At 68.6% G+C, this 56,035-nt stretch carries 50 protein-coding genes, 1 tRNA gene and 1 other RNA gene (2 of these 52 cut by a window edge); 14 read left to right on the plus strand and 38 right to left on the minus strand.

Annotation, left to right across the window (positions count from 1 at the left end):
* Positions 1-401 carry the 3' portion of an NAD(P)H-quinone oxidoreductase gene (locus tag MET9862_RS01135; protein WP_142581275.1) on the plus strand. Its footprint begins 610 nt before the window's first position, so the window shows 401 of its 1,011 coding nt (coding positions 611-1,011); its start codon lies beyond the left edge, outside the window; its stop codon occupies positions 399-401.
* Between the two features lie 225 nt (positions 402-626).
* Complete coding sequence (locus MET9862_RS01140; RefSeq protein WP_142581276.1) at positions 627-932, plus strand: hypothetical protein; 306 nt, start codon at positions 627-629, stop codon at positions 930-932.
* Positions 933-1,012: 80 nt separating this feature from the next.
* Here MET9862_RS01140 and MET9862_RS01145 read toward each other — a convergent pair whose 3' ends face one another.
* From MET9862_RS01145 to MET9862_RS01180, 8 genes are all read right to left on the minus strand, one after another.
* Complete coding sequence (locus MET9862_RS01145; protein ID WP_142581277.1) at positions 1,013-1,894, minus strand: 3-hydroxybutyryl-CoA dehydrogenase; 882 nt, start codon at positions 1,892-1,894, stop codon at positions 1,013-1,015.
* Between the two features lie 176 nt (positions 1,895-2,070).
* On the minus strand, positions 2,071-3,018 hold the full coding sequence (locus MET9862_RS01150; RefSeq protein ID WP_142581278.1) for an electron transfer flavoprotein subunit alpha/FixB family protein: 948 nt from the start codon (positions 3,016-3,018) through the stop codon (positions 2,071-2,073).
* Positions 3,019-3,114: 96 nt separating this feature from the next.
* On the minus strand, positions 3,115-3,864 hold the full coding sequence (locus MET9862_RS01155; RefSeq protein WP_142581279.1) for an electron transfer flavoprotein subunit beta/FixA family protein: 750 nt from the start codon (positions 3,862-3,864) through the stop codon (positions 3,115-3,117).
* Positions 3,865-4,113: 249 nt separating this feature from the next.
* Positions 4,114-4,680 carry a cob(I)yrinic acid a,c-diamide adenosyltransferase gene (locus tag MET9862_RS01160; protein ID WP_142581280.1) on the minus strand — a complete coding sequence of 189 codons (567 nt, stop codon included), beginning with the start codon at positions 4,678-4,680 and terminating at the stop codon, positions 4,114-4,116.
* An 18-nt stretch (positions 4,681-4,698) separates the two neighbouring features.
* Positions 4,699-5,331: an acyloxyacyl hydrolase gene (locus tag MET9862_RS01165; RefSeq protein WP_142581281.1), complete on the minus strand. Its 633-nt coding sequence runs from the start codon at positions 5,329-5,331 to the stop codon at positions 4,699-4,701.
* 350 nt (positions 5,332-5,681) lie between these two features.
* Positions 5,682-5,867 carry a twin transmembrane helix small protein gene (locus MET9862_RS01170; RefSeq protein ID WP_142581282.1) on the minus strand — a complete coding sequence of 62 codons (186 nt, stop codon included), beginning with the start codon at positions 5,865-5,867 and terminating at the stop codon, positions 5,682-5,684.
* Between the two features lie 39 nt (positions 5,868-5,906).
* Positions 5,907-8,534 (minus strand): TIGR02302 family protein, encoded by a 2,628-nt coding sequence (locus MET9862_RS01175; protein ID WP_142581283.1) that lies wholly within the window; start codon positions 8,532-8,534, stop codon positions 5,907-5,909.
* Between the two features lie 159 nt (positions 8,535-8,693).
* Positions 8,694-9,902 (minus strand): polyhydroxyalkanoate depolymerase, encoded by a 1,209-nt coding sequence (locus MET9862_RS01180; RefSeq protein ID WP_142581284.1) that lies wholly within the window; start codon positions 9,900-9,902, stop codon positions 8,694-8,696.
* A 517-nt stretch (positions 9,903-10,419) separates the two neighbouring features.
* On the opposite strand from MET9862_RS01180, the gene MET9862_RS01185 reads away from it, so the two are divergent.
* The gene (locus tag MET9862_RS01185) at positions 10,420-11,646 is read left to right on the plus strand and encodes a TetR/AcrR family transcriptional regulator (RefSeq protein ID WP_142581285.1); all 1,227 of its coding nucleotides are present in this window, start codon (positions 10,420-10,422) and stop codon (positions 11,644-11,646) included.
* A 103-nt stretch (positions 11,647-11,749) separates the two neighbouring features.
* On the opposite strand, the gene MET9862_RS01190 is transcribed toward MET9862_RS01185, so the two are convergent.
* The 6 genes from MET9862_RS01190 to ssrS form a co-directional block, all read right to left on the minus strand.
* Positions 11,750-12,763 carry a peptidoglycan -binding protein gene (locus MET9862_RS01190; RefSeq protein WP_142581286.1) on the minus strand — a complete coding sequence of 338 codons (1,014 nt, stop codon included), beginning with the start codon at positions 12,761-12,763 and terminating at the stop codon, positions 11,750-11,752.
* 1 nt (position 12,764) lies between these two features.
* Positions 12,765-13,739, minus strand: coding sequence for a MotA/TolQ/ExbB proton channel family protein (locus MET9862_RS01195; protein WP_142581287.1), 975 nt, complete (start codon positions 13,737-13,739; stop codon positions 12,765-12,767).
* 181 nt (positions 13,740-13,920) lie between these two features.
* Positions 13,921-15,975: an ATP-binding protein gene (locus tag MET9862_RS01200; RefSeq protein ID WP_142581288.1), complete on the minus strand. Its 2,055-nt coding sequence runs from the start codon at positions 15,973-15,975 to the stop codon at positions 13,921-13,923.
* Between the two features lie 379 nt (positions 15,976-16,354).
* On the minus strand, positions 16,355-17,173 hold the full coding sequence (locus MET9862_RS01205) for a TIGR00282 family metallophosphoesterase (protein ID WP_142581289.1): 819 nt from the start codon (positions 17,171-17,173) through the stop codon (positions 16,355-16,357).
* Between the two features lie 39 nt (positions 17,174-17,212).
* A complete protein-coding gene (locus MET9862_RS01210; RefSeq protein ID WP_142581290.1) occupies positions 17,213-17,797 on the minus strand; it encodes a 5-formyltetrahydrofolate cyclo-ligase in 585 nt (194 codons plus the stop codon).
* Positions 17,787-17,943, minus strand: a non-coding RNA gene (ssrS, locus tag MET9862_RS01215) — 6S RNA. Before ssrS ends, MET9862_RS01210 begins: the two co-directional genes overlap by 11 nt.
* A 155-nt stretch (positions 17,944-18,098) precedes the next feature.
* Here ssrS and MET9862_RS01220 point away from each other — a divergent pair.
* The 3 genes from MET9862_RS01220 (at position 18,099) to MET9862_RS01230 (ending at position 19,129) form a co-directional block, all read left to right on the plus strand.
* Complete coding sequence (locus MET9862_RS01220) at positions 18,099-18,764, plus strand: Maf-like protein (RefSeq protein ID WP_142581291.1); 666 nt, start codon at positions 18,099-18,101, stop codon at positions 18,762-18,764.
* The gene (locus MET9862_RS01225; RefSeq protein ID WP_142581292.1) at positions 18,761-18,970 is read left to right on the plus strand and encodes a DNA gyrase inhibitor YacG; all 210 of its coding nucleotides are present in this window, start codon (positions 18,761-18,763) and stop codon (positions 18,968-18,970) included. Before MET9862_RS01220 ends, MET9862_RS01225 begins: the two co-directional genes overlap by 4 nt.
* Before the next feature lie 83 nt (positions 18,971-19,053).
* Positions 19,054-19,129, plus strand: a tRNA-Phe gene (locus MET9862_RS01230).
* Between the two features lie 28 nt (positions 19,130-19,157).
* Here the strand turns inward: MET9862_RS01230 and MET9862_RS01235 are convergent.
* The gene (locus MET9862_RS01235) at positions 19,158-20,180 is read right to left on the minus strand and encodes a tyrosine-type recombinase/integrase (RefSeq protein ID WP_210248079.1); all 1,023 of its coding nucleotides are present in this window, start codon (positions 20,178-20,180) and stop codon (positions 19,158-19,160) included.
* A gap of 477 nt (positions 20,181-20,657) precedes the next feature.
* Between MET9862_RS01235 and MET9862_RS30390 the strand changes: the two genes are divergently transcribed.
* Positions 20,658-20,792, plus strand: a complete 135-nt coding sequence (locus tag MET9862_RS30390; RefSeq protein ID WP_280178944.1) for a hypothetical protein — start codon at positions 20,658-20,660, stop codon at positions 20,790-20,792.
* A gap of 208 nt (positions 20,793-21,000) precedes the next feature.
* A complete protein-coding gene (locus MET9862_RS01240; RefSeq protein WP_142581294.1) occupies positions 21,001-21,294 on the plus strand; it encodes a hypothetical protein in 294 nt (97 codons plus the stop codon).
* Positions 21,295-21,808: 514 nt separating this feature from the next.
* Here MET9862_RS01240 and MET9862_RS01245 read toward each other — a convergent pair.
* From MET9862_RS01245 to MET9862_RS01260, 3 genes are all read right to left on the minus strand, one after another.
* Positions 21,809-23,878, minus strand: a complete 2,070-nt coding sequence (locus tag MET9862_RS01245) for a response regulator (protein ID WP_142581295.1) — start codon at positions 23,876-23,878, stop codon at positions 21,809-21,811.
* A 26-nt stretch (positions 23,879-23,904) separates the two neighbouring features.
* On the minus strand, positions 23,905-29,715 hold the full coding sequence (locus MET9862_RS01250) for a HAMP domain-containing protein (protein WP_244612512.1): 5,811 nt from the start codon (positions 29,713-29,715) through the stop codon (positions 23,905-23,907).
* 920 nt (positions 29,716-30,635) lie between these two features.
* The gene (locus tag MET9862_RS01260; RefSeq protein WP_142581296.1) at positions 30,636-31,124 is read right to left on the minus strand and encodes a DNA-binding transcriptional response regulator; all 489 of its coding nucleotides are present in this window, start codon (positions 31,122-31,124) and stop codon (positions 30,636-30,638) included.
* 679 nt (positions 31,125-31,803) lie between these two features.
* Between MET9862_RS01260 and MET9862_RS29110 the strand changes: the two genes are divergently transcribed.
* Entirely contained in the window at positions 31,804-31,950 is a 147-nt protein-coding gene (locus MET9862_RS29110) for a hypothetical protein (RefSeq protein WP_185156710.1), read from the plus strand.
* Complete coding sequence (locus MET9862_RS01265) at positions 31,950-33,704, plus strand: hypothetical protein (protein ID WP_142581297.1); 1,755 nt, start codon at positions 31,950-31,952, stop codon at positions 33,702-33,704. The genes MET9862_RS29110 and MET9862_RS01265 overlap by 1 nt, the downstream gene beginning before the upstream one ends.
* Before the next feature lie 352 nt (positions 33,705-34,056).
* Here the strand turns inward: MET9862_RS01265 and MET9862_RS01270 are convergent, their stop codons facing one another.
* From MET9862_RS01270 to kdgD, 5 genes are all read right to left on the minus strand, one after another.
* Positions 34,057-35,148 (minus strand): SMP-30/gluconolactonase/LRE family protein, encoded by a 1,092-nt coding sequence (locus tag MET9862_RS01270; RefSeq protein WP_142581298.1) that lies wholly within the window; start codon positions 35,146-35,148, stop codon positions 34,057-34,059.
* Positions 35,149-35,159: 11 nt separating this feature from the next.
* Positions 35,160-36,737 carry an aldehyde dehydrogenase (NADP(+)) gene (locus MET9862_RS01275; RefSeq protein ID WP_142581299.1) on the minus strand — a complete coding sequence of 526 codons (1,578 nt, stop codon included), beginning with the start codon at positions 36,735-36,737 and terminating at the stop codon, positions 35,160-35,162.
* 159 nt (positions 36,738-36,896) lie between these two features.
* A complete protein-coding gene (gene gudD, locus MET9862_RS01280) occupies positions 36,897-38,246 on the minus strand; it encodes a glucarate dehydratase (protein WP_142581300.1) in 1,350 nt (449 codons plus the stop codon).
* A gap of 133 nt (positions 38,247-38,379) precedes the next feature.
* Positions 38,380-39,735 carry an MFS transporter gene (locus tag MET9862_RS01285; RefSeq protein ID WP_142581301.1) on the minus strand — a complete coding sequence of 452 codons (1,356 nt, stop codon included), beginning with the start codon at positions 39,733-39,735 and terminating at the stop codon, positions 38,380-38,382.
* 111 nt (positions 39,736-39,846) lie between these two features.
* Positions 39,847-40,761 (minus strand): 5-dehydro-4-deoxyglucarate dehydratase, encoded by a 915-nt coding sequence (gene kdgD, locus MET9862_RS01290; RefSeq protein ID WP_142581302.1) that lies wholly within the window; start codon positions 40,759-40,761, stop codon positions 39,847-39,849.
* A gap of 109 nt (positions 40,762-40,870) precedes the next feature.
* On the opposite strand from kdgD, the gene MET9862_RS01295 reads away from it, so the two are divergent.
* Positions 40,871-41,779: a LysR family transcriptional regulator gene (locus tag MET9862_RS01295; protein WP_142581303.1), complete on the plus strand. Its 909-nt coding sequence runs from the start codon at positions 40,871-40,873 to the stop codon at positions 41,777-41,779.
* Positions 41,780-41,786: 7 nt separating this feature from the next.
* Here MET9862_RS01295 and MET9862_RS01300 read toward each other — a convergent pair whose 3' ends face one another.
* The 7 genes from MET9862_RS01300 to MET9862_RS01330 all read right to left on the minus strand — a co-directional run bounded on the left by MET9862_RS01300 (position 41,787) and on the right by MET9862_RS01330 (position 46,430).
* Positions 41,787-42,095 carry a polyhydroxyalkanoic acid system family protein gene (locus MET9862_RS01300; RefSeq protein ID WP_142581304.1) on the minus strand — a complete coding sequence of 103 codons (309 nt, stop codon included), beginning with the start codon at positions 42,093-42,095 and terminating at the stop codon, positions 41,787-41,789.
* A 192-nt stretch (positions 42,096-42,287) separates the two neighbouring features.
* Positions 42,288-42,761 carry an opioid growth factor receptor-related protein gene (locus MET9862_RS01305; RefSeq protein ID WP_142581305.1) on the minus strand — a complete coding sequence of 158 codons (474 nt, stop codon included), beginning with the start codon at positions 42,759-42,761 and terminating at the stop codon, positions 42,288-42,290.
* The gene (locus MET9862_RS01310; protein WP_142581306.1) at positions 42,758-43,753 is read right to left on the minus strand and encodes an NAD(P)H-dependent glycerol-3-phosphate dehydrogenase; all 996 of its coding nucleotides are present in this window, start codon (positions 43,751-43,753) and stop codon (positions 42,758-42,760) included. The genes MET9862_RS01305 and MET9862_RS01310 overlap by 4 nt, the downstream gene beginning before the upstream one ends.
* On the minus strand, positions 43,750-44,580 hold the full coding sequence (locus tag MET9862_RS01315; RefSeq protein WP_244612514.1) for a GNAT family N-acetyltransferase: 831 nt from the start codon (positions 44,578-44,580) through the stop codon (positions 43,750-43,752). The genes MET9862_RS01310 and MET9862_RS01315 overlap by 4 nt, the downstream gene beginning before the upstream one ends.
* 107 nt (positions 44,581-44,687) lie before the next feature.
* Positions 44,688-45,743 carry a tRNA (adenosine(37)-N6)-threonylcarbamoyltransferase complex transferase subunit TsaD gene (gene tsaD, locus MET9862_RS01320; RefSeq protein ID WP_142581307.1) on the minus strand — a complete coding sequence of 352 codons (1,056 nt, stop codon included), beginning with the start codon at positions 45,741-45,743 and terminating at the stop codon, positions 44,688-44,690.
* 61 nt (positions 45,744-45,804) lie between these two features.
* Entirely contained in the window at positions 45,805-46,014 is a 210-nt protein-coding gene (locus tag MET9862_RS01325; RefSeq protein WP_142581308.1) for a TOBE domain-containing protein, read from the minus strand.
* Between the two features lie 68 nt (positions 46,015-46,082).
* The gene (locus tag MET9862_RS01330) at positions 46,083-46,430 is read right to left on the minus strand and encodes a DUF2293 domain-containing protein (RefSeq protein WP_244612513.1); all 348 of its coding nucleotides are present in this window, start codon (positions 46,428-46,430) and stop codon (positions 46,083-46,085) included.
* 114 nt (positions 46,431-46,544) lie between these two features.
* Between MET9862_RS01330 and MET9862_RS01335 the strand changes: the two genes are divergently transcribed.
* Complete coding sequence (locus MET9862_RS01335) at positions 46,545-46,826, plus strand: hypothetical protein (RefSeq protein WP_142581310.1); 282 nt, start codon at positions 46,545-46,547, stop codon at positions 46,824-46,826.
* Positions 46,827-46,856: 30 nt separating this feature from the next.
* On the opposite strand, the gene MET9862_RS01340 is transcribed toward MET9862_RS01335, so the two are convergent.
* From MET9862_RS01340 to MET9862_RS01360, 5 genes are all read right to left on the minus strand, one after another.
* Positions 46,857-47,177 carry an integration host factor subunit alpha gene (locus MET9862_RS01340; RefSeq protein WP_142581311.1) on the minus strand — a complete coding sequence of 107 codons (321 nt, stop codon included), beginning with the start codon at positions 47,175-47,177 and terminating at the stop codon, positions 46,857-46,859.
* A 131-nt stretch (positions 47,178-47,308) separates the two neighbouring features.
* Positions 47,309-48,283: a beta-ketoacyl-ACP synthase III gene (locus MET9862_RS01345; RefSeq protein ID WP_142581312.1), complete on the minus strand. Its 975-nt coding sequence runs from the start codon at positions 48,281-48,283 to the stop codon at positions 47,309-47,311.
* A 171-nt stretch (positions 48,284-48,454) separates the two neighbouring features.
* Complete coding sequence (plsX, locus tag MET9862_RS01350) at positions 48,455-49,492, minus strand: phosphate acyltransferase PlsX (protein ID WP_142581313.1); 1,038 nt, start codon at positions 49,490-49,492, stop codon at positions 48,455-48,457.
* A gap of 191 nt (positions 49,493-49,683) precedes the next feature.
* Positions 49,684-50,193, minus strand: coding sequence for a YceD family protein (locus tag MET9862_RS01355; RefSeq protein ID WP_142581314.1), 510 nt, complete (start codon positions 50,191-50,193; stop codon positions 49,684-49,686).
* Positions 50,190-50,759, minus strand: a complete 570-nt coding sequence (locus tag MET9862_RS01360; RefSeq protein ID WP_142581315.1) for a ubiquinol-cytochrome C chaperone family protein — start codon at positions 50,757-50,759, stop codon at positions 50,190-50,192. The genes MET9862_RS01355 and MET9862_RS01360 overlap by 4 nt, the downstream gene beginning before the upstream one ends.
* A gap of 175 nt (positions 50,760-50,934) precedes the next feature.
* On the opposite strand from MET9862_RS01360, the gene MET9862_RS01365 reads away from it, so the two are divergent.
* The gene (locus tag MET9862_RS01365; RefSeq protein ID WP_142581316.1) at positions 50,935-51,429 is read left to right on the plus strand and encodes an outer membrane protein assembly factor BamE; all 495 of its coding nucleotides are present in this window, start codon (positions 50,935-50,937) and stop codon (positions 51,427-51,429) included.
* A gap of 160 nt (positions 51,430-51,589) precedes the next feature.
* Here MET9862_RS01365 and MET9862_RS01370 read toward each other — a convergent pair whose 3' ends face one another.
* The 3 genes from MET9862_RS01370 to MET9862_RS01380 form a co-directional block, all read right to left on the minus strand.
* On the minus strand, positions 51,590-52,246 hold the full coding sequence (locus tag MET9862_RS01370) for an HAD hydrolase-like protein (protein ID WP_142581317.1): 657 nt from the start codon (positions 52,244-52,246) through the stop codon (positions 51,590-51,592).
* A 4-nt stretch (positions 52,247-52,250) separates the two neighbouring features.
* Positions 52,251-54,167 carry a PAS domain S-box protein gene (locus MET9862_RS01375; protein WP_142581318.1) on the minus strand — a complete coding sequence of 639 codons (1,917 nt, stop codon included), beginning with the start codon at positions 54,165-54,167 and terminating at the stop codon, positions 52,251-52,253.
* 171 nt (positions 54,168-54,338) lie between these two features.
* Positions 54,339-55,427 (minus strand): alkene reductase, encoded by a 1,089-nt coding sequence (locus tag MET9862_RS01380; protein WP_142581319.1) that lies wholly within the window; start codon positions 55,425-55,427, stop codon positions 54,339-54,341.
* 378 nt (positions 55,428-55,805) lie between these two features.
* On the opposite strand from MET9862_RS01380, the gene MET9862_RS01385 reads away from it, so the two are divergent.
* Positions 55,806-56,035 carry the 5' portion of a DUF2147 domain-containing protein gene (locus MET9862_RS01385; RefSeq protein WP_142581320.1) on the plus strand. Its footprint extends 244 nt past the window's final position, so only the first 230 of its 474 coding nucleotides appear in the window; it begins with the start codon at positions 55,806-55,808; the stop codon falls past the right edge of the window.

Below are 56,035 nucleotides of genomic sequence, written 5' to 3' on the forward strand. Positions count from 1 at the left end.
TCGCCGAGGAGATCCAGCGCCTGACCGCAGGCAAGGGGGTGGACGTGATCCTCGACATGATCGGGGCCAGCTACCTCCAGAAAAATCTCGGCTCGCTGGCCGTCGAGGGGCGCCTCGTGATGATCGCGCTCATGGGCGGCTACAAGGTCGATGGGCTCAACATCACGCCCGTGATGCTGAAGCGTCTGACCTTCACCGGATCGACGCTGCGCCCGCGCCCGAAGGCGGACAAGGCGGCGATCGCCGAAGGCTTGGCCCGCGACATCTGGCCCAAGCTCGACGCGGGCTCGATCAAGCCTGTGATCCACGCGACCTTCCCCTTCGAGGAGGCGCGGGAAGCGCATGAATTGATGGAATCGAGCGCCCATCTCGGCAAGATCCTGCTGTTGACGGGCCGCTAGAGCACGCGCCGATTGGATTGCCCCGCAATCCAATCGGATCACGCGTTCTCTATCACTGGGTTAGAGACGGATTCACCGCTCAGGTTAAAGCAACCTGATCGGATCCGGCTCGAGCGCTCGACCTCGGCAGGAACCCGCCCGAGCGGCGACGCGTTGGCCGGCCATGACGTTCCACATGCGCCGGCAGCCCGCTGTCGCCTCCGGCGTCACCGACGAGGGTTCTTCATGGTCGAGAAGTTGAACAACGAGGAAGCGCGCCAGGGTGAGCGCGGGAAGCCGGTCCTGTGGGTGTTGCTCGCGAGCCTGGCACTACTGGTGGTGGCGACCATCGGTCTGCTGACCTGGAACGGTGCGAACGCGCCGAAGGACTATGCCAGCCAGAGCCAGGATGCCGCCCGCCAGGAAGTGACCGGCTCGGTCAGCGGTCAGTCGAACGCGCCGTCCTCGGCGAACTCCGGCGGGACGCCGGCCGCAAACCCGGCTTATCCCGCGAAGTCCCAGCCGAGCGCCAATCCGAACCAGCCGAAGTAATCGGCGGCTCGGACGTTTGCCGCAAACGAAACGGCCGGAGGTTCATCGCCTCCGGCCGTTTCGATTCGATGAGGGAACGGTCAGCGGGTCGGAATCGGGGTCGGCCCGCGATAATCGTAGAAGCCGCGCTTGGTCTTCCGGCCGAGCCAGCCGGCCTCGACGTACTTCACCAGCAGCGGGCATGGGCGATATTTCGAATCCGCCAATCCGTCATAGAGCACCTGCATGACCGAGAGGCAGGTATCGAGCCCGATGAAATCGGCAAGCTGCAGCGGACCCATCGGATGGTTTGCGCCGAGGCGCATGGCGGTGTCGATCGATTCGACCGATCCGACGCCCTCGTAGAGCGTGTAGATCGCCTCGTTGATCATCGGCAGCAGGATCCGATTGACGATGAAGGCGGGGAAGTCCTCCGACATCGTCGAGATCTTGCCGAGCTTGGCGATGAAGGCCTTCGAGGCCTCGTATGTCGCGTCCTCGGTGGCGATCCCGCGGATCAGCTCCACGAGCTGCATCACCGGCACCGGGTTCATGAAATGGATGCCGATGAACCGCTCCGGCCGATCGGTGGCCGCGGCCAGCCGCGTGATCGAGATCGACGAGGTGTTGGTGGCGACCAGCGTTTCGGGCCGCAGCCCGCTGCACAGGCTCGTGAAGATCTCGCGCTTCGTCGCCTCGTTCTCGGTGGCCGCCTCGATGATCAGGTCGCAATCGCCGAGATCGGCGAAGGTCCGGGCCGGGACGATGCGCTTGCGGGCCTCGCGGCTCGCCGTCTCGTCCATCGTGCCCTTGGACACGAGCTTGGCGAGGCTCGCATCGATGACGTCGAGGCCCGCCTCGATGCGCGCCGCCTCACGGTCGTTCAGATGGACGTCCAGGCCGGCGGCCGCGCAGACCTGCGCGATCCCGCTGCCCATCTGTCCGGCGCCGATGATGCCGACACGAGTGATGTCGATAGCCATGTCTCGATCCGAGCCCCATCGTCGGCCGCCGGTCCGGCGGCCGACCTGTCCAGTGCGGCCGCACGGCAGAGGACGGCCGGCCGTTCGCAGCGCATTCAAAACCTTCTAGCCCGCGTTTGCGGACCGAAGAACCCCCCTCCGCGCCCCTCGGCAGCGTCTTCCTGCCCGCGCGTCGCTTAGCCCTTGGCCTTGGCGATCTCGCCCTGCAGCTCCGGCACGATCTGGAACAGATCGCCGACGAGGCCGTAATCCGCCACCTGGAAGATCGGCGCGTCCTCGTCCTTGTTGATCGCGACGATCACCTTGGAATCCTTCATGCCGGCCAGATGCTGGATCGCGCCGGAGATGCCGACCGCCACGTAGAGATCGGGCGCCACCACCTTGCCGGTCTGGCCGACCTGCCAGTCGTTCGGGGCGTAGCCCGCATCGACCGCCGCGCGCGAGGCGCCGACCGCGGCGCCGAGCGTGTCGGCGAGCGGTTCGATCAGCTCCTTGAACTTCTCGGCCGAGCCGAGCGAGCGGCCGCCGGAGACGATGAACTTGGCCGAGGCCAGTTCCGGACGGTCGGACTTGGCGATCTCCTCGCCCTTGAAGGTCGAGCCGCCGGCCTGGGGCGCCGCCGCCGACACTGCCTCGACTGAGGCCGAGCCGCCCTCGCCGGCCGGCTTGAAGGCGGCGGTCCGCACGGTGATCACCGTCTTCGGGCCCGGCGCCTGGACCGTCTGGATGGCGTTGCCGGCATAGATCGGCCGCTCGAAGGTGTCGGGCGAGACCACCTTGATGATGTCCGAGACCTGGGCCACGTCGAGCAGGGCGGCGGCGCGCGGCAGCACATTCTTGCCCGTGGTGGTGGCCGCCGCCACGATCGCCGCGTAGGGCTCCGCGATCGCCGCGATCAGCGCGCCCACCGGCTCGGCGAGGTCGTGGTCGTAGACCGCATCCTCTGCGTTCAGCACCTTCTCGACGCCCTCGAGCTTGGCGGCGGCCTCGGCGGCGGCCTTCGAGCCGGAGCCCACGACCAGGGCGTGGACCGGGGCACCCAGTTCCTTGGCGGCGGTGAGCGCCTTCAGCGAGGCGTCCTTCACCTGCCCGTTGGCGTGCTCGACGTAGAGAAGCGTTGTCATGGCGGGATCCTGTATGCGGCGCGGCGCCTCAAGGCTGCCTGCGAGCCGGGAAGGGACAATCTCGAGGCGGCCCCGGGGGCCGCCTCGTCGGCCGCGTCAGAGAACGCCGGCCTCGACCTTCAGCTTCTGGACGAGCTCGGCGGGCGAGCCGACCTTGATGCCGGCCGAGCGTCCCGGCGGCTCGGCGGTCTTCAGGACCTTCAGCTTCGGGGTGACGTCGACGCCGAGTGCGTCGGGCGCCAGCTCCTCCAGCGGCTTCTTCTTGGCCTTCATGATGTTGGGCAGCGACGCGTAGCGCGGCTCGTTGAGGCGCAGATCCGTGGTGACGATCGCCGGGAGCTGCAGACCCACCGTCTGCAGGCCGCCATCGACCTCGCGGGTGACGTCGAGGCTGCCCTCGCCCACCTCGAGCTTGAAGGCGAAGGTGCCCTGCGGCCAGCCGAGCAGCGCGCCGAGCATCTGGCCGGTCTGGTTGGAATCGTCGTCGATGGCCTGCTTGCCGAGGATGACGAGCTGCGGGCTCTCCTTCTCGACGACCGCCTTGAGCAGCTTGGCCACCGCCAGCGGCTCGCAACTCACGTCGGTCTTGACCAGGATGGCGCGGTCGGCGCCCATGGCCAGCGCGGTGCGGAGCGTCTCCTGCGCCTGCTGCGGGCCGATCGAGACGGCCACGATCTCGGTGACCTTGCCCTTCTCCTTGAGGCGGATCGCCTCCTCGACGGCGATCTCGTCGAAGGGGTTCATCGACATCTTGACGTTGGCGAGCTCCACGCCCGAACCATCGGCCTTGACGCGGATCTTCACGTTGTAGTCGACAACCCGCTTCACGGGCACCAGGACCTTCATGGGGCCTCTTTCCTCCGCACGGACTCTTCTCGAAGGCGCAACGCCAGGCGCGCGTCATCCGCACGGACGCGCGCCCGCTCTCACAGGGCGCGGACCGTAACGGCCACATTTCCGCCTTGTCAACGCACCGGAACCCGCCGCCTTTCGAAAAGCGTTTCCGGCGTGGTCAAGGTATTCTTGCGGTGGAATTTCGGGGCTGCGGTATGCTGCCCGCCCGCCTCCGGGGGACCGCGCCGCGGCGGCATCGCCTCAGCGATTCTGCCCCGGCACCCAGAGCACGTCGTCGGCCCCGTTGGCGTTGGCGGCCCGGCTCGCCACGAACAGGAGGTCCGACAGCCGGTTGAGGTATTGCAGCGCCTCCGCCGACACCGTCTCGGTGGCGGCGAGCTCGACGGCGAGGCGCTCCGCCCGGCGGCTCACCGTGCGCGCGAGGTGGAGATACGCGGCAGCCGGCGTACCACCGGGCAACACGAAGGACTTGATCGGCGGAATCGCCGCGTTCAGCGCATCGATATCCCGTTCCAGCCGCGTGACCTGGCCCGCGACGACGCGCAGGGGCTCGTAAGGCAACGGCTCGGCGCTCGGCGGCGTGGCAAGGTCAGCGCCGAGGTCGAACAGGTCATTCTGGATCCGGCCGAGCATCGCGTCGAGCGCGCCCGTCGTGTGCAACCGGGCGAGGCCGATCGCTGCGTTGGCCTCGTCCACCGTGCCGTAGGCCTCAACGCGCAGATCCGCCTTCGAGCGGCGCTGGCCGTCTGCGAGCGCGGTCGTGCCCTTATCGCCAGTGCGCGTGTAAATCCGGTTGAGCTTGACCACGGTGCTCTCCGAACGACGTCAGAACGTGTAGCCGATCTTGCCGCCGTAATTCGTCAGGCCGCGGTTGTTGGCGCACAGGCCGGCATTCGACATGTGCTCGACGGTGGCCATGATGCTCCAATGCTCGGTGATGCGGAAGCCGAGGGCGGCCGCCTCGCGGAAGAGCGGGCTGCAGCCGAGCGTGTTGAAGCCGTAGGGCGTGCCCGCCTTCGGGCCGGTATAGCCGTCATGCGCCGCGGCCCCGAAGAAGCCGTCGAGGAAGAGGCGCCGGTTGAAGGTCTCGGGGAAGAGGTCCACCGTCCAGGTCGCGCCGATATAGGCGTAGCTGGTGCGGCCGCCGGTGTTGTAGCTGCCGCCCACCGTCGGACGAGGCACGAAGGCTTGCCAGAACGGATCCGCGCTCACCACCGGCTTGGCGAACAGGATCTCGCCGTTGACGTTCTCCTTGGCGAAGCCCCGGGCCTTGCCCTCGGCGCTGCCCGGATCCTGGATCGCGCCGCCGATGCGCAGCTCGGAGACGATGCTCAGCGGCTGGGCCGGGGCGACGTAGACGGGCGCGGGCGGCGGCGCAGCGCCGAGATCCGCCGCCAGGACGGGCGAGACCGCGGCGAGCGCGGTGGCGCCGGCGAGTAGGCTACGGATCTTGGGCATGCGGGGACCGTCCGGTTGAGCCGGCCATGTCTAGCACGCCGCGGTTGCGGCAACCCCGAGCGAGGGCCCAAATCATCCGTTGAATGATGGAATGCGCCGGACTGCGGCGCTCCGGTCACACCGGTGCCGGGCAAGGCCGGCTTGACTGCCGCATCACACCGAGTCCGCGATCGGCCGTGTAGATGCTTGGGACATTGCTGGATTTTAGCATTCGGCAGCCCCGCACGGATCCGGCCGAGCGGGTGCCTAAGAAAAGTCCTCAGCTCCGTCGCAACGGAACAGATCTCCGAGGCCGTGTGGTGATCCGCTGTCTTTCGCCGAATCAAGTTCTGCTTCGTTTAAGGGACGCTCTAAGCGGTGCGCCACCAGACAACGCCCATGATGATCAGGATGGCGATGAATTGCAGCAGCACGCGCAGGCGCATGAGCTTCTGAGAGAGATTCGCGCTGCCGCCGCGCAACATATTCGCGAGGCCGAGAAGCAGGACCACCGCGACGGCGAGGCAGGCGACAAGGACGAGGGTGTTTGCGGACATCGGGTTCGCGTTCTATCGGGGCCGAAGCCTGGGCTCATATCAGTTGCGGCGCAGGAGCCGCTCGAAATAATCCAGCTCCTCGCGCGGACGGGTCGGGTCGCCGAGCTTGCGCCGCAGCTCCTCCATGATCCGCCGCGCTCGCTGCACCGCCGATTCGTCGGCGCCCGGCACCTTCACGCGTCCGTCCGACATGTCCCGCCCACGGGTGGGACGACCGAGCGGATCGTCGTCGCGGGAGCCCGCCTGCCCCTGCTGGCCGGGTTGCTGACCCTCGGGCTGCTCGCCCTGGCCCTCCCCTTCGGCCATCTGCTGCATCTGCTGCTGCATCCCCTCGGCACCGCGCTTCAGCCCATCGAGAGCGCGCCCCTGGGCATCCACGGCGTCGCCCTCGCGACCCTGGCGCAGGGCGCCCTCCGCCTCGCGCATGGCCTCCTCGGCATCGGCGAGTCCCTCCTCGCCCTTCATGCCGTTCTCCTTCATGCGGCGCTGCAGATCCTCCAGGCGCTGGCGCAGGGCCTGCTGGCGCTCGCCGACACCGCCCTGCCCCTGTTGCTGCTGGCCGCGCTGCCCCTCGCGGCCCTGCTGACCCTGGCCGCCCTGTTGCCCCTGCTGGCCCTGTTGCCCAGGCTGCTGTCCCTGCTCGGCCCCCTTCTGCCCGCGGTTCGAGGGGCGCTGTCCGCGCTGTCCCTGCTCGGCATTGCGCCGATCCTGGCCCTCCTTGAAGGTCTCGTCGCGCAGGCCCTGCTGCTCGCGCGACATCTGGTCGAGCTCCTGCATCTGCTTGCGCATCTCGCGGGCGGTCGGGTCGGACTTGCCGCCTTGTTCCGCGGTCTGGAGGTTCTCCAGGATATTGCGGAGCTGGTCCATCAGGCGCTGCGCCTCGGCCGTGTCGCCGCGCTTCATCGCCTCGGCCATATCCTGGAGCATCTTGTCGAGATCCTCCGGAGTCACGCTCTTCGACTGGCCGTTGCGCTCGCTCTGCTGCTGTTGCTGGCGCGGCTCGCGGCCCTGGCGCTCGGCCATCTCCTTCAGGAACTTGTCGAGCGCCTGCTTGAGATCCTGCGTCAGGCGCTTGATCTCGTCGTCGGGCGCGTTGCGCTCGATCGCCTCCTTGAGGCGGTCCTGTGCCTGCCGCAGCTGCTTCTCGGCGTCGGAGAGATCGCCGTCCTCGATCTTGAGGGCCATCTCCCAGAGCAGGTCGGCCACCTCGGTGAGGTCGGCATCCGTCTCGGCGCGGCGCAGGCGGCGGCCCGCCGTCTTCAGGCCGAGGAAGATGCTCGGCTGCGGCGTGAAGGTCTCGGGCGCGATCAGCAGGGCGTCGAGGGCGGTCTGCACGCGGCGGCGGCTCTCGTCCGGCGCCGTCATCAGGCGGCGGCGCTCCTCCGCGAGCGCTCGGGCGAGCGGGTCGCGGAACGGCCGCGCCGGCAGCACCATCTCGACCGGAGCGGAGCGGGCCTCCTGGCCGGCCTCGTCCTTCACGAGCAGGCTGAAGCGCACCTTCGCCCCCGACCAGGGATTGTCAGTCAGGTCGACCAGAGTCTTCGCATCGGACTCGCCGCTGGTGTCCGGCGGCAATGCGAGGCCGATCCGCGGCGGTGGGACGAGGCTGCGCCCGGTGCCGACCGGCTCGACGATGCCCTCGGCCGAGGCAAGGCCGTAATCGTCGCGGGCGCGGTAGGTCAGGTTGAACGTGCCGCGTCCGTTCGTCTCCGGCAGGCCGACGCTGCGGATCTCGGGCGGCGAGTCGGGGATGGTCTCGACGGTGAGGCGCCTCGTGCCGGCGGGCGTCGCCACGGTGAGGTCCGCGTGCGGGCCGAGGACCTGAAAGCGCTCCTCGCGTAGGTCCGGTCGGCCCTCCTTGCCGGGCTCGGGCTTCAGCCCGGCATTCGGCGTCAGCGCCGTCTGAGCGGCACCACTGTTCTCGCCCGCGATGCGCACGACAAGGCGCGAATTCACGGGCGCGCGCAGCCGCTGTTCGGGCTCCGACAGGGTGACGAGAAGCGGCGGCGTGCGGGTGTAGAGCGGCGGATCGATCCAGCCGTCGATGCGGTAGTTCGGGCCGGGCGCCGGCGGGTGCCGCCAGTCGAAGGCGCTGCCGATCCGCTCGCGCCACTCGGTGCCGGCGACAAACAGGCTCGCCACGGCGGCGACGACAAGGGCCGCGCGCAGGGCGAAGGGATCGTGCCGCGGCATGCCTGGGCGTGGCAGGCCGACCCGCAGGCGGTCGACGGCCTCGGCGGCGCGGCGCTGGTGGAGGGCCCAGAGGGCGCGGGCCGCCGGGTCAGCGAGACCGACGGCGAGCTGGTCCTCGGCCGTAGAGGCCGGCCCATGCCGCAGGGTTGGATCGCGCGCGGCCGCGTCGCGGTCGAGCCGGGACAGGGCCTCGCGTCGATCCGGGCGGGCGAGGCGCAGCAGCGGCAGTAGCGATACGGCGAGGGCGAGGACGAAGGCGCCAACGCCCGCCATGCGCCATTCCGGGCCGACCTCCAGCCAGAGGCCGAGCCAGGAGAGTGCGGCGAAGAGCAGGAGGAGTCCGAGGCCGCGCCAGAGCAGCGGCCAGGCCCGCTCCCACAATCCGGCCGCGCGCGCCTGCGCCACCAGCCGGTCGAGCCGCGCCGTCACCGCGGATCCCGCCGCGCGGGCGGGATGGGAGGGTTCGCTGCCCACGCCGTCGTCGTCCCGCCGCTCCGAAACCGAATGGCGCAAGGCCTGTGCCGCCGAAAGGGCGGCCCGTCAGGCTAGCATGGTGGCCGGCAGGGGCCAGCGGGTCAAATCCGCCCAGGGCGAGCTTGCTCTCCCCCTCTGTGGGAAAGGGAGCGCGCGATATCACGCGTGCGAGGCGATGAAGTTGCGCACCTGCGGATAGATCTGCGTCTCCCAGCGCTTGCCCGAGAACACGCCGTAATGGCCGACCCCGGCTTGCAGGTGGTGGCTCTTCATGTGCGGGGCGAGGCCCGTGCAGAGGTCGTGCGCCGCCATGGTCTGGCCGACCGAGCATATGTCGTCGCGCTCGCCCTCGACGGTCATCAGCGCCGTGCGCCGGATCGCCCGCGTGTCGATCGGCTCGCCGCGATGGGTGAGTTCGTTTTTGGCCAGGGTGTAGTCCTGGAACACGGTCTTGACCGTCTCGATGTAGAACTCCGCCGCGAGGTCGAGGACGGCGAAATACTCGTCGTAGAAATTCTCGATCACAGCGGCCTTCTCGGTCTCGCCGTTGGCCATGTGCCAGAACAGGTCCGCATGGCCCTGCATGTGGCGCTTCATGTTCATCGACATGAAGGCCGAGACCTGCACGAAGCCGGGATAGACCCTGCGCCCCGCGCCCTTGTGACGCCGGGGCACGGTGGCGAGGAGGTTGCGCTCGAACCACTCGATCGGCTTCGAGGTGGCGAGCTCGTTGACCACCGTCGGGTTGACGCGGCAATCGACCGGCCCCGCCATCAGCGTGAGGCTGCGGGGCGCGGCGGGATCCTTGGTCTGCGCCATCCACGCGGCGGCGGCGAGCGCCTGCACGGCGGGCTGACAGACCGCCAGCATATGCGCGCCCTCGCCGATCACGCCCATGAACTGCACGAGATGGTCGACGTAATCGTCGAAGCCGAAGCGGCCCGCCGAGAGCGGCACGTCGCGGGCGTTGTGCCAATCGGTGATGTAGACGTCGTGATCCGGCAGCAGCGCCCGCACGGTGCCGCGCAGCAGGGTTGCGAAGTGGCCTGAGAGCGGCGCCACCACGAGCAGCTTCGGCTGGGGCGTGTCCACGTCCTTGCGGAAGCGAAGCAGCGTGCCGAAGGGCGTGGCGTAGACCGGCTCCTCGGTGACCGGCACCTCGCGGTTCCCGACCGTGACGACGCCGATATTGAAGCTCGGCCGGGCGAAGGTGAGGCCCGCCCGCATCATCATGCGGGCGCCGGCGGACCACCAGGTCAGCGGCTCGCCGAGCGCGGTCCAGGGGGAGACTGCGTCGTTGATCAGCCGGCCCCAGAAGCGGGTCTGGTCGGCGATATCGGCCTGGGCCTGGAACGCGTCGTACATCATGGGACGGTCCGTCGCGTGAGGCCGTCGCGCCGCACCGGCGGACAGGGTTGCTGGGGACGGCGTGAACGCCGCTTTGGGCTGCATCAACATGGTCAAGGCAGGTTAGTTCGGCGACTCCGCACCGCAACTGCAAAAAATTAGAAACACCGTTGATTGTGGCTTTCGCGCACCGGACTTTTAGGGGGTGCGCACGGGAACGGAACGCCTGGAAGGCGAGACGGTATGGGAGGATCGGCCTCCCATCGTGCGGCTCGGCTTCGAGAAATTTCCCGCGCCTGAACCGTGTGTGGATCGCGGGCAACGATACCGCGGATTCCAAACTGAATCGGGTCCCGGCTTCGGTCCGTGTTCGGCGAGCGGGACATGCGTCGGATACCGGCGACGATTCGACGAATCAAATTCAATCAAAGATTGAGTTTCTTATAATCACTCGCGTCTGGGGATAGGGCTGCCATGCCTCCGTCGATGCGCCGAGCGCGCTTGCCACCGGGCTGGGGGGCATGCTCAATCCGCGCCGATGATCGATGGAGCCGCAACCGTCCCGCAGCAGACGAAGCGCTATGCCGCCAAGCGGGACGCGATCCTCGACGCCGCGGTCGGGCATTTCAATGCGCGCGGGATCCGTGGAACCTCGCTGAACGACGTGGCCGGCAGCGTCGGGCTCGTGACGAACAGCATCACCTACTATTACCGCCGCAAGGAGGATCTCGCGGCGGCCTGCTATCTGCGCACGCTGCGCTGGCACCAGGGACTGCTCGACCGCGTCGAGCCCCTGGCCGACCCGCAGGCGCGGCTTCGCGCCTTCCTCGACGCCTATTTCGCCGATCTGGCCGCCATCGGGACGGGCGGACAGCGGCCCCAGGTTCGGCTCACGGACCTGCGCGCCCTGCCGAGCCCTCAGAGCGAGGCGGTGTTCACAGCCTATAACGACCTGTTCCGGCGGGCGCGCGGGTTGTTCGTGCCGGAGGAGGCCGTGCCGGGGCTCGACCGGGCGGGACGCAGCGCCCGCGCCCATCTCATGCTCTCGATCATCCACACTGCGCGGGCCTGGATCGACCGCTACGAGCCGCAGGATTTCGGGCGCGTCAGCGCCCGCATCGCCGATCTGCTGCTCCGGGGCCTCTCCGGGCCGGGGAGCCGCTGGGCCGAGGCCGAGCCGCCGCTCGCCGAGATCCTCACCGGTCCGACCGAGCCATTCCTGCGGGCAGCGACCGCCCTCATCAACGAGGAGGGCTACCGCGGCGCCTCGGTGGAGAAGATCTCCGCCCGGCTCAGCGTGACCAAGGGCTCGTTCTACCACCACAACGACAACAAGGACGACCTCGTCGCCAGTTGCTTCGCGCGCACCTTCGACATCCTGCGCCGCGAGCAGGACGCGGCGGAGGCGCGCGGCGGCAGCGGCTGGACGCGGCTGACCGGCTGCGCCCGCGCTCTAGTGCGCCACCAGTTCTCGGAGACCGGGCCCCTGCTCCGCTGCGCCGCCGTCGGCGCCCTGCCAGAGGCGCTGCGTGCCGAGGTGCCCTCGACCCTGGCCCGCCTATGGGAGCGCCTCGCCTTCCCGATCGGCGACGGAATCGCGGACGGCTCGATCCGGCCGGTCGATTCCTCGATCGCCGCCCAGGTGGTGAGTAGCATGATCGACTCGGCCTCCGACCTCGACCGCTGGTGCCCCGGCGTCGAGGCCGAGGCGGCCGCGGATCTCCTGGCCCGGCCGCTCTTCCTCGGGATCTTCTCGGACGCTTAGAGCCGTTCCCGATCGCGTTGCAATCGGGAACGGCTCCAGACTCTTGTTTCGACGCCCTCTCTTGCGCCGAACCATTGTCCACTTCGGCGGAGTGCGCTCGAGGCTACCGCTCCGTCAGCTTCATCTCGATGCGGCGGTTGCGGGCATAGGCGTCCTCGCTCGTGCCCGCGTCGAGTGGCTGGAACTCTCCGAAGGCGCCGGCGAGGAGGTGTTGGGGCGGGATGCCCTTGCCGACGAGATACTGCACCACCGCAATGGCGCGTGCCGCCGAGAGCGCCCAGTTGGAGGGGAACTGGGCGCTGCCGATCGGGCGGGCGTCCGTATGCCCGTCCACCCGCAGCACCCAGGGCAGGTCCGAGGGAATCTGCTTGGCGAGTTCGCCGACCGCCGCAGCGATCCGGTCGAGCTCCGGCGCAGCCTCCGGCTTCAGCGCGGCAGAGCCGCCGGGAAACAGCACCTCGGATTGCAGCACGAAACGGTCGCCGACGACGCGGATATCGGAGCGCGAGCCCAGGATCTGGCGCAGGCGGCCGAAGAAGTCGGAGCGGTAGCGGGCGAGTTCCTGCACCTTCTGGGCGAGCGCCACGTTCAGGCGGCTACCGAGATCGGCGATGCGGGCCTGCGATTCTCGGTCGCGCTGCTCGGAGGCGGCCAGCGCATCCTCGAGGGCGGCGAGCTGCCGGCGCATGGCGGCGATCTGCTCGTTCAGCAGATCGACCTGGCTCAGCGCCCGCTTGGTGGCGCCGCGTTCGGCCTGGAGCTGGCGGTCGAGCTCGCTCGCTTGGCCCTGCTGGGCGGCGCTGCCGGCGGCCTCGGCCCGGATGCGGTCGCGCTCGGTCTCGATCGCGGTGAGCGACGAGCGCAGGGAATCGATCGTCGCCGAATCCGTGCGGCGGTTCGAGCGCTCCAGGGCGAGGAGGTCGGTGAGGTCGGCGATCTGGCGATTCAGGCGCGCCAGCATTGTGTCGCGCCCCGACAGTTCCTGCGAGAGGAAGAACTGGCCGACGACGAAGACCGTCATAAGGAAGACGACCGAGAGCAGGAGCGTCGCCAGGGCGTCGACATAACCCGGCCAGACGTTGAGCCCGCGCTCGCGCCGGGCCACCCGCGAGGCCATCTCAGACCCGCTCCCGGCCAAGCCGGTCCAGGGCCTGCTTCAGGTCCCGCTCGCGGCTCGCCTGCGCCTCAACCCAGTCGCGGATCATCTGCTGCTCGGCCCGCATGTGCTGGACGAGCCCCTGGATACCCTCCGCGAGGTTGGCCATCGCCTGGGTGGCGGCGCGGCCGTTCGCGCCGTCCGCGATCACTGCGGTGAGACGGTCCACCGCCTCCTGCAGCTCGCGCGCCGAGGCCGGCGATCCGGCCGCGACCGGTGCCGCCGCACCGCTTTCCATGCCCGAGACCAGCCAGTCCTCCAGCTCGTTGTGGAAGCGGGCATGGGCTTGGCCCGCCTGCAGGTCCAGGAAGCCCACGACGAGGGAGCTGGCGAGGCCGAAGAGCGAAGCCGAGAAGGCGAGGCCGATTCCCGACAGCGGCACCGCGAGCCCGCTCTTCAGCTCGTCGAACATCACCGCCGCGTCGCCGCCACCGCGCATGGAGCGGATCACCGAGCCCACCGCCGACAGCGTGTCGATCAGGCCCCAGAAGGTGCCGAGCAGGCCGAGCAGGATGAGAATGCCGGCGATGTAGCGCAGGATATCACGGCCCTCGTCGAGGCGCGCGGCCACCGTGTCGAGGAAGGCGCGGGTGCCGGGCAGGGTCGCCCCCCTCGCCCGCGCCTCGACCGCTGGGGCGAGCGGGCGCAGCAGGCTCGGCGCGTCCTTGGCGACCTCGCCGGTGGCGGCCGCATTCACGTAGGCCGCCTCGCGGTAGAGCCGGATCACCTGCCCGAAGGCGATCAGCACGGCGATGAGCAGGACGCCGAGGATCAGGCCGTTGAGGCCCGGATTGGCCAGGAAGGCTGGCGTGATCTGCTTGAACAGAAGGAAGGCCAGGAACCCGACCAGGACGAGGAAAACCAGCATCCGGACGAGGAAGATGCCGGGCTTGCCCACCGGTCTCGTGCGGGGCGGGGACGCGGGAGGGGCGGCCATCGGTCGCGACTCACTGACTGGCGTGGCATTCCACGGGACCGACAGCCCGAGACGGGCATGCCGCGGCGGTTCCGGCGGCACTGTGGCGGCAGGCTCGGCCCCGATCAAGTCGCGCGCGCTACGCGCGGCGGGATGGCGGCGTGCAGGCACGTCCCGACGGGCCGGTGCGGCGAAGCACCCGCTAGCCCGCAGGCGCGGTCGATCGCTGCCGGATGATGCGGCCGAGGATGCCGCCGAGCTGATCCGCCGAATACGGCTTGTGCAGCAACGCGATGCCACGCGGCCCCTCCTGAGCCAGCACGTGGCTGTAACCGGAGGCGAGCACCACCGGGAGGTGCGGCAGGCGGTGTTGCAGAGCCTTCGCCAGGGCGATGCCGCCCATGCCGGGCATCACCACGTCGGAGAAGACCGCGGCGAAGCCGGACCCGTCCGGACCGAGCGTCTCCAGGGCCTCCTCGGCATTCATCACCCAGGTCGTCCGGTAGCCAAGATCCTCCAGGATCTGCGTGGCGAAGCGGCCGACCTCGATGTTGTCCTCCACCACCAGCACACACTGGCCGTGACCCATCGGGAAGCCGTCGCTCTTCAGCTCTTCGACCGGCTTCGGATCCGTCTCGGCTGCGATCTCCGGCAGATAGAGGGTGAAGGTCGTGCCTTGCCCCTGCACGCTTGCCACATCGACGTCGCCGCCCGACTGCTTGGCGAAGCCGAAGACCTGCGACAGGCCGAGTCCGGTGCCTTTGCCGACCTCCTTCGTCGTGAAGAATGGCTCGAAGATGCGCCCGAACACGTCGGGCGCAATGCCGCTGCCCGTGTCGGTGAGCGACACGGCCGCGAAGGGGCCGGCCGCACCGCCATGGCCCCTGATCGGCGGCAGCATGGCGGAGCCGATCAAGCGCAGCGTGAGCGTTCCACCGCCATCCATCGCGTCGCGGGCATTCACCGCCATGTTCACGAGTGCGGTCTCGAACTGGCTGATATCCGCCTTCACGAAGCAGGGCGTGTCCAGGCCGTCCGTCACCACCCGGATGCGGGCGCCTGTGACCGTATCGAGCATGTCGGCCACCGAACGGAGCACGGGCCCGACTTCGAATACCTCGGGTTTGAGCGTCTGCCGCCGCGCGAAGGCGAGGAGCTGGCCGGTGAGCTTGGCGGCGCGATCGACCGTCTCGGAGACCGCGTCCACGTAGCGGGTGCGCCGCGCCTCTGGCAGGTCGGGCCGGCGCAGGAAGTCGACGGACGAGCGGATGATGGTGAGCAGATTGTTGAAGTCGTGGGCGACGCCGCCGGTGAGCTGGCCCACCGCCTCCAGTTTCTGCGACTGACGCAACGTTTCCTGAGCCTCCCGAAGCTCGGTCTCAGCGCGCAGCCGCGCGCTGATATCGTGCGCCTGATGGAAGGCACCGATGATCTCCCCCGCCTCGTTGCGCAGCGGTGTGTAGGTGATCTCCCAGCAGGGCTGCCCGAATTCCGGTCGGCCGAAGACAACCTCGGCCGTGTAGGTTTCGCCACTCAACGCCCGACGCATGTTCGCACGCATGATGACGGCCTGATCCGGAATGAGCAGGTCCGGGAAGACGTCACCGATCTCGGTATAGAAGCCGTTCACCCGAAAGAATTCGTCATTGTGGGCTTTGTTGAAGGCGATGAGACGATAATCGTGGTCGAAGGCACAGATCGGAGCGACGTGAGACTGGATGATGTTTTCGTAGAGCCGCAGCGCCTCCCGACTCGACGCCACGCGCTGGTTGGCATCGAGATGGAAGCCGATCAGGTCCGCGAACATCTGGAACAGGCCGATGATGGCGGGCGTGTTCAAAACGGCCGGCTTCGGGTCGATGGCGCAGAGCGTCCCGAAGAACGTGCCGTCCGGCAGCTTGATCGGCATCGAGATGTAGCTCTGGAAGCCGTACTGCGCCGGGGTCGGATGCCCGCAAAAGGCCGGATCCGCGGCGACGTGGTCGATCACCACGGCCGTTCCGCTCTGGCGGATCTCGTTGCAGATCGTCGTCCTGATCTCCAGCTCGTCGCCGGGTCGGAGACCGAAGGCGATGTCGTCCCTGACCTGGCAGGCGACCCAGCGGTCCTCGGTGACGCGGGCGATCGCGGCAAAGCCCATGCCGGTGGTGCGGCAGACGACATCCAGGATCGTCGGTACGGACGGGATGCTCTGGACGGCGAGACAATCGATTCGGAAGTCGTGGGGAGCCGACAAGTCGCGTCCGGGCATACTCATCGCGCGGACGATGACGGCGCTCCCGTAGCGCAGATGCGCTCCAACGGTAGGCTTGAGGCGAACGTGACAACGGCGATGCGTGTCGACTTGCTGGACATGACTGGACCCTGCCACGCTCGAGACGGACGGTCAAAGATTCCTAACATCCGGCTTTGACGGCGACGCGGCCGTCGCGATCGGATGTGTCGTTCGGCCAGTCGAGGCGCCGGATCCGGACCGGAAGCACTCCGATCATCCCGGATTCTCAATCCCGACGGCCTATCTGTCTCGGCGGCCTCGCCAGCGGCGCAGATGCCGCGAACGGTCGTTTTGCCCTCGTCGCACGGCGGCGCCGGGCCGCGGCCGGCGCCCCCCTTCCGGGCGGGATCGAGATCTGACGCTAATCCCAATGCCGTGGCCAAGTCTCCTCCAGATGCGGACCGAGCCGCACCGGCCACACGCCGGTCGCCAACCCGTCCGGCCCCGTCTCGACGGCGAGCCCGCACAGGGTGCCCTCCCCCGTGGCCACCTCCCAGCGCGAGCCCGGCGTCTTCTGGATGAAGCGGCGCACCGGCTCCTCCTTCTGCATGCCGAGCACAGAATCGTAGTCGCCGCACATGCCGGCATCCGAGAGATAGGCGGTGCCGCCCGGCAGGATACGGTGGTCGGCGGTGGGGGAATGGGTGTGGGTGCCGACGACGAGGCTCACCCGGCCATCGAGGAAATGGGCGAGCGCCTGCTTCTCGCTCGTCGCCTCGGCGTGCATGTCGACGATGACTGCGTCCGCGGCCTCGCCGAGCGGACAGGCGGAGACCTGCCGGTCGGCCGCGGTGAAGGGATCGTCGAGGGCGTCCATGAAGACGCGGCCCATGACGTTGACGATGAGGACGCGGGCGCCTGCAGCCGTCTCCACGATGCAGGCGCCGCGGCCCGGCGTGCCGGCCGGGTAGTTCGCCGGCCGGATCAGCTTCGGCTGCCGCTCGATGAAGACGAGCGCCTCGCGCTGATCGAAGCTGTGGTTGCCGAGTGTCACCGCGTCGGCGCCGGCCTGGATGAGCTCGTCGCAGATCGCCTCGGTGATACCGAAGCCGTGCGCCGCGTTCTCGCCGTTGATCACCACGCAATCGAGCCGCCAGCGCTCACGCAAGCCGGGAAGGTGCTCGCCGACCACCTGACGGCCGGGACGCCCGACGACGTCGCCAAGGAAGAGAAGACGCATGCTGGACCGCGACCGCGTGGGAAGAGAGGCTCTGGAAGGTTAGGCGCGTTCGCGCGCGAGCGGAACCGGCCCGTCCTCGGTCACCACATGGTCGAGCGGCCGGTCGTGCGGCTCGGCCGGCACGGCATCCACCTCCTGGCAGGCGAAGGCGATGCCCACCGTGAGGACGGGCGCGAGCCGGGTGATCGCGCCGTCGTAGTAGCCGCGTCCGTAGCCGATGCGCTGCCCGCTGCGGTCGAAGGCCGCGAGCGGCACGATCAGCGCGTCGGGATCGAGGGCAGGCAGGTCGGCATGCGGCTCGCTGAGCCCAAAAGAGCCCGGCACCAGGGCCTCGCCCGCCCGCCACTCGCGAAAGACGAGGCCGGACGGCGTTACCTGCGGCAGCACCACGCGCTGGCCGCGGGCGAACAGCCCCTCGGCGATCGGGCGTGGATCGATCTCGCTGCGGATCGGCCAGAAGGCGCCGACGAGCCGGGCGCCGGCGAGCGCCTCCATCGCGAGCACGCTGCGGGCCACCGCGAGCGAGCCGGCCTGGCGCGCCTCCGGCGAGAGGGCGTCGCGCCGCGAGAGGGCGTCCCGGCGGAGGGCGGCCTTCTCGGCCGATGAAGGAGGGTGCGGAGCCACGTGAGCCGTTGGAGGATCGATCCCGGGAAACCTACAGCGTAGGTGGGCGCCGTGTTGGCCAAGTCCACGGACGAGGCCAGGAACAGCTCCCGGGGGAGTCGATAAGGCCCCGGGGAAAGTGCTCCTGACGAACTCTGCAGCCCCGCCGCCCTCATGTAGCGACAGGGCGGGCCCCGCGCCAGGGGGCACCCGGCGGTTGTTTCCTTCGGAGCAGCGTTTCGCTAACACCCGCCGGGAACACCCGCACGGATTTGAGGAGCCCTCGGCGCCGGACGTCGCGGGCGGCGCGCACCGGGACATCATGACAGCACAGACCAGCGCCGCCGAGGCGGCGACCGAGATCGCGCCCCTGCCGCAGGCCCGGCTGATCCTCGCCTCGGCCTCGCCGCGCCGCCTCGCCCTGCTCCAGCAGATCGGCATCGAGCCGGACGCGCTGCTGCCGGCCAATATCGACGAGAGCCCGCGCAAGGCCGAGGCGCCGCGCGACCTCGCCCGGCGGCTCGCTCGCGAAAAGCTCGCTGCGGCCGAGGCCGCGATGCACCGCTCCGAGACCGTGCCCGCATGGCTGATCGCCGCCGACACGGTGGTCGCGGTGGGCCGGCGCGTTCTGCCCAAGGCCGAGACGCCCGACGAGGCGGCCGATTGCTTGCGCCTCCTCTCGGGGCGTCAGCACCGCGTCTTCACCACGGTCTGCCTGCTGACGCCGCGCGGCGGCCGGCGGGAGCGCGTGGTCGAGAGCCGGGTGCGCTTCAAGCGGCTCTCCGGCCGCGAGATCGAGGCCTATCTCGGATCGGGCGAGTGGCGGGGCAAGGCCGGAGGCTACGCGATCCAGGGGTTGGCCGCAGCCTTCGTGGTGAAGCTCGTCGGTTCGCACAGCGCGGTGGTCGGCCTGCCGCTCTACGAGACGATGAGCCTACTCGAGGGCGAGGGCTTCCCGGTGCGCGCCCGCTGGGGAGCGATGGCGTGAGCGCGGCGCGCAAGGCCACAGCGAAGACCGCGCCCTGCCCGATTTGCGGCAAGCCGGCGGTCCCGTCCCTCGCGCCGTTCTGCTCGGAACGCTGCGCCGACATCGATCTCGGCCGCTGGCTCAGCGACCGTTACGTCATCCCCGGCGAGGATGACGGCGAACCGAGCCTGTCCGAGCCCGAATCCGACCCGACGAAGAAATCGTGACGGGAGGCTTCGGAGAGACTGGACAGCGCCGTTTCCGCTCTCTATACCCCCGCCATCCGACGCCGCCCTGCGGCGCGGATGTCGCCCAGGTAGCTCAGTTGGTAGAGCATGCGACTGAAAATCGCAGTGTCGGTGGTTCGATTCCGCCCCTGGGCACCACAGCCTTTCTAGGCTCCATACTTTCCAATCATTTAAAAACCGAATTTGTCCCACCGGACGGTATCTCCGTTGAAGTGGGACACGCTACGATCCCCACCGGATCAAGCCGGATCAGGTGCAAGGCGCCGCCGGCGAGGATCGTCTGCCGCGCCTTCCGGGTGTAGACCGCAGCCTGCTTTGGATTGCGCCAGCCGTAGATTGCCATCAGCTGCAACTCCGTCGCGCCGCTCTCGGCGGCGAGGGTCGCCCCGGCCTTCCGCAAGGCATGCGCGTCGCAGTCGATGAGCCCGGCCTCTTCGCACCGTTTCCGGAACCAGTTGCCGAACCCATTGGCCGTGAACGGCCGACCGAACTGCCTGATCAGGAAGGCAAGCTCCGTCTCGTGGACAGCCGGGCGCGCGGGCATCGTGTCAATCGCCGCCTGCAGGACCGGCAGGACCTGCAGGTCGAGCGTGACCGGGGCGCGGTTCCGATTCGTGTGTTGCGTGTAGCGGAGCCAGCCGGCCGGGATATGCTGACGCCCGAGGGCGACCACGTCGGAGCGCCGGCAGCCGGTGAACAGCAGCAGGGCGAGGGCAAGGTAGCCCTTGGTTCCGGGCGGGTGCCGGGCGATGAACTGCGTAACCTCGTCCAGGCTCCAGGTGTGGAAGCCGTCGGTGCACCCCTGGAGATAAGGCACGTCGCGCGCCGGATTGGTCTCCGTCAGTGCGGCCGAGTTCCCGCCGGCGCGGCGGGATTGGCCTCCGAGGCGCGCCCGGCCAAGGTCTTCGTCCGCGAGGGCTCCCCCAAATGGGACGCCTGGGCCGAACACCACCGCCGCCTCAGCTGGCCGATGCCGACGCCCGTCCGCTTCGACAGCCAGCGCGCCGAGGGCTGGTGATTCGCGAGCGCCTTGCCCCGGCAGGCGTGCCGGCGTGAGAGGGAACTCGTTGTTCCCAGATCGTCCGCCAGGGCGAAGCGCTCCGGGAAACGCCGGTCCGACCGGCTGATACAGCGTCCGTGAAGTCTGAAAGCGGGCCTCCTCCTGCCCAACCGTGTCGTCGGCAGCCACGATGCGAAGCCGGTCAGGACCCACAAGCGGGTCAAGCTTGGGATGATGGCGGCCTGGTCGGCCGGACGGCGCCCTCGGCGCGGCGCCGACAGGACGCTGGAGGCCTCGTCCGCTCGAAGCGCCCTCGACTGGCCGGGGTTGTTCCTGCGCCGGCAGATCCGAGGACTGCCGAGGCGCAGCGCTACCTGTTCGATTGGATCTGAGCGCAGACCGAGGGCGAAGGCTTCAGCGATCCCTGCCCCCGCCGCGGCTGGAAGCGCCGCTCCGCCCTCAACCTCATCACCTGGGCCATCGACATCATCGTCGACGGGCTTGGTGGCGACGAGAGGAGCGGAGAGCGCGCCTGCCTGCGGTCCTCTCTTGGCACGTGCACAACCACAGCGAGACCCGAAGCAGGTTGCCGATCTGGTTCAGAGTGAAACGCGATCACAGGCCGAGGGGGACGGGACCGTGGCACGCCGGCGCAAGACACCATCCGTGACGCTCGCCACTGTGCGGGTACTGTCCGAGATCCCGACGCAGACGCTGAGCCGGGACATGGATCCGACACCCAAACGCCTGATGCCGGCGGGATACCCGGTCGCGATGCAGCTCGGGACGGGCCACGTCTAGATCATCGGGCCCAAGTGCTTCAGCCCGATCGGCTGCACGCCCGCGGGCAGCTCGACCCGGTGCAGGGCCGACGCAACGGCGAGCTGTTCGAGGCCGGGCAGAAGCTGCGCCACCACCACTACCTCGCGGGTCTGTCGGGCTTTCCCGCGAACGACCTGAGCCGGACCGGGCCGAGCGACCGGGCGACGCGCCGCCGATTACCGAGACGATGGAGCGCAACCAGCGTGCGCTGCGGGCTGCGGAATGGGCCCTGGACCCCGACGCATGGCAGGTTGTGCGGGCCATCGTCATTCTCAAGCAGGGGCTCTGGGAGGCCGGCGGCGCGGTGGGCTTCGGCAACCGCATGGCCGCGGCGGCAGTGGCGCTCGACAGGCTGCGCCGCGGACTTGGTGGGCTCGCCGAACTGTGGGGCTTCACCGTGCCACAGCGGCCTGTGACGCCAACCGAGGCGCCGGTGAGCGGTGCATTACGAGTGGCGGACAAGGTGGCAAACGTCAGCTAGCTTGGCATGACGTTACGTGGTGGGTCCGCTATCACGCGGCACTGCCGGGATTGCGCTTTCGCCATGTCCTGACCCATTGCGGATGTTCCACCGCCCGCCTCGGGAGGTCCGCTTCAAATTCTGGAGCAGACATAGCGCCGAAGAGGTCTCACCAACCCGAACGCGCTTGTTGATCTCCTTTGCGCTGTTCCACAGCCGGACCTGAAGTCCCGCCTGTAATCAAGCAGATGCAATGCCAGGTCACCTCCGAGAGGAAGCGGTCTCATTCACGTTTGACTATGGCTGGAGACAGCCATCGGGACCAGCATTCGTGGCCGCGGCGCCCAGAAGAGCTGTTTTTCGCACAGGATCGCCGACTTGCCTAGCTTCGGAGCTCCACGACGCGCTTGCGGCTGTGGACATTTATCTCTTCCGGCCGTGAGCGAGAAGCCTGCGCACGGCCCGTCCAAAGACTGCGATTGAGGCTGCTCATAGGCCGCAAGGAATCTTTACGCTGGCTGACAGCCTTGGCAGGTCAATCCGCGTCATGACCGTCACTACTCTGCTCAGGGTCGTTCAGCAATACGCCTAACATCTCGATCAGGTCCGTCGCGCGGTAGGGCTTCTGTAGCAACTCGAAACCATTTGTATCCTGATTTTCCTGTAGGTATCCGGAAGCCAGCAGAATTGGTATCTGCGGCCATTTCTGGCGAATGGTGTGCCCCAATTCGATACCAGTCATCGCGCCCGGCATGTTCACGTCGCTGAAGACGAGGGCGACGTTCGGCTCTTTCTCAAGTATGCGCATGGCCTCGCTACCATCATGCGCGCTGAGGACTTTGAAGGCGAGCGACTCGAAGGTAGAGGTGACGGTATAGCGGACGTCGGCATCGTCCTCGACGACGAGAACGGCACGGCCTGCACCGTCCACGGCACCCGTCGTTTCAACTCTCGCAGCTTGGTCGACCGTCTCCGAGGCAGAGCCCTGCTTGGCGAGCGCGGGCAAGCTGATGACGAAGCGGGTGCCCTGGCCGGGGCTGCTGTCGACCGTGATGATGCCCCCGCTCTGCTGCACGAAGCCGTAGACCATGCTGAGGCCGAGGCCGGTGCCTTTGCCAACCTCTTTCGTCGTGAAGAAAGGCTCGAACACTCGAGCGAGGACAGCGGGCGACATGCCCCTGCCGGTGTCAACGATCGAGATCTCTACGAAGCGAGTGCCCTCACGGCCGTCCTGTTCAGGGGGGGCGCGGCGCTGTATGCGGATGTCCAGCCTGCCTCCGTTCGGCATCGCGTCCCGCGCATTGACGGCGAGGTTGATGATCGCAGCCTCGAACTGAGCGTGATCGACGCAGACGTCCGGCAGTTCCTCCGCCAAGTCCGTGGAAATCGTGATCCGCTCGCCGAGCGTACGCTCGAGCAGCTTGACCAGACCCGGCATGAAGGAGGTGAACTCCAGGGCCCTGGGCTGCAGGGGAGAACGCCGGGAGAAAGCCAGTAGACGGCTGGTGAGTTCGGCGCAGCGATGCGCCCCCTCGATGGCGCTCTCGAGACGGCGGAGGACCCTTTCATCGCTCTGCAGTGATCCTTTCACGAGGTCGAGGTTGCCGATCACGATGCTCAGCATGTTGTTGAAGTCGTGCGCGATGCCGCCGGTCAGGCGGCCGACCGCTTCGAGCTTCGAGGCGTGCTGCAGGCTGAGTTCGAGCTCCTTCCGCTCGGTGACATCGAACCACATTCCTAAGAGTTCGGCGGCCGTGTCACCCTCGCCGCGGCGCACCACAACCTGATCGAGGATGTGCCGATCCGCCCCGTCGGCGTTGCGCCAGCGATATTCCAGCGCCACCGCACCCACTTCCGATACGCTGCGTAGCTCCGCGAACACGCGGTCGGTGTCATCGGGATCGAGGCGGGATTCCCAGAGATTCGCGGTCGCGAAAGCTTCGCGCGAGAAGCCGGTGATACGTTCGATGCTGTCATTCGTGAAGTGAAGCCGTCGGTTTTCCTCGCCGAGCGGGGCGGTGTAGAGCGCGATCGGCAGACTGCGCAGCACCGCGGCTTGGTGCTCCTCGCGCCTGCGAAGGGCCTGCTCGGCCTCCAGCTTCTCGCCGCGCACGCGCAGGTTTTCAAGCAGGAGCCGCTTCTCGGCCGCCGCCTTGTGCTTGATCTCCTCGGTCTTCCGGTAAAGATCGACGAAAACCTCAACTTTCGACTTGAGGACGAGGGGCTGGATGGGTTTGAAGACATAGTCGACCGCTCCCGCGGAGTAGCCGCGGAAGACGTGCATGTCGTCCTTGTTGTGCGCCGTCAGGAACAGGATCGGAACGCGGGAGCTGCGCGAGCGGCTGCGGATCATAGCGGCGACCTCGTAGCCGTCGATGCGCGGCATCTGGACGTCGAGCAGGATGAGAGCGAAGTCCTCCCGCAGCGTCCGGCGCAGAGCCTCCTCCGGCGAGGCCGCCAGGACGAGATCGAGCGCCGGGTCGGCGAGGATCTCGGAGGCGGCGAGCAGATTGCGCCGGTCATCGTCGACGATCAGGATCTTCGCCCTGACCGGAGGCAGCTCCGGGAACGCGGCCTCCGACCCGTCTCCAGCGTTCGCGCCCATTGAAGGGGATGCCTCCGGTCGCCCGATCACTGTGCCGTGCGCGCCGATTCGTGCGCACCCTCCCTGACCGCTGCGCCGTTCCCTGTCCCGCTGCGCCGCTCCAGCTGGACCCGGAGCACGGCCAGCAACTGGTCCATGTCAATCGGCTTCGAGACGTAATCGGAGGCACCGGCCTCAAGGCATTTCTCGCGGTCGCCCTTCATCGCCTTCGCGGTGACCGCGATGAGCGGCAGGCTCCGGAAGGCGGTCCTGGCCCGGATCTCCCGGATCATCTCGTAGCCGTCCATCCCCGGCATCATGATATCGATCAACATCGCATCGATGATCGGGTTCGCTTCGAGGAGCGCGATGCCGTCCCGGCCGTTCTCTGCGAACAGCACCTCGAGTCCGTGCTGCTCCAGCGCGCTCGTCAGCGAGAAGATGTTGCGGAGGTCGTCGTCTACGAGGATGACCCGGCATCCCTGTAGGCATGCTGGGTCCGTGCGCTCGATCAGGATCTGATCATCGACGGGGACGCGGCTGATGGCTCGGTGCAGGAAGAGCGCGGTCTCGTCGAGGAGCCGCTCGGACGAGCGCGTGTCCTTCAGGATGATGGTCGATGCGGTCTGCCTGAGGTGCTGTTCCTCGGCACCGGTCAGCTCGCGGCCTGTGTAGACGATGATCGGCAGCTCCTCCCCGTCCTGCGAGGCACGGATCCGCTCGATCAGCTCGGAACCGCCGAGATCGGGCAGACCGAGATCGACGATCGCGCAGTCGAACCGCCCGCCGGTCAGGGCTTCGAGGGCCGCCGAGGCGGTGCCGACCGCGAAGATCTTCACGTCCTCCTCGCTCAGGAGCGCCGACATGCTGGCGCGCTGGTTCTCGTCATCCTCGACGAGCAGGAGGTTTCGCACCGGTCGTGTAATGAACTCCCTCGAGCGCTCCAGGGCCCGCAATAGGCCTTCGCGCTCGACCGGCTTCTCGAGGAACCCGAACGCGCCCGCGCGCAGTCCGCGCTTCTTCTCGTCGTTGACGGAAATGACGTGGATCGGGATGTGCCGAGTGCGCGGATCGTTCTTGAGGAGGTCGAGGAGCGCCCAGCCGTCCATGTCTGGTAGCCCGATGTCGAGGGTGATGGCGTGCGGCTTGAACCGGTGGGCGAGGCTCAGCGCTCCGGCACCATCCTGCGCGATGAGGCCTTTGAACCCGCGCTCGCGCGCGAGCTCCAGGAGGACCGAGGCGAACATTGCGTCGTCCTCGACGATTAGCACGATGTAGTCGCCCGTATGGATGGCATGGCGGTCGTCCGCTGAGGCGGAGAGCGCCATCGCTCCGCTCGGCTGGCGTCCGATCACCGCGGATGTTCCGCTCCACTCCGGCATCTCCGGAGCCCGACCCGCGCCGGTATTCGCCGGCGGCACGAAGGGCAGGAACAGCGTGAAGGTGCTGCCCGCGCCGACGCGGCTCTCCACTACGATCTCGCCGCCCAGAAGGCGCGCTATCTCCCGGCTGATCGCGAGGCCGAGGCCCGTGCCGCCGTACTTGCGGCTCGTGGTCCCGTCGGCCTGTTGGAACGCCTCGAAGATGATGCGCTGCTTGTCCTCGGCGATGCCGATCCCAGTGTCGGTGACCGACAGGGCCATCCACTGGCTTCCCGCTCGCAGCGGTGTGCCCTCGGCCGAGCCGATCTTGAGGGAGACGCTACCCGTCTCGGTGAACTTGAAGGCGTTGGAGAGCAGGTTACGCAGGACCTGCTGCAGACGCTTCGAATCGGTTCGCACCGATCGCGGCAAACCCGGCTCGACCGCGATCTCGAAGGCGAGATGCCGCTCCTCGGCGAGCTGCCGGAAGGTCCTGTTGAGGTTCTCCACGAGGTCCTGCAGCGCGACGTCGCCGATCTCGAGCGACACGGTGCCGGACTCGATCTTCGAAAGATCGAGGATGTCGTTGATTAGCGACAGGAGGTCCGTTCCGGCCGCGTTGATCGTCTTGGCGAATTCCCGCTGCTTGTCCGTGAGGTTGCCGTCCCGGTTCTCGGAGAGGAGTTTTGAGAGGATCAGCAGGCTATTGAGCGGCGTGCGCAGCTCGTGGCTCATATTGGCAAGGAACTGGGATTTGTAGCGCGAGGTCAGGGTCAGCTGCTCGGCCTTCTCCTCCAGCGCCGTCTTGGCGACGGAGACCTCGCGGTTCTTGCCCTCGACTTCTCGCTTCTGGATCTCCAGCAGGCGCGCCTTCTCCTCCAGCTCCTCATTGGTCTGCTGCAGGCGCTCGCGCTGGTTCTTGAGCAGGTCCTCGGATTGCTGGAGCGAGGCGGCCTGAAGCTCCAGCCGGTCGTTGGTCTTCTTCAGTTCCTCCTGGCGGCTCTGCAGCTCGCCCGTGAGCAACTGGGACTGCTTGAGGAGCCCCTCGGTGCGCATGTTCGCCGCGATCGTGTTGAGCACGATGCCGATCGACTCGGTGAGCTGGTCGAGGAAGGATTGGTGCGTCTCGCTGAACCGGTTGAACGAGGCGAGCTCGATGACCGCGCGCACCTCCTGCTCGAAAAGGACCGGCAGCACGATGATGTTGAGTGGCGCCGCCTCGCCGAGCGCCGAGCCGATGGTGACGTAGTCGCCCGGCACGTTGGTGAGCAAGATGCGCTTCTTTTCATAGGCGCATTGCCCGACGAGACCCTGCCGCATCCGATAGCGGTTCGAGAGGTTCTTGCGCTCGGTGAAGGCGTAGCTCGCTACGAGGTCGAGCACCGGCTCGCCCGCATCGTCCTCGACCATGTAGAACACGCCGCGCTGGGCGCTCACCAGTGGAGCGATCTCGGACAGGATCATGTTCGAGACGGTGGCGAGGTCGCGCTCGCCCTGCAGCATGCGGGTGAACTTGGCGAGGTTGGTCTTCAGCCAGTCCTGTTCGGCGTTCTTCAGCGTCGTGTCCCGCAGATTGCGGATCATCTCGTTGATGGTGTCCTTCAGCGCCGCGACCTCGCCCGAGGCCTCGACCGCAATCGAGCGCGCGAGGTCGCCCTTAGTCACGGCGGTCGCGACCTCCGCGATGGCGCGAACCTGGGTCGTGAGGTTTGCGGCCAGCTGGTTCACGTTGTCGGTCAGGTCGCGCCAGAGGCCGGCCGCGCCCGGCACCCGCGCCTGGCCGCCGAGCTTGCCCTCGACGCCCACCTCGCGAGCGACGTTCGTCACCTGATCGGCGAAAGTCGCGAGCGTTTCGATCATCTCGTTGACGGTGTTGGCGAGCGCGGCGATCTCGCCCTTGGCGTCGACCGAGAGCTTACGCTTGAGATCGCCCTGCGCCACCGCCGTCACGACGCTGGCGATGCCCCGCACCTGACCGGTGAGGTTGGCCGCCATCATGTTCACGTTGTCGGTAAGATCTTTCCAGGTCCCGCCGACGCCCTTCACCTGGGCCTGGCCGCCGAGCTTGCCTTCCGTGCCGACCTCGCGGGCGACGCGCGTCACCTCGGAGGCGAAGGAGTTGAGCTGATCTACCATGGTGTTGATGGTGGACTTCAGCTCCAGAATCTCGCCGCGCACGTCGACGGTGATCTTCTTCGACAGGTCGCCGTTGGCCACCGCTGTGGTGACCTCGGCGATGTTGCGGACCTGACCGGTGAGGTTGGCCGCCATCATGTTCACGTTGTCGGTGAGGTCCTTCCAGGTCCCGCCGACCCCGCGTACCTGGGCTTGGCCACCGAGCTTGCCCTCGATGCCGACCTCGCGGGCGACGCGTGTCACCTCCGACGCGAAGGAGTTGAGCTGGTCCACCATGGTGTTGATGGTGGATTTTAGTTCCAGGATCTCGCCCTCGACCGCGACCGTGATCTTCTTCGATAGGTCGCCGTTGGCCACCGCTGTGGTCACCTCGGCGATGTTGCGCACTTGACCGGTGAGGTTGGCCGCCATCATGTTCACGTTGTCGGTGAGGCCCTTCCAGACGCCGCCGACACCCTTCACCTCGGCCTGGCCGCCGAGCTTGCCTTCCGTGCCAACCTCGCGGGCGACGCGGGTCACCTCGGAGGCGAAGGAGTTGAGCTGATCTACCATGGTGTTGATGGTGGACTTCAGCTCCAGAATCTCGCCGCGCACGTCGACGGTGATCTTCTTTGACAGGTCGCCGTTGGCCACCGCGGTCGTCACGTCCGCGATGTTGCGCACCTGACCGGTGAGGTTCTCGGCCATGAGATTCACGTTGTTGGTCAGGTCTGCCCAGGTTCCGGCCACCCCCTCGACACGAGCCTGACCGCCGAGCTTACCCTCCGACCCGACCTCCTTGGCGACGCGGGTCACCTCGGAGGCGAAGGAGTTGAGCTGATCTACCATGGTGTTGATGGTGTTCTTCAGCTCCAGGATCTCGCCCTTCACGTCGACGGTGATCTTCTTCGACAAATCGCCGTTGGCCACCGCGGTCGTCACGTCCGCGATGTTGCGCACCTGACCGGTGAGGTTCTCGGCCATGAGATTCACGTTGTCGGTGAGGTCCGCCCAGGTCCCTGCCACGCCCTTTACCTGGGCCTGGCCGCCGAGCTTGCCTTCCGAACCCACCTCGCGGGCGACGCGCGTGACTTCAGAGGCGAAGGAGTTGAGCTGATCCACCATGGTGTTGATGGTGTTCTTCAGCTCCAGGATCTCGCCCTTCACGTCGACGGTGATCTTCTTCGAGAGATCGCCGTTGGCCACCGCGGTCGTCACGTCCGCAATGTTGCGGACCTGACCGGTGAGGTTGGCCGCCATCATGTTCACGTTGTCGGTCAGGTCCTTCCAGGTCCCGCCGACGCCCTCTACCTGGGCCTGGCCGCCGAGCTTGCCTTCCGTGCCGACCTCGCGGGCGACGCGCGTCACCTCGGAGGCGAAGGAGTTCAGCTGGTCGACCATCGTGTTGATTGTGAGCTTGAGGGCGAGGATCTCGCCCTTCACGTCGACGGTGATCTTCTTCGAGAGATCGCCGCGCGCCACCGCCGTCGTGACCTCGGCGATGTTGCGCACCTGACCGGTGAGGTTCTCGGCCATCATGTTCACGTTGTCGGTGAGGTCCTTCCAGACGCCACCAACACCCTTTACCTGGGCCTGCCCCCCGAGCTTGCCCTCCGTGCCCACCTCCTTGGCGACGCGGGTCACCTCGGAGGCGAAGGAGTTCAGTTGGTCGACCATCGTATTAAAGGTGGATTTCAGGTCTAGGATTTCGCCCTTGACGTCGACGGTGATCTTCTTGGAGAGATCGCCGTTGGCGACCGCCGTCGTGACCTCGGCGATGTTGCGCACCTGACCGGTGAGGTTGGCCGCCATTAGGTTCACGTTGTCGGTGAGATCCTTCCAGGTCCCGCCCACGCCTTTAACCTGGGCCTGACCGCCGAGCTTGCCCTCCGACCCCACCTCCCGGGCGACACGCGTCACCTCGGAGGCGAAAGAGTTGAGCTGATCCACCATCGTGTTCACGACCTTGCCGATCCGCAGGAACTCGCCCCGGAGCGGACGGCCCTCGATCTCAATCTGCATGGTCTGGCCGAGATCGCCCTTGGCGACGGCGCCGATGACCCGGGCAACCTCGGTGGTCGGCTGCACCAGGTCTCCGATCATCGAGTTGACCGAGTCCACGCACTCGACCCAACCGCCAGTTGCCGCGGGAAGCTTGCCGCGCTCGCCGATCCGGCCGTCCTTGCCGACGGCGCGCGCCACGCGGTCAAGCTCCTTGGCAAGCCCCTGATTTAGCTCGGCGATGTCGTTGAAGGCCTCGGCGATCTCACCATCGATTCCGGTCAGGTCAAGCGGCAAGCGGACGGAGAAGTCCCCTCTGCGAAATGCCCGAAGGCTCTTGAGCAGAAGCTTCGGTTCGAGCTGGGAGGACACTGGCGTCATGTGGACACACCTGCGGACGGGAAGGTCCGCCTGTCTGCGAGCAACTCAGCTGTCGGCACAGTGTCATTGGCTGACGCGGCGTGAGGCTGATCGTTGGCCCGCTGAGAGGCGGCAACCGACGCTCGTACGGGCACGTCTCGCGAGGCGCAAGCTCAACCGAGGGTAGTAGCGGAATACCATCTCGAAGCATCGGCGTCGCCCTGCTACGCTGTGCCCGCTTTCCCCGATCCTCGCAGGTTGATCCACCCCGATCGCGGTGATGGTTCCTGGACCGAACGCAGACTACGTGAGGGTAACCGAGGGGGCGCTTCACTGTCGGCCGATGCTGAGGTTCACCCCGGCACCGTGTCATGCTCCTGCCATGCTCGCCGTCACGCCCGCCTGATAGGCCGCCTCGGGCTGAGTCAAGCCGCGCCTCGCCACGCTCGATCCCCGGCGGGCCAAGCCGCCGCCGAAGGCGGCCGATCCGCACTACCTGACCCCGGAGCATCACGCCTGGCGCGCTGCGGTCATCGCCCGGGCCGAAGGCCGCCGCCAGTGGCCGGGCGGCTGCAGCAAGGCCGCGCCGCGACGCCGCATGTTTGCCGACCACATCATGGAGCGAAAGGACGGCGGCCTGGCCCTCGGCCCGGCGAACGGGCAGTGCCTGTGCGGGCAGCATCACTCGCTGAAGACGGCCTACGGGAACGCGAAGCGGCAGGCTGCCGGAAGCTAGTGGCTCAGATCTGACGCTCGCCCCCAAACGAACGAGCCAGCGCAGGGCGGAAGGCGCGCTCCGCCGGCACGCCCGCAGGTGGACGTTCCGTCTCCGACCCGATTTCAGCATTCCGGACATTGCCCAGTCTTCTCGATAGCGGTCATCAACGGGCTATCGTTCAAGATCAGCTCGGTTTGAAAGGCGGAATGTGGCAAGACAGCCATTAGGTCTTGTCCGGCTGCGTTGTGGCAGCCGCGACCGCTCCAACTCCGTTGCTCAAGTCTACGCCCGTGTGAGGCGGTGCGCCGCTCGGCAAGACTGGCGCTGCTGAAGATTCGTCGCTCACCGGCTCAAGGCCAGCTTCTACCTCACGGATGAGGTCCGCGAAGTCATATGGTTTCCTGAGAAGGCGTGCGCGCGATGGAAGCTCGCGCTCGGGATCCACCTGACCTCCAGAGGTGACGATGATACCGACTGTTGGCCAACGGTGGTCAACGAAGTGGGCCAAGGCGATACCGTCGCCCACAACGTTCCGCCCGATGATCAGCATGCGCACGAGAGCTGATCCTTCAAGCACTTTTACTGCCTCAGCGGCCGTGCGGACCTCGATGGTCTGGAAGCCCACATCCGCCAGCATGTCGGCTGTGACCATACGGATGAGTACGTCCGTCTCCGCAATGAGGATGGCTATCTGTCTACGATCAGCGGTCACCGGGGCTTCTCTTGATCTGAAACTTACAGTTGCCAGAACGCGGAATTCGGGGCTTCCCGACAGGGGGATGTACCCGCTCGATAGATTCGAGGACCAAAGTCCTGTCGAGCCAATGAGCACGGGCTGCCTAAATCGAATGCAATTGCAACCGTCAATTGCACCAACGTGCAACCGGTTCCCTGCTCGCCCAGCCTCCTGTCCTGACCCAAATTGCACCCGCTCGCGGGCAAAGCATCGGACGCCAGCTGAGCAGATTTCAGGCGGCTAGCTCAGCAATTTGAAAAGTCTTTTCTCGCTAAACATGACCTCACGGGAGCAGCCAAGCCCAATTTTCGCTGCTGTTGAATTTCTGAGCACTTTGTTGCATCGGCGCCGACAACCCTTCGATGATGGGCTATCAAACGAGCATTCAGCCTCGTTTGCAACCTGGCTGACAACACCCGCTCATATGCATTGCCGCTCGGAAGGGGGAGTTTTTGAAGCCGCTCCACCCAGTCGTAGGCATCTGCCTTATCGAGAGCTCCAAAGCTGACCATACCAAGGGCCCGCGCGGTATCATGAGCAACCCTGGCGGCGGGTACCAGCGTTGGGTTCCAACCACGCGACCACCACCGCTGATCGTTCTTGTCGGAAGTATGAGGGAACTGCTGATGTACCGCACCGGCACGGGACGGACGCGGTGTCCTTCGACCTGACGCTGACGATCTCGGCCTCGGGTTCGGACCAGATCATCGGCTTCGGGACGAAGGCCGCCTCCGTCACCATGACCGCGCCGTCGAAGTTCACCTTCCACTCCAACGGCTCCGACCTGTGGACTGTCTGCTGATGCGCCGCCTCCGCCTCGTCATGGCCCTCGCCCTCGCCGCCCTCGGCCCGGCGGCGCCCGCCCGCGCCGACCAGGTCCTGCCGCAGGGGCGCATCCTCGACGCCGGCCCGAACGCGGGCGACGTGGTGTTCGGCGGGCTGAAGCTCGGCAAGCGCCAGAACGGCCGGCTCATCCTGACCCCGGACGCGATCACCGGGGACGCGTCGGGCTCGAACGTCACCCTGCGCGGGGTCCAGCGTTCGCTGGCGGTGAAGCTCGGCGAGCTGCCGACCATCCAGGACTTCGTCGATCCGACCGATAACGGCGACTACGCCCCCGCCATCGAGCGGGCGGCGGCCAAGGGCGTGATGGATGTCCGCTTCCCCGGCACGCAAGCGGAGTACCCGCTCAAGCGCAGCTTCAAGCTGCCCAATGCCGGGCTCTACCTCCACTGCGACGCGCGCCGGAACGTCGTGCTCAAGCTCTACGGCAGCGACGCCTATCACGGCATCGTCGGCAACACCTCGACCATGTCCTACGGCTTCGGGGTGGAGAACTGCTCCCTGGCGCGCGACGCCGCGGCCTCCTCCGGGGCGGTGCTCAAGCTGCAGAACGTCTTCTACTGGGACTTCAACGCCATCCGCATCTACGGCGAGAACAAGGTCTGGCGCGGCCTGGAACTCGTCTCGGTCGGGCGGGGGATGTCGCGCGACGTCACGGTCGATGACGTGCGCGAGCGGGCCGTCTACGCCAGGGGCGGCACGGCCGGGGGCGGCGCGGTCGGCGGCCCGGTGGTCGATAACACCTTCGACTATTGGTACGCGACCAACGTCAACGGCGTTTCGAGCGACCCGGCCAATGACGGGGTGCTGTACTTCGAGGACAACTTCTCGGCGCAGTGGATCTACAACATCAAGGCGGCACGCTACAAGGGCTACCTGATCTACTTCAAGGGCACGAAGGACAACCGCAACAACAACGGCCTGAACCTCGTCGTCAACCCGAATGCCGAGGCCACGATCAGCGGCGCCGGCGTCGTGCGCATGGATGCCGTCGTGTCGAGCCAGGTCGGCGGCTCGGGCGCCTGGATCTCGTCCTACGGCCTGCCGGCGATCCGCATCGGCGAGGACAGCCTCAACACCATCGTCAAAGGGCTGCAGATCGGCATCTCGGGCACCGGGGCGGACGCCGTGCTCGACGGCGGCCAGTACAGCACGATCCAGGATCTCGAGGTGGCGGACTATCCCGTCTCCGGCGAGGCGAAGTCCGGCGCCGTGGTCGGCATCCAGTCCACGGCGGTCGGCACGAAGATCGAGCGCGTGTCGGGCAACGCGACGCTGAACCTGATCCGCAACGAGGAGACCTCGAACAACAAGGGCTTCATCATCCGCAGCGCGGACTACTACAACATCCGCGGCGAGGTGATCCCGGGCCTGTACGGCGACGGGACGAACAGCATCCGCGACATCATCGCCCGCGGAGGCCAGGGCCCGTCGAACTACTTCGTCGCCGCGGCGACGATCTCGGTGCCCTACGGCAAGCCGATGTACTTCTGCTACAAGCGCGGAACCATCGATCGGATGCTGAGCCCCGGCTATCTCGGCGAGGAGCGGGTGATCCAGTTCCAGGACAGCGGGACGATCCGGGACATCAATCAGTCCGGCGTCGCCGGCGGCGCGGGCGGGTTCATGACCAAGAGCCGGGACGTGACCACCTACGCCACCTCGGCCACCGCCCGGTTCAAGTGGTTCGCCGGATACTGGAACGAGTTGTGATCCAGCCGCGGCTTCGGCCGCGGCTCCACTGCGCCTGCGATTACCGAGGACGGGGCCCCGGGACCTGAATCACTACGTATTGTCCGGTGATCGGGTCGAGGACGGTGACGGTCATGGTGGCCTCCGAAGCCCCGTACAGGTCGCTCTGCAGCTGATGCGTGCCGTCTTCTCTGATTCGAGCTTCCTGCAGGATTGGTTAGCGCCGCCTTTATGACAGTGCGTCCGCACACGCGGACTGTATCACCGTGCGAACGGATCATGGCGAAACTTGGCTGTCTCCAAGGCAGCGCGCGCGACTCTGTGGAGAACACTCGGGCCTGACTGCGCCAGAACGGGTGGCCCGGAGCCGGCCTCAGACGGCGCCATGCGCCTCCACGAAGAGCGCGTAGAGCGAGTGAGAACTCGCCATGTAGAGCCGGTTCCGTTTCGGACCGCCGAAGGCGAGGTTGGCGCAGCGCTCCGGCAGGCGAATGAAGCCAATGGCCTTACCCTCGGGATTGAACACCTTCACCCCGTCGAGGTCTTCCGGCCGGCCCTTGAGCGGATAAACCGCGCGGCCGTCGATGGTCTCCGGCTCCTCGCGGAGCGCGCCGTTGCTGCCCCAGCCGCACCAGAGATTGCCGTCGCGGTCGACCCGGAAGCCGTCGAGAGCACCTTGGTCGGTGGCGTCGACGAGCTTGGTGCGCGTGCCGACACTGCCATCGGGCCGGACCGGGTAGCTCCAGATGCTGCGGTTCGGCGTGCCCTTCCACTCGACCACGTAGAGCTTCGACTCGTCCGGCGAGAAGGCGAGGCCGTTCGGGTTGACGATGTCGCTGATTACCGCCGCCAGCGTGCCGTCAGGCGCGATCCGGAACACATGCGTCGTGCCCTGCTCGGGCTTGGCGCGGTCGCCTTCCCATTCGCCGTTGATGCCGAAGAGCGGATCGGTGAACCAGATCGAGCCGTCGGAGCGCACCACCACGTCGTTCGGCGCGTTCAGGCGTTTGCCCTCGAACCCGTCGGCCAGCACCGTGATTGCGCCGTCGCCTTCGGTGCGTGTCACGCGGCGGGTCACCGAGTGCTCGCAGGTGATCAGCCGGCCCTGGCGGTCGCGGGTGTTGCCGTTGGCGAAATTCGCGGGCGCGCGGAAAACGGTAAAGCTGCCGTCCCGTTCGTCATACTTCATGATGCGGTTGTTCGGCACGTCGCTGCAGAGCAGATAGCCGCCTTCAGGGAAATAGACCGGCCCTTCCGCCCAGCGCATGCCGGTGGCGACCTGTTCCAGAGTGCTGCTGTAGATCCGATACCGGGCGAAGCTCGGATCGAGGATCTGCACAGCCGGATCGGGGTAGCGCTGGTTCGGGCGGAAGGGGAAGGCCTGCGCCTCGGCCCGGCCTGGCAGAGCGGGGGCGATGAGGCTCGCCCCGGCCCCGGCGATCAGATGGCGCCGCGTCGGGTTCATCGCGCACCTCCTCAGACGCCGGCCGGCCCGCCGTCGACGCTGCGGGGCACGCCGAGCGGGTTCGCCTCCACGAGGGCCGCCGGCAGGAGCGCGTCGGGCAGGTCCTGGTAGCTGACCGGACGCAGGAAGCGGTCGATGGCGAGGCTGCCGACCGAAGTGGTGCGCCCGTCCGAGGTGGCGGGATAGGGGCCGCCATGGACCATGGCATGGCCGACCTCGACGCCCGTGCCGAAGCCGTTCACCAGGATCCGGCCGACCCTGCGCTCGAGGAGCGGGAGCAGGGCGCGGGCTTGCCCGTGGTCGGCCTCGTCCATGTGGAGCGCGGCCGTGAGCTGCCCCTCGAGCGCTGCGAGCACGGCGTGCAGCTCCGCCGCATCGGCGCAGCGCACCACGAGGGAGGCGGCGCCGAACACTTCGTCCGCGAGGCGGTTGTCCGAGAGGAACGCCGCGCCGGTGGTGGCGAACAGGGCCGGCTGGCCCTGGTGGGCGCTGCCGGGCTGGCCCTGCGCAACACGGGTGACGGCGGGGTTGGCCTCGAGCGCGGCGACACCGACGCAATAGGCCTTGTGGATGCCGGGCGTCAGCATGGTCGCGGCGGCAACGCCCGGCAGCGCTTCCGCGGCGGCAGCGAGGAAGGCGTCGAGGCCAGGGCCGTCGACCGCGAGCACCAGACCTGGATTGGTGCAGAACTGGCCCGAGCCGAGGGTCAGCGAAGCGATGAAAGCGCGCCCGATCTCGGCGCCCCTGCTGGCGAGCGCCGCCGGGAATAGGACGACCGGGTTGATGCTGCTCATCTCGGCATAGACCGAGATCGGCACCGCACGCTCGGCAGCGGTGCGCATCAGGGCGGTTCCGCCGCGGCGCGAGCCGGTGAAGCCGATGGCCGCCACGCGTGGATCGGCGGCGAGCTGCTGGCCTATGGCGATTCCGTCGTCGAACAGCAGGGCGAACACGCCGGCCGGCAGGCCGCATTCCGCGACCGCGCGCTGGATGGCGCCGCCGACCAGCGCTGAGGTGCCGGGATGAGCGGGATGGGCCTTCACGATCACCGGGCAGCCGGCGGCGAGCGCCGAGGCCGTGTCGCCGCCGGCCACCGAGAAGGCGAGCGGGAAGTTCGAGGCGCCGAACACCACGACGGGACCGACCGCGACTTGGCGCAGGCGCAGGTCCGGCCGCGGCAGGGGCTTGCGCTCGGGCTGGGCCGGGTCGATCCGCGCGCCGAGGAAGCTGCCGCGGCGGACGACGTCGGCGAACATCCGGAGCTGGCCGACGGTGCGGCCGCGCTCGCCCTCGATGCGGGGGCGCGGCAGGCCGGTCTCCTCCATGCAGCGCGTGACGAGATCGTCGCCGAGATCGAGGATGTTGCGGGCGATCGCCTCCAGGAACTCGGCACGGGCAGTCAGCGCCGTCTCGCGGTAGGCGTCGAAGGCCTCCTCGGCGAGCTGGCAGGCCCGCTTGGCCTGCTCGGCCGTGGCAGAGACGAAGGCCGGCTCTATTGCAGCGCCGCTTGTGGCCGCGACCGCGTGCCAGGGCGTGCCGGCGCCCGTTACGCGCGCGCCGCCGATCAGGTTGTCGCTGCTCAAGGTCATGCTGTGGCTCCCATTCGATTCGTCGCCAGGGTCAGGGTCTTGGCCCGTCAGAGCGGTGCTCGGGTCTTGGCCGAAGACGCTGCCGATTCCGAACCGCCACACATCGTCATCGGATCAAAACCCGGGGCCGGCCGTGCGGCTGGTCCCGGATTCGCGGTCTCAACGCACCAGGCAGGGCTTCTTGTTGTCGAAGGTCCAGCCGGGGATCAGGAACTGCATCGCCTGCGCGTCGTCGCGGGCGCCGAGGCCGTGGTCGCGGTAGAGGGCGTGCGCCTCCTCGACCGCCGACCAGTCGAGCTCGATGCCGAGGCCCGGCCGCTCCGGCACCCGCACGAGGCCGCCGCGGATCGCCAGCGGCTCCTTCGTCAGGCGCTCGCCGTCCTGCCAGATCCAGTGCGTGTCGATGGCCGTGACGGTGCCTGGGGCGGCGGCGGCCACGTGGGTGAACATGGCAAGCGACACGTCGAAATGGTTGTTCGAGTGCGAGCCCCAGGTCAGGCCGTGGTCGCGGCAGAGCTGGGCCACGCGGACCGAGCCGGCGAGCGTCCAGAAATGCGGGTCGGCGAGCGGGATGTCGACGGCGCCGAGCTGGATCGCGTGGTTCATCTGGCGCCAGTCGGTGGCGATCATGTTGGTGGCGGTGGGTAGGCCGGTGGCGCGGCGGAACTCGGCCATGATCTCGCGGCCCGAGAAGCCGTTCTCCGCCCCACACGGATCCTCGGCATAGGCGAGCACGTCACCCCGCCCCTTGCAGAGGCGGATTGCCTCGGCGAGCGACCAGGCGCCGTTCGGATCGAGGGTGACGCGCGCCTTGGGGAAACGCTCGTGGATCGCGGTGACGGCGGCGATCTCCTCCTCGCCGTGCAGTACGCCGCCCTTCAGCTTGAAGTCGTTGAAACCGTATTGCTCGTAGGCCGCCTCCGCGAGGCGGGCCACGGTCTCCGGCGTCAGCGCCTCCTCATCGCGGAGCCGGAACCAGCCGTCGCGGGCTTTCGGCTCGCGATAGCCGAGATCGGTCTTGCGGCGGTCGCCCACGTAGAACAGGTAGCCCAGCATCTCGACGGCGTCGCGCTGCTGGCCCTCGCCGAGGAGAGCCGCCACCGGCACGTCGAGGAACTGGCCGAGCAGGTCGAGAAAGGCGGATTCGACCGCGGTGACCGCGTGGATGGTGATGCGCAGATCGAAGGTCTGCAGGCCGCGCCCGCCGGAATCGCGGTCGGCGAATCGGGTGCGCATGGTGTTGAGCACCGCGTTCCAGGCGCCGAGCGGCTGGCCGACCACGAGGTCGCGCGCATCTTCCAGCGTCTTGCGGATGCCCTCGCCGCCCGGGACCTCGCCGAGGCCGGTGGTGCCGGTGGAATCGGTGAGCACCACGAGGTTGCGGGTGAAGAAGGGGCCGTGCGCGCCCGAGAGGTTCATGAGCATGCTGTCGTGGCCGGCGACCGGCACGACCTTCATCTCGGTCACGGTCGGGGTGTTGCGCGCGGCGTGACGGGGGTCGAGCGACATGGCGTGTCCTCCTGCGATCGGTCTGGGAAAGGGCCGCGCGGCCGGGCTCGGCCGGGCTCGCGGGGTAGGATCTCGGGCAAGAATGGTGGAACGGGATGGGCCAGCCGCAGAGGCCGGCCCGGGCGCGGAGGCGTCAGACGCTCTTCAGCTCGACGCGGCGGATCTCGCCGACCACCACGAGGTAGCAGAAGCAGGCCACCAGGGCGTTCAGGCCCACGAAGACCAGGGCGCCGTTGAACGAGCCCGTCGTCTGCACGATGTAGCCGATGGCGATAGGAGTGGTGATGCCGGCGGTGTTGCCGAAGGTGTTGAACAGGCCGCCGGACAGGCCGCCGCTCTCCCGCGGCGAGGTGTCGGAGACCACCGCCCAGCCGAGCGCACCGATGCCCTTGCCGAAGAAGGCGAGCGCCATCAGGCCGACCACGAGGCCATCCGCCTGCACGTAGTTGCAGCCGATGATGCTCATCGAGAGCAGCATGCCGCCCACGATCGGGATCTTGCGGGCCGCGGTGAGCGAGTAGCCGCGGCGCAGCAGCATGTCCGAGATGACGCCACCGAGGATGCCGCCGATGAAGCCGCACAGAGCCGGCAGCACCGCCGCGAAGCCCGCCTGCAGGATCGACAGGCCGCGCTCCTTGACGAGGTAGACCGGGAACCAGGTCAGGAAGAAGTAGGTCAGCACGGTGATGCAGTACTGGCCGATATAGATGCCGAGCAGCATCCGGTTGGAGAGCAGCTCGCGCAGGGTCTTGCCGGCATTGGCCTGCTTCTTGGTGCCCTGCCCGTCCATGTCGAGCAGCGCGCCGCCGGCCTCGATGTACTCGCGCTCGCCCTTGTTCATCATGGGGTGATTCTTCGGGCTGTCGATCACCTGCAGCCAGAGCAGGGCGAAAGCGATGCCGAGGATACCCATGCTGGTGAAGACATGGTGCCAGCCGAAATTGTGAACGATCCAGGCCATCAGCGGCGTGAACAGCACGGTCGCGAAATACTGCGCCGAGTTGAAGAAGGCCGAGGCCATGCCGCGCTCGCGCGTGGGGAACCACGCGGCGACGATGCGGGCATTGGCCGGGAAGACCGGCGCCTCGGTGAGGCCGACGGCGAGACGTAGGCCGAACAGCATCACCACGGCGGTCATGCCCGTGAAGAATCCGACGGCGCCCTGGACCAGAGTGAAGCCGGACCAGAGCGCGATCGCCGCCGCATAGACCCATTTGACGCCGTAGCGGTCGAGCAGCCAGCCACCAGGGATCTGGGCCAGCACGTAGGACCAGGCGAAGGCCGAGAAGACGTAGCCCATCTGCACCGGCGTGAGACCGAGCTCCTTGGCCATGTCCGGCCCGGCGATGGAGATGGTGGCGCGGTCGGCGTAGTTGATCGTGGTGGCGGCGAACAGCATCAGCACGATCAGGAGGCGGACGCGCGTGCGGCGCGCCGCCTCGGCACCGACGAGCGTGGGGCTCGTCGTGCCGCTCGAGGTGGCACTCATGGACGTTCTCCCTGGGTGAGGGCCGTCCGGTTGAGTCCGGGCGGCGGATCGTGCCGCCGTTGGATCGGCGGGCTCGTCGTTCTCGGATGGGGCTTGGTTCGCGGGGCCGCCTCAGCGGCGGTTGCCGATCAGGGCCTTGAGCTCGGCGAGTTCGCCGGCATCGAAATCGGTGAGCGGCGAGCGGACGGGGCCCGCATGGCGGCCGACGGCGGTCATGCCGGCCTTGACGATCGAGACCGCGTAGCCGCGCTTGCGGTTGCGGATCGCGATGTAGGGCAACACGAAGTCGCGCAGTTCCTTGTAGACGGCGTCCCGGTCGCGGCCGCGGACCGAGTCATAGAAGGACAGCGCCCATTCGGGCAGGAAGTTGAAGATCGCCGACGAGTAGGTGGTGACGCCCATCTCGAGATACGGCAGGGCGAAGGTCTCGGCGGTCGGCAGGCCGCCGACATAGGTGAGGCGGTCGCCCAGGCCGGCATAGATCCGGGTCATCAGCTCGACGTCGCCGACGCCATCCTTGAAGCCGACGAGGTTCGGGTTGCGCGCGCAGAGGCCGGCCAGCGTGGTCTCGTTGAGCTGCGCGTTGGCGCGGTTGTAGACGATGACGCCGAGGGAGGTCGCTTTGCACACCGCCTCGACATGGGCGGCGAGGCCGGCCTGCTCCGAGCCGACGAGGTAGGGCGGCAGCAACAGCAGGCCGTCGGCCCCCGCGGCCTCGGCGGCCTTGGCGAGCTCGATGGCGAGCGCCGTGCCCTGGCCGGTCGGGGCGATCACAGGCACGCGGCCGCGGGTCTCCTCGACGCAGGCGCGCACCACGCGGTCGATCTCGGTGGGGGTCAGCGAGAAGAACTCGCCGGTTCCGCCAGCGGCGAACAGACCGGAGACCTTGTAGTCGGCCAGACGGTTGAGGTTGTCCCGGTAAGCGGTCTCGTTGAAGCTGAAGTCGTCGTTGAAGTGCGTGACCGGGAAGGACAGCAGGCCGGAACCCAGCGTGCGGACCATCTCGACGGGGGTCATCCTCGGCATCTGTCTCACTCCCTGATTGTGCGCCCGTTCGGCGTTGCATCCGGGATAGGACCGCCCCTTAAATGCGTCCAACGTTGATTTTGGCTGGATTATCCCTGATCCTGCATCAATGTTCGAACTCGGCCATGCCCGCAGTTTCATCGCCGTCGCCGAGGAGATGCATTTCGGCCGTGCCGCCGCGCGGCTGAACCTGACCCAGTCGCCCCTCTCCCGGCAGATCCAGATGCTGGAACAGCACCTCGGTGTGACGCTGCTCGAGCGCTCTACCCGGGCCGTGCGGCTGACGCCGGCAGGGCGCACCTTCCTGGCGGAAGCTTACCGGGTGATCGCCGCCGCCGAGAGCGCGGCGCGGATCACGCGGCGGGCGGCGCGCGGGGAGAGCGGGTTGCTGCGCCTCGGCTTCACGGCGGCTTCGGCCTATCGCTCGCTGCCCCGCCTCGTGTCGCAGGTGCGCTCGAAGCTGCCCGAGATCGACCTCGTTCTGGAGGAGATGGTCTCCGACGAGCAGATCCATGCCCTCGACAGCAACCGGATCGATCTCGCCCTGTTGCGGCCGGCCGCGCGGCTATTCGACGAGGACACCCTGATCGCGAGCGCCTCGCTCACCCGCGAGCGCCTGTTGCTCGCCGTGCCGCGAGGGCACGCCCTGGCAAGCGCGCGGGCCCCGACCCTGCAGGATCTCGACGGGGAGGCCTTCGTGACCTGGTCGCCCCGCGGCGGGCGCTACTTCATCGATCTCCTCGAGGCGTTATTCGAATCCGGGGGCGTGCGGCCACGGATCGTGCAGCGGGTGAATCAGGTCCATGCCATGCTGGCTTTGGTCGGGGCCGGCCTCGGCATCGCCCTGGTCCCCGAGGGCGCGCGCGGCATCCGCATGGCCGAGGTCGCGCTCCGCCCGATCCCGCTTCCGGCGACGGCCCGGCCTGAGCTTCTGCTCGCCTGGCGGCGCGACAGCGCCAATCCCTGCCTGCCCGCGGTGCGCGCGGTCGTCCTCGACGGCAGCGAGGCGCCCGGGTGATCGGCGTTCAGGCCAGGAGTTCGCTCGCGTAGTGCCGGGCCGCGGCCTCCAGCACGGGCGAGAACAGGCCGAGCGTCAGCGGCAGGGCAGCCGTGAGGCGCAGCGTATCCTCGGCGATGTCGAGGGTGCCACTGACGCTCTGCCCGAGGGCGCGGGCCGCGAAGCCGCGCGCATTGCCCTGCCAATCGTCGATGATGATCGCGATATTGTCCTTCTCCAGGCGACGCTTCGCCCAATCCGTGTGCCGGTCGAGCCGGCTGCGCACTTCCTCGGTCCCAAGGCTGTGCGGCACGGTGATGACGATCTGCTTGGCCATCGGCCTCCCTCGCACGCGATCCGGACAGCATCCCGAAGCTCGGACCCTGCGCGGGGATGCTTAACCTGACGTAAGCGGCTCGGCCGGCCGTGAGTGCCTTTCCCGATCGCATTGCCACCGGGAACGGCTCCAAGTCATTGTTTCGACGCGCGCTCTCGCGCCGAACCGTCATCCACCTCGACGGAGAGCGCTCTAGCCTGTGCCGCCGTCCCGCCCGAGCGCCCTCGCCCAGAAATGGAGACTGCCCGGATTGATCGGGCCCCCGGCCGCCGCGTTGCGCGCCGTGACGAAGGCGTGGAACGCCTCGGCCGAGCCGTCGCCGAGCAGGTCCCGAAGCGCGGTGAGGATGCGCGTGATGCGCAGGTGGTTGTGGTCGTGCGGGCAGAGCCAGAAATCGGTCTCCGCGTAGAAGCGGCGCATCCGGTCGCGGGACGCGACAAGTCCCTCCCGCGCGGCGGGGTCTATGCGGATCGCCTCCGCCTCGGCGGCCGTCAGGACGGGCGCCCCCGGCACGGCGCGGCTCGCCTCCCGCAGGGGGAAGCACCATTGGATGAAGTCGTGGACGCCCTCGATGCGGATGTCGTCGAAGGCGAGCACGTCGGCAAGGCGCCGCCCGGCCCCATCGCGGCCCGTGCCCGCGAGGAAGGCGTGGATGCGCCCGCTCACTCGGTCTCTCCCTTGAGCGGGCGGGCGAGCAGCCGTGCCGCCATCTCCTCGACCCGTGCCGCGCCGGAGACGATGGCCGCCACCGCCTCGGCGATCGGCATCTCCACATCGCGGGCCCGGGCGAGGGCCACCAGGGCCGCGGCGGTGAAGGCGCCCTCGGCGAGTTTGCCGCCGGAGGCCTCCTCCGGCGAGGCGCCGGCCCCGAGCCGCTCTCCGAAGGCGAAGTTGCGCGATTGCGACGAGGAGGCGGTCAGCACGAGGTCGCCGAGCCCGGACAGGCCCATCAGCGTCTCCGGCCGGCCACCATAGCTGCGGGCGAAGCGCATCAGCTCGGCGAAGGCACGGGCGATCAAGGCGGCGCGGGCGCTCTCGCCGAGGCCGCGGCCGGCGACGATCCCCGAGGCGATGGCGAGCACGTTCTTGCCCGCCCCGCCGATCTCGACGCCGCGCACATCGTCGGTGTGGTAGAGGCGGAGCGTCGGCCCGGAGAGGAGCCGCGCGAGAGCGGCCGCGCGCTCGGCATCGGCGGCGGCGAGCGTCACTGCGGTCGGCAGGTTGCGGGCGACGTCCGCCGCGAAGCTCGGGCCGGACAGGACGGCGACCGGCGTGGCGGCGGGCAGGATCTCGGCGGCGACATCGCTCATGAAGGCATCCGTGCCGCGCTCGATGCCCTTGGCGCAGAGCACGATTGGCGCCCCCGTCGGCAGGTCAGGCCCGAGCTGTCCGATTACCGCGCGGGCGGTTTGGGCCGGCGTGACGAGAAGGACGGCCGCCGCATCCCGCAAAGCCGCCGGATCGGCCGTCGCCCGGATCCGTTCGTGGAGCGGCACGCCCGGGAGGTAGCGGGCATTCTCGCGGCTCGCCTCGATCGTCGAGGCAGCCGCGCCGTCGCGCAGCCAGAGGGTCACGGCGTGGCGCGCGGCCACCGCATTGGCCAGGGCGGTGCCCCAGGAGCCGCCGCCTACGACTGCGACGGTTTCGGTCTCGCTCATGCGGATCCTCCCGGACATTCGAATGCATCCAGCCGGTAGAGGACGTGGACGCTCAAGGGATGGTCGGGTGGCAGGCCCGGATGCGCGAAGGTCCCGCCCGGCGCCATGCCGAGCCGCTCCATCACCCGGCGCGAGGCCGCGTTGCCGAGCGCCGTATAGGCCACCACGGCGGGGATCCCGCAACGGCCGAACAGGTCCGCGAGGCTCGCCCGCGCGGCGCGGGTCGCGATGCCGCGCCCCCAGGCGTCGCGGGCGAGGCGCCAGCCGATCTCAACGCAATCGCCCGGCCGTTCGCCGCCGGCAAAGGGCATCGGCCGCATGATGCGCATCCCGCCGACAAACCCGACGAAGCGCCCGCCTTCCGCCACGGCCCAGGGACCGAACCCGTCGGCATCGAAGCGCCGGTCGAGCGCGCGGGCCTCGGTGAGGCTTTCGGAGCGGCTGCGCAGTGCCGGGAAATGCGCCATCACCTCCGGGTCCGCATTGAGGGCGGCGAAAGCCGCATCGTCGCCGCGCTGCCAGCGCCGGAGCTGCAGGCCGCCGCAGGCAAGCGCGTCGGGGGCCGACGGTGCGCTGCGCCTGCCTCGCCACAGCATCGAGCGCCGGTCGAGCAGCGCGAGGTCCGCGCGCCCGTCGATCACGGCCTCGCCGAGCTCGATCGCCGCGGCGAGGCGTTCGGGCGGCATGTTCGCCCAGGCTGGTGGCCGGACGCTGTCGCGCCATGAGCCGCCGCAGGCGTTGTCGAGGAGGATGCGCGCGAAGCCGTGGTTCAGGCGCACCGGCCAGTCCGGACGCGCCGTCGCAGCCTCCGGGAGGCGCCGGTCCACGAGGTCGCGCCAACGCGTCTGAGGATCGGCGGGTGGGACCGGGCGGAGGGGCTCGGTACGGGCGTCGCTGTAATTGCCGCGTGGCAGCACGAGGCGGCCGGGCGGTCTCACCCGGTGACCGCCGCGGCGCCGGGCCTCTCCGCGAAAGGCCAGCGCGCGCGCGCAGGCACGGTGAGGTCGTCCACGAGGCCGAGGCGCAGCCGTTCCAGCCCCGCCCAGGCGATCATGGCCCCGTTGTCGCCGCACAGATCCAGCGGCGGCGCCACGAAGGCGAGGCCGGCCTCCCCTGCGAGCGCGGCCAGCGCCCGGCGGATCGGGCCGTTCGCCGCGACGCCGCCGGCGGCCACGAGGGCGGTCGGGTGGCCGGCGACATCGGCGAAACTGCGCAGCGCCACCCGGGCACGGTCGACCACCACATCCGTGATCGCCGCCTGGAAGCCCGCGCAGAGATCCGCCACGTCCCGTTCGGCGAGCGGCGCGATCCGCTCGGCCTCGACGCGGAGCGCGGTCTTCAGTCCGGAGAGGGAGAAGTCGGCCTCGCGGCGCCCCAGCATCGGGCGCGGCAGGGCGAAGCGCTCGGGATCGCCGCTCTCGGCCATGCGCTCGACCTCCGGCCCGCCGGGATAACCGAGGCCCAGCAGCTTCGCGACCTTGTCGAAGGCCTCGCCGATCGCGTCGTCGATGGTGCCGCCGAGCCGCACATATTGCCCGACCCCCTTCACGGCGACGAGCTGGGTGTGGCCGCCCGAGGCAAGGAGCAGCAGGTAGGGAAAGCTCAACCCGTCGGTCAGCCGCGCCGTCAGGGCGTGCGCCTCGAGATGATTGACGGCGATGAGCGGCTTGCGGCCGACGAGGGCCAGCGTCTTGGCAGTGACGAGGCCGACCAGCACCCCGCCGATCAGGCCGGGCCCGGCCGCGACGGCGATGCCGTCGAGGTCGGCGAGCCGCATACCGGCCTTGGCGAGTGCCCGCTCGATCAGCCGGTCCAGCACCTCCACATGGGCGCGAGCAGCGATCTCGGGCACGACACCGCCATAGGCGGCGTGCTCGGCGATCTGGCTCAGCACCTCGTTCGCGCGCAGGACCGGTGCGCCATCCTCGTTCGCGCCGACGATCGCGGCGCTGGTCTCGTCGCAGGTGGTCTCGATGCCGAGAATGTTCATGGAGAGTTCGGTCCTGACGGGCGCCCCTTGTATCCGGGCCGCCCGTGGGACCGCAACGCGATCAGTCGACCGCGACCATCACGTCGGACGCCTTGACGACGGCGTAGGCCTCGGAGCCGGGGGTGAGCTTGAGGGCATCGACCGACTCGTTGGTGATCGCGGCCGTCACGACCTGGCCAGGGGCGATCTCGATCTTCACATGGGCCGTCGTCGCCCCCTTCTCGACGGAGACGACCTTGCCCTTGAGGACGTTGCGCGCGCTGATCTTCATCGGGTCTTTCCCGGGGCCGGCGGACTGGCATCGGCGCCGATATAGCGCCGCGCCCCCCGTCCGGCATTTCAACGGTCGTCAGATTCCTCGGGCTCCGCAAGCTCCTCGGAGATCGGCCGGGCCCCCCAGTCGACCAGGACCGCGTTCAGATCGTCGAGCACGAAGTGTCGCGCGCTATCGCGGTCGTAGCCGTCCTCAAGGAGGTCGTCATAATCGGTGAAGGTGTGGCGGGCGAAGGCGACCAGGGCGAGCCAGGCCGCGTTTTCCGGCGCGGCGCGGCGCAGGCCCGGGCTGGCGAGCGCCTTGTCGACCACCGCCTCGGCCTCGAAGTCGGGCAGGCGCGGCGCCAGCCGCTGCAGCGCCGCGGCCACGGCCGCGCGCCGATTGATCCCGTTGCCGTCCTGTCGGCCGCTCACGACGCCTCCGGCGCTTTCCCAATCCGCGCCCAACCTGCCATACTCCGCATCGACTTGCGTGCCGTGGACAGAACGAAGCCGGCCGGCGCGGGCAAGCCCAGGGAGATCTCGTCCATGCGTGTGGGGTTCACCGCGTTCATCCTCGGCCTGACGCTGGCCGCAGGCCATGCCGCAGCGCAGGCACCCGACTCGGCGCCGGGGACGGCCGGTCCAAAGGCCGCGCGCAGCGTCACCACGACGGGCCAGACCAAGCCGCCGGGCGGAGGCGCCGCGGCGCCGATGAAGCCGATCAACGAGGCTGAGATGCTGAAGGCGCAGAAGGCCGCCGCCGCCCGCGACAAGGCCTGGGACGCCAAGATGCGCACCACGCTGGGCTCGATCTGCCGCGGCTGCTGATCCGGCCGCGCCGAATCGTGCGGAACGCGGTCAGTCGTCCGCTTCCAGCGCAGCCCCGTTCAGGCCGTTGATCCGCGCCTTGAGCACGTTCGAGGGCTTGAACACCATGACCTGACGCGGCTCGATCGCCACCTCGACGCCGGTCTTCGGATTGCGGCCGACGCGGCGGCCCTTGCTGCGCACCACGAACGAGCCGAACGACGACAGCTTCACGGTCTCGCCTTCGGCGAGACAGGTACAGATCTCGCCGAGAACCGTCTCCACGAGAGCCGCGGATTCCGTGCGCGAGAGGCCGACCTGCTGATAGACGGCCTCGCTCAGATCGGCGCGTGTGACCGTCTTCCCCGTCATGCTCCACCCCCAAGGAATGCTTTTTCGAGGATCGTCTGCACGACGTATCCCTATGATCCGGCACGCTAATCGGCGCTCCGGCCCGGGTCAACCGCAAGGCCGGTATTCCGCCGCAAATTGTCCGCTTGGGCCTACCAGCGAATCAGGGCCGCGCCCCAGCTGAAGCCGCCACCGATCGCCTCGATCATCACGAGGTCGCCGTCGCGGATGCGCCCGTCCTTGCGGGCGACATCGAGGGCGAGCGGGATCGAGGCGGCCGAGGTGTTGCCGTGCCGGTCAACCGTCAGCACGATCTTCTCGCGTGCGATGCCGATCTTGTCGGCCGAGGCCTCGATGATGCGCCGGTTCGCCTGGTGCGGCACGAACCAAGTGAGGTCGTCGGCGGTGACGCCGGCCCGTTCCAGCGACTCGACGATCACGTCGGTGACCGAGCCAACCGCGAAGCGGAAGACCTCGCGGCCCTCCATGCGCAGATGCCCGGTCGTGCCGGTGGAGCCCGGTCCGCCATCCACGTAGAGCTTCTCCCGGTGTCGCCCGTCGGAGCGCAGGCTCGCCGAGAGCACGCCGCGGCCCTGCGCCTCCGAATCGGGACGCGCCTCCATCACGATCGCCCCGGCCCCGTCCCCAAACAGCACGCAGGTGGTGCGGTCCTCCCAGTCGAGGATGCGCGAAAAGGTCTCCGCCCCGACCACGAGGGCGCGCCGCGCCCCGCCCGTGGTGAGGAAGCGGTCGGCCGTCGAGACGGCGAAGACGAAGCCGGCGCAGACCGCCTGCAGGTCGAAGGCCGCGCCCTGCCGGATGCCCAGAGCCGCCTGGATCTGGGTCGCCGTCGAGGGGAAGGTGTGGTCCGGCGTTGAGGTCGCGCAGATCACGAGGTCGATGTCGTCGGGGCCGAGCCCCGCATCGTCGAGAGCGGCGCGGGCCGCACGCGTGCCCAGCACCGAGGTGGTCTCCTCGGGAGAAGCGAGGTGGCGCTGGCGGATGCCGGTGCGCTGGACGATCCACGCGTCGGAGGTGTCGACCCGCTCGGAGAGCTCGGCATTCGTCACCACCCGCTCGGGCAGACTCGACCCTGTGCCGACGACGACGGAACGCAGGCTGGTCATCGTGTCCCTTCCCGGAACGCTCCGGAACGCGCGAGCTCTGCCCGCGGATCCGTCCTGGCGTTCCTCAATCCTCTACGCCGTCGGGAGCCGTGCCCGGGCGGGCCCGACCTTCACTCGTTGCGACCTGCGCCCCGTGCGCCGAACCGGCGCACGTCGTTGGGCGCGCCGTGCTCAGACCCGCGCCATCGTGGTCGGCGTCTCGTCCAGCATGTCGCGAATGGTCCGCATCAGGTCGTGGCGGGCCATGTCGTGGGCAAGGTCGATCGCCGCGGCGAAGCCCTGCGCATTCTCGGAGCCGTGGCTCTTGATGACGATGCCCTCGAGGCCGAGAAACACGCCGCCATTGGCCCGGCTCGGGTTCATCTTGTCCTTGAGCGCCTTGAAGGCCTGCCGCGCGAACAGCGCACCGATCTTGGCCGACAGGGTGCGGGTCATGGCCGAGCGCAGATAGGTGCCGATCTGCTTGGCGGTGCCCTCGGCGGTCTTCAAGGCGATGTTGCCGGTGAAGCCCTCGGTCACCACCACGTCCACGGTGCCGCGGCCGAGATCGGTGCCCTCCACGAAGCCGTGATAGGCGAAATTCGCCGCATCGTGCTCGCGTAGCAGCCGGGCGGCTTCCTTGACCGCCTCGTTACCCTTCATCTCCTCGGTACCGACATTGAGGAGGCCGACGGTCGGGCGCTCCAGGTCCAGTACGATGCGGGCCATGGCGGAGCCCATCACGGCCATCTCGACGAGGTGCTCGGCATCGGTGCCGATGGTGGCGCCCACATCGAGCACCACGCTCTCGCCGCGCACCGTGGGCCACAGGCAGGCGATGGCCGGCCGCTCGATGCCAGCCATGGTCTTCAGGCAGATCTTCGACATCGCCATGAGGGCGCCGGTATTGCCGGCCGAGACCGCGGCCTGGGCGTGCCCGTCGCGCACCGCCTGGATCGCCTGCCACATCGAGGACTTGCCGCGGCCCTGGCGGACCGCCTGGCTCGGCTTGTCATCCATGGCGATCGACATGGTGGTGTGCCGGATCTCGACGGCACCCTTCAGGCGCGGCTCGGCCTCGACGAGCGGACCCACCACGGCCTCGTCGCCGAACATGATGAAACGCGTCTCCGGATGGCGCTCGCGGGCGATCGCCGCCCCCGGCACGACCGTCGAGGCGCCATGATCGCCGCCCATGGCGTCGAGCGAGATGCACACGGGTTGGGACATGGTGGATGCGGGGCTAAGCCTCTGGGGAGCCGGGACGTGTCGGCGTGTGCGACCGCCCGGCGGAGGATGGGGCGCGGAGCGGGGCGGAAAATAGCGATCCCTCCCCGCCGGGCAAACGTTTTCTCAACCACGGCCGCTCGGAGCGTCCGCGACGCGGCGAGGCGCGCCTCCGAATCCCGAGCGTTCGAATTTCATGCGTCGCCGTCCTTCAGCGCACGCAACGCGTCGAAGGGGCCCGCATCCTGGCCAACCTGAACGGGTTCGAAGCTCACGCCGGGCTTGCGCGGATAGGGATCGAGGCCGAGCGCCAGGAATTCTGCGGTGAGCACGCCGAAATCGATGCGGCCGCCAACGATCGGGTCCGGCACCTCGGCATCCTCGGCATCGGTCCCCGCGAGCCGGTCGGTATCGGTGAACTCGACCTCGACCGGCTCGCTCACCTTCGCCTCGAAGGGCTCCAGGGTGACGGTGCAGATCTGGGTGACCAACGCCTCGACCCGGCCTGTGACGATGAGCCGGGTCGTCGGGCCGGAGATGTCGAAATGGCCGACGAGGTCGCGCAGACCCGGGATACCGAAATCCTTGGCGAGGGCCTCGGCTTCCGCCTGCGTCGCCTCCACGGTCACGCCGCCGCGGCCCGGCGGCAGGCGTGAGACGTCAACGATCCGCGAGAGGGGCCCGACCTTGTCCGCGTGACTCATACTCTGTCTCCTGCATCCGCCGCGAAGCCCGCCGGATCGGGAAGATCAAGCGTTGCCGCGAGCAGACGATCGAGGTCCGACCCGTCGAGGGCGGCATCCGCGGCCGTGACATAGGCCGCGAGCCCCGCCGCCTGGGGCGTCGCGGCGGCGGCGTCGGCCCCCAGAACATTGCGCGCGAGCGCGAGCTGCAGGGCCTCGCCGTCCCGCGCGTCAAGGGCGGCGTCGTAGCCCCCGGCCCGGCCGTAGAAGGCAGCGCCGAGCTTCTTCATGCGCTTAGGCACGCCGAAATCGCCGATGCCGAGTTCGCGCAGTGAGGCGTCGAGTTGGAGGAAGACCGAGTTCACGAGGTCCTGCGCCACGTCCGCGGCCGGCGGCGGCAGGCGGTTCAGGCGGCGCAGCACCAGCACGGTGTGGAGCACGAGGCACTCGAAACGGCCCTCGACGGTGTCGGGCACACCTAGACGTTCGTAGAGCGCGGGCGCCCGGCTCGCGGCGATGATCGCCAAGTGCAGTGTTTCGATGGTACGGCGGCGCTCGCTGCCGCGGCGGAAGAACCGGGCGATCATGCCGCCCTCCCCCGGGCCGGTCCCGCTTCTCCCCGGGGCTGTGTCCGGGCTTGCCTTGTCAAAGCCATAACCCCGCGGTACGGCAACCCACGGTCAAGGTGCAAGCGCTGCCGCAAACCGCCCGCAAGCGCGGGGCTGCGCGACACGTCGTCAACACAGGTTTTCCGGGGGGCCGATGCCGCGCCGTCTCGTCTCGTCTCTGGCGCGTGGCGCCCTCCTCGCAGGCCTCGGCCTGGCTCTGTCCGGCTGCATCGGCGAGGAACTGCGTCACGGCTATCAGGTCGATCAGGCGGCGCTTGCCGCGGTGAAACCCGGCATGAGCGCCGAGCAGGTCCTGCAGACGCTCGGCACGCCCTCGACCGTGTCCACGGTCGGCAACAAGTCCTGGTACTACATCTCGCAGAACACCAGCCGCACGGTGATGTTCCTCGGCGAGCGCGTCGACGACCAGAAGGTCACGGCGGTCTATTTCAACCAGGCATTCAAGGTCGAGCGCGTGGCGCTCTACGGCCTTCAGGACGGCAAGGTGTTCGATTTCATCGAGCGCACCACGCCGACCAGCGGCCAGGACCGCGCCTTCCTCAGCCAGCTCTTCCGCGGCCTGACCCGCTACGAGCCCTTCGGCGGCGGCGCCGGCAGCCTCGTCCCGGGCGCCAACCGCGGCATGTGATCCTGCGGGGATGACGGGCTCAGGCTCGGCGCCCCTGCCCGTTCGAGCGGGAGCGAGCGATCGTCCCGCGAGCGTTCGGCTCGTACCCTCATGCTGTCTCCGTCGAGGCTGCCGCCCCGCGTCGGTCTTGAGAGGCTGAAAGCGCCTCACAACGGGGCCCTCAGGCGGGTGCGAGCGGTCGGCCGGCGAGGCCGAGGGACGCGGTGATCGCGGCTGGATCCGCGAAGATCAGATCGGGGCCGGCGGCGGCGAGCGCCTCGGCCCGCGTATAGCCCCAGCTCACCGCTCCGAAGGCGCAGCCGACCGCGCGCGCCGCCTCCAGGTCGCGCAATTCGTCGCCGATGCAGAGTGTCTGCGCCGGTGAGACACCGACGCGCCCCACCAGTCGTTCGAGCCGCCGCGCCTTGCCGAACAGCGAGGCGCCGCAGGCGTAATGCGCGATCCGCGCCGCGTTCTCCGCACCGAGCACGCGCTCCACGTTCCCCTGCGTGTTCGAGCTGAGCAGCGCCAGGGCCACGCCGCCGGCCGCGAGATCAGCCAGCATCTCCGGCACGCCCGGGAACAAGTGCAGCCGGTCGATGTCGCGGGCGGCGAGCGCGTGCATGTGGCGGGCGATCGCCGGAAGCTTCCAGCGCGGCACGCCGAGGTGCCGGACGATGGCCGAGGCCGAGAGGCCGCGCAGGGCCTCGGTCTCATCGGGGTGGACGCGGCGGAAGCCGTAGCGGTCGGCCACGCCGTTCAGGACCTCGCAGAACCAGTCGAAGCTGTCGGCCAGCGTCCCGTCGAAATCGAGCACGACGAGCGTGTAAGGCGACACGAACCTACAGCCTCAGATTGGCGATCGGCACGTCGAGCCGCATCACGAGGCCGCTCGGGGCCCAATCGTGCTCCAGAACGCCGTCGAGCTGGCCGGCGACGCTGCGCTCGGCCAGCACCGTGCCGAAGCCCTTGCGCGCGGGCGCGGCCTTGACCGCCGGTCCGCCCTGCTCGGCCCAGACCAGTCGGTACTGGTCGCCCTCGCGGCAGCCGGTGAGGGTGACGGTGCCACCCTGCGCCGAGAGGCCCCCATACTTGACCGCGTTCGTCGCCTGCTCGTGCATGATCAGCGCGAGCGCGGTGGCGCTCCGCTCGCCGATTTCCGTGTCGTCGCCTGCGATGGCGACCCGGTCATGGCCATCCTCGCGGTAGGCCGCCATGATCAGCCGCATCAGGCCGAGCACGGTCTGACCGGACAGGGGCGGCGCGCTCTCCGGGGAATGGGGACGGACATATTCGTGCGCCCGGGCCAGAGCGCCCAGGCGATCACGGAAGGCGTCCACGAAGGGGCGCGCCTCCGGGTTGCCGCGCGCGGTCAGCGCAGCGATGCCGCCCACCACCGCGAAGATGTTCTTGATGCGGTGCGAGAGCTCGCGGATCAGGAGGTCGCGGGCCTCTTCCGAGCGTTTGGCCTCGCGCAGGTCGCGCGTCACCGTTCCGTAGCCGACCTTCGCGCCCGTCGAATCCCGCACCGGGAAGATGTTGAACTGGACGGGGACCGCGTCGCCGGTATCGATCCGATGGAAGGCGAGTTCGCCCTCCCACCAGCCGTCCCGGCGGGCGGCCGGCATCACCGTCCTCTCGAACACCGTCCGGCTCTCGGGCGTGAAGAACTGGGGGAGCGTGAGGGCGCGGGCTGCGGCGAGATCGGGAAGCCCGACGAGGGCGAGGCCGGCGGCGTTGAGGTGGACCGTGCGGCCCTCCTCGTCGGCGAGTCCGATGAAGTCCTTCGAGGTCTCGACGATGGCGGCGAGCTGGCGCGCCTCGCTCTCGGCACGCTTCAGGTCGTCGATATCGGTGCAGGTGCCGAACCAGCGCTCGATGCGGCCGTCCGCATCGCGGATCGGCAGGGCCCGGCCGAGGGTCCAGCGATAGGCGCCGGAGCGGTGGCGCAGCCGGTACTCGATCTCGTAGGGCTCGCCCGTGGCGAGGGAGTGCCGCCAACGCGTCCAGGCGCGCTCCTGATCGTCCGGGTGGAACATCCCGTTCCAGCCCTCGCCGTCGGTCGAGCCATAGGGCACGCCGGTGAACTCGTACCAGCGGTCGTTGTAGTAGTCGTGGAAGCCGTCTGGCAGGGTCGTCCAGACCATCTGCGGCATCGCCCCGGTCATCACACGGAAGCGCCGCTCGCTCGCGGCCAGTTCGGCCTCCCGGGCCGCGACTTCCGTCAGAGTGAGCCGGTGCTCAATCAGGGTGGAGACCTGATTGGCCAGGGTGCGCAGCGTCGCCGCCTGCTCAGGCGACAGCCCGTCCGGGCGCGGCACCCGGTCGAGGACGCAGAGCGATCCATATGCCACACCGGCAGCGGACCGGATCACCGCGCCCGCATAGAACCGGAAGTGATCCTGGCCGGTGACCAGCGGATTCTCGGCGGTTCGCGGATCCGCGGTCAGGTCGGGAACGACCAGGAGGCTGTCCTCTTGGATGGCATGGGCGCAGATCGAGAGTTCGATCGGCATCTCGCGGCAGCCGCCGAGGCCGATCTCCGCCTTGAACCATTGGCGTGTCGTATCAACGAAGCTGACGAGAGCCACGGGCGCTCGGCAGACATAGGCCGCGACCTGGGCGAGGTCGTCATAGGCGGCCTCACGCTCGGTATCGAGGATCCGCGCGGCGTGCAGAGCAGCGACCCGCTCGGACTCGCCCGGCTTCGGCGGGCTCGCCGGAGCGAGCGTGATCGCGGGTGGAATGAGCGGAGCCATGATTCACCGCTCAAATAGGGGTGCCGTCCGATCCCGAACAGGGATGACCTGCGGGCATCCCCCGATTTCGTGAAGAACCCGGTATTCGTTGCCGACCAGATCCGAACATCACGGGGCCTGGACGGAGCGGGCCGGCGCCCCGGACGATCGCTCGGGGCGCCGACCGTGGTGTCAGGCGGCCTCGGCGGACAGAACCGGATAATCGACGTAGCCCTCGGGGCCCTGCGAGTACCAGGTCTTGGCGTCGTCCTTGTTGAGGGGCGCGTCCTTCGCGAATCGATCCGGAAGGTCGGGATTGGCGATGAAGGTGCGCCCGAACGCGATGGCGTCGGCCACCCCGGAATCGAGGGCCGCCTGCCCACTGCGGTGGTCGTAATCGGAGTTGAGGACGAGCGGTCCCTTGAAGCGCTTGCGCATCACCGGCGCGACGGGCGGGTGGTTGGCCTTGCCGAAGGTGCCGTTCGGACCGGGCTCGCGCATCTCAAGGAAGGCGATGCCGATCTCGTCGAGCGCCGCTGCGGCGGCGCCGAACAGGGCATCCGGATCCGAGTCGTCGACGCCCTGGATCGCGCCGTTCGGCGACAGGCGGACCCCCGTGCGGTCCTTGCCCACCACGTTCGCCACCGCCTGCGTGACCTCGCGCAGGAGCCGGATGCGATTCTCCACCGAGCCGCCATAGGAATCGGTCCGGTGGTTCGTGCCGTCGCGCAGGAACTGGTCGATCAGATAGCCGTTCGCGGCGTGGATCTGCACGCCGTCGAAGCCGGCGGCGAGCGCATTGCGCGCGGCGCGCTCGTAATCGGCGAGCAGGCGCGGGATCTCGTCGATCTCGAGCGGGCGGGCCTCCGCGTAGGGCTTCTTGCCCGCATAGGTGTGGGCTTGGTCGGGCGCGGTGGTGGCCGAGGCCGAGACCGGCTTCTCGCCGCCGAGGAAATCGGGATGGACGATCCGGCCCATGTGCCAGAGCTGGCTGACGATCCGGCCGCCCTTGTCGTGGACCGCCTTCACGACGGGCTTCCAGGCCTCGACCTGCTCGTCGGACCAGAGGCCCGGGGCGAAGGGCCAGCCGAGCCCCTCGCGGCTGATGCCGGTGGCCTCGGACAGGATCAGACCTGCGCCGGCGCGCTGCGCGTAGTACTCGGCCATGATCGGCGTCGGCACGTGCTCCTTCGTGGCGCGTCCGCGGGTGAGCGGGGCCATGAAGATGCGGTTCGGGGCCTCGATGGCGCCGATGCGGATCGGATCGAACAGTGAGGGCATGGTCGTCCCGTCTCATGGCGCGCCGCTCGCGGCCGCGCCCGGTTACACTCCGAGCGCATAGGTGGTCGGCCCATAGCCTCGTACCAGGGCCTCATCCCGCGCTGCACGCGGGCCTCGTGCGGCGCCGCACATGAAGTCGCGATGAGGACGCCCGGACCCGCGACCATCCGGAATGGCGGAATCTGCAAAGCGAATGACGCGCGCGGTCACTGCCCTGCTCGTGGTCCCCGCCTAGGGTTCGATCCGTCGACGGGCCCGGCACTCGGAGCCCGTCATGGCAACCGGCGGCCGCGTCTACCGCGGAAGCGGCGCACCGTATCCCGATCCATCGATCGCGATACGGCCCCCGCGCCGCCGCTCATCAACCGAGGATCAAGAATGAACGCGTCCCTTCGCACGCGGCGGGCGATGCTCGCCCTCGCCCTCGCGCTCGCCCCGATCACCATCGCCTCCATGTCGGCCGCCCAGGCGCAGCCGGCTTCGTCCGACGCCATCGTCGGGAAGTGGGAGGCCGACGACGGCAGCGTGAAGCTCGACCTGTTCCGGGCCGGGTCCAAATTCCAGGCCCGGCTCCTCTACGGCAACAAGATCGTGGAGGCCGACAACGT

The organism is Methylobacterium symbioticum (assembly GCF_902141845.1).
In the GTDB taxonomy this organism is placed as follows: Bacteria; Pseudomonadota; Alphaproteobacteria; order Rhizobiales; family Beijerinckiaceae; genus Methylobacterium; species Methylobacterium symbioticum.

What these genes read in the sequence shown, in the direction of transcription:
- MET9862_RS01365 (WP_142581316.1), top strand. Translation starts at nt 50,935, where the DNA reads ATGCCGCGCCGTCTCGTCTCGTCTCTGGCGCGTGGCGCCCTCCTCGCA.
- MET9862_RS01220 (WP_142581291.1), top strand. Translation starts at nt 18,099, where the DNA reads ATGACAGCACAGACCAGCGCCGCCGAGGCGGCGACCGAGATCGCGCCC.
- MET9862_RS01335 (WP_142581310.1), top strand. Translation starts at nt 46,545, where the DNA reads ATGCGTGTGGGGTTCACCGCGTTCATCCTCGGCCTGACGCTGGCCGCA.
- MET9862_RS01375 (WP_142581318.1), bottom strand. Translation starts at nt 54,167, where the DNA reads ATGGCTCCGCTCATTCCACCCGCGATCACGCTCGCTCCGGCGAGCCCG.
- MET9862_RS01295 (WP_142581303.1), top strand. Translation starts at nt 40,871, where the DNA reads ATGTTCGAACTCGGCCATGCCCGCAGTTTCATCGCCGTCGCCGAGGAG.
- MET9862_RS01285 (WP_142581301.1), bottom strand. Translation starts at nt 39,735, where the DNA reads ATGAGTGCCACCTCGAGCGGCACGACGAGCCCCACGCTCGTCGGTGCC.
- MET9862_RS01360 (WP_142581315.1), bottom strand. Translation starts at nt 50,759, where the DNA reads ATGATCGCCCGGTTCTTCCGCCGCGGCAGCGAGCGCCGCCGTACCATC.
- MET9862_RS01145 (WP_142581277.1), bottom strand. Translation starts at nt 1,894, where the DNA reads ATGGCTATCGACATCACTCGTGTCGGCATCATCGGCGCCGGACAGATG.
- MET9862_RS01205 (WP_142581289.1), bottom strand. Translation starts at nt 17,173, where the DNA reads ATGCGTCTTCTCTTCCTTGGCGACGTCGTCGGGCGTCCCGGCCGTCAG.
- MET9862_RS01265 (WP_142581297.1), top strand. Translation starts at nt 31,950, where the DNA reads ATGCGCCGCCTCCGCCTCGTCATGGCCCTCGCCCTCGCCGCCCTCGGC.
- gudD (WP_142581300.1), bottom strand. Translation starts at nt 38,246, where the DNA reads ATGTCGCTCGACCCCCGTCACGCCGCGCGCAACACCCCGACCGTGACC.
- MET9862_RS01310 (WP_142581306.1), bottom strand. Translation starts at nt 43,753, where the DNA reads ATGAGCGAGACCGAAACCGTCGCAGTCGTAGGCGGCGGCTCCTGGGGC.
- MET9862_RS01150 (WP_142581278.1), bottom strand. Translation starts at nt 3,018, where the DNA reads ATGACAACGCTTCTCTACGTCGAGCACGCCAACGGGCAGGTGAAGGAC.
- MET9862_RS01300 (WP_142581304.1), bottom strand. Translation starts at nt 42,095, where the DNA reads ATGGCCAAGCAGATCGTCATCACCGTGCCGCACAGCCTTGGGACCGAG.
- MET9862_RS01275 (WP_142581299.1), bottom strand. Translation starts at nt 36,737, where the DNA reads ATGACCTTGAGCAGCGACAACCTGATCGGCGGCGCGCGCGTAACGGGC.
- MET9862_RS01170 (WP_142581282.1), bottom strand. Translation starts at nt 5,867, where the DNA reads ATGTCCGCAAACACCCTCGTCCTTGTCGCCTGCCTCGCCGTCGCGGTG.
- MET9862_RS01345 (WP_142581312.1), bottom strand. Translation starts at nt 48,283, where the DNA reads ATGACCAGCCTGCGTTCCGTCGTCGTCGGCACAGGGTCGAGTCTGCCC.
- MET9862_RS01250 (WP_244612512.1), bottom strand. Translation starts at nt 29,715, where the DNA reads ATGACGCCAGTGTCCTCCCAGCTCGAACCGAAGCTTCTGCTCAAGAGC.
- MET9862_RS01245 (WP_142581295.1), bottom strand. Translation starts at nt 23,878, where the DNA reads ATGGGCGCGAACGCTGGAGACGGGTCGGAGGCCGCGTTCCCGGAGCTG.
- MET9862_RS01190 (WP_142581286.1), bottom strand. Translation starts at nt 12,763, where the DNA reads ATGGCCTCGCGGGTGGCCCGGCGCGAGCGCGGGCTCAACGTCTGGCCG.
- MET9862_RS01185 (WP_142581285.1), top strand. Translation starts at nt 10,420, where the DNA reads ATGATCGATGGAGCCGCAACCGTCCCGCAGCAGACGAAGCGCTATGCC.
- MET9862_RS01270 (WP_142581298.1), bottom strand. Translation starts at nt 35,148, where the DNA reads ATGAACCCGACGCGGCGCCATCTGATCGCCGGGGCCGGGGCGAGCCTC.
- MET9862_RS01325 (WP_142581308.1), bottom strand. Translation starts at nt 46,014, where the DNA reads ATGAAGATCAGCGCGCGCAACGTCCTCAAGGGCAAGGTCGTCTCCGTC.
- MET9862_RS01380 (WP_142581319.1), bottom strand. Translation starts at nt 55,427, where the DNA reads ATGCCCTCACTGTTCGATCCGATCCGCATCGGCGCCATCGAGGCCCCG.
- MET9862_RS01195 (WP_142581287.1), bottom strand. Translation starts at nt 13,739, where the DNA reads ATGGCCGCCCCTCCCGCGTCCCCGCCCCGCACGAGACCGGTGGGCAAG.
- MET9862_RS01240 (WP_142581294.1), top strand. Translation starts at nt 21,001, where the DNA reads ATGGAGCGCAACCAGCGTGCGCTGCGGGCTGCGGAATGGGCCCTGGAC.
- MET9862_RS01140 (WP_142581276.1), top strand. Translation starts at nt 627, where the DNA reads ATGGTCGAGAAGTTGAACAACGAGGAAGCGCGCCAGGGTGAGCGCGGG.
- MET9862_RS01200 (WP_142581288.1), bottom strand. Translation starts at nt 15,975, where the DNA reads ATGAGTATGCCCGGACGCGACTTGTCGGCTCCCCACGACTTCCGAATC.
- MET9862_RS01355 (WP_142581314.1), bottom strand. Translation starts at nt 50,193, where the DNA reads ATGAGTCACGCGGACAAGGTCGGGCCCCTCTCGCGGATCGTTGACGTC.
- plsX (WP_142581313.1), bottom strand. Translation starts at nt 49,492, where the DNA reads ATGTCCCAACCCGTGTGCATCTCGCTCGACGCCATGGGCGGCGATCAT.
- MET9862_RS01340 (WP_142581311.1), bottom strand. Translation starts at nt 47,177, where the DNA reads ATGACGGGGAAGACGGTCACACGCGCCGATCTGAGCGAGGCCGTCTAT.
- MET9862_RS01155 (WP_142581279.1), bottom strand. Translation starts at nt 3,864, where the DNA reads ATGAAGGTCCTGGTGCCCGTGAAGCGGGTTGTCGACTACAACGTGAAG.
- MET9862_RS01165 (WP_142581281.1), bottom strand. Translation starts at nt 5,331, where the DNA reads ATGCCCAAGATCCGTAGCCTACTCGCCGGCGCCACCGCGCTCGCCGCG.
- MET9862_RS01180 (WP_142581284.1), bottom strand. Translation starts at nt 9,902, where the DNA reads ATGATGTACGACGCGTTCCAGGCCCAGGCCGATATCGCCGACCAGACC.
- tsaD (WP_142581307.1), bottom strand. Translation starts at nt 45,743, where the DNA reads ATGAACATTCTCGGCATCGAGACCACCTGCGACGAGACCAGCGCCGCG.
- kdgD (WP_142581302.1), bottom strand. Translation starts at nt 40,761, where the DNA reads ATGCCGAGGATGACCCCCGTCGAGATGGTCCGCACGCTGGGTTCCGGC.